We start from the raw sequence: 57,305 nt of genomic DNA on the forward strand, positions 1-57,305 counted from the left end.
TCAGTCACAATCCCTTCCGCGGGGTGGAGCAGCCCGGTAGCTCGTCAGGCTCATAACCTGAAGGCCGCAGGTTCAAATCCTGCCCCCGCAACCAAACGATTGCAAATGACACGGTCACAAACGCACAAAACCCCCCGGCGCTCTCGCGTGCGGGGGTTTTGTGCGTTTGGTGAGCTGGAAGTTTCTATCAAGCTGAGCCGGTAGGGCGAGAGATGATAACCTGGCGCATCCACGCCTCTCGTCTCCGATGACACCTCTCCGTCGTAGAGGCTTGCCGCTAAAAATCTGGCAGGGGAGGGGGATCATGCATGCTGAAAATCTTTCTTTCCGGGCGTAACCCGAAGCGGGAGCTACTTTCCATCCAACACCATTGAAGCGCGTCCCGTCAGGCACATCTTGGAAACACTGCAGGCTCATAATGGAGTTCCACCACGGACGGCCCAAGCCATTTGCCCGGCGGACGTGGCTTGTGTTCTCCGTCGGTTTCCGGAGACGCAGACGCGACGGATGAACTTGGCCCGATCCGCTCCGAGCGTCCGACCTCGAACATGATCGAGGTCGCGGTGAGCGTGGAAATCGGCCATGATGCTGTGTCTTCATCCGCAGCTCGAAATCCGCCTCTCCCCATGCCCTTCATCCCGCTTCCCTTTGTCGTTGCCCTCCTGTTGCTCATTCTTCTCACCGTCGTGCTTCGACGTGACGGGGGATCATCGCAAAACTTTCCTCTGCTGGCGTTGATCATTCTGAGCATCTGGCAATCGGTTTTGTCGGGTTTGCGTTGGGGATATGATATTCGCACGATGATGTTTCTGGCGCCTGTGGGGGCCGCGATCGTGCCGCCTTTGGCTTATGCCGGCGTCGTCCAACTCGTGCGGGGAAGCAGGCGTTTCAAGACGTGGCAGTTTGGACTTCATGCCATTCCTGCTTTGACTGTCGTTCTCTTCCTCCTCGCATCGCGGGATCTGATCGACGTCCTTCTCGTCGGCGAGTTCGTCGGGTACGCGCTTGCCATTCTGCTGCTCATGCGGCCGGGTGCGGATGCCTTGCGGTTGGCGCCGTTCGAGGGCGCGGCGCCGGCCTATAGGGCCATTTTGTTTACGGCTTTCTCTCTTCTCCTGTCCGCAGCTGTCGATACGTTCGTCTTCCTCGATCTTATCTGGACGCACGGCGAATATGCGCGGCCGGTGATTGCGATCAGCAATCTCTTCCTGCTTACGATTCTGTCGGTTGCTGCGGCCTCCACGGGCTCCCCGTCGGAGCCGGTCGTGGTCGTCAGTCCGCCTCCGCAGGTTGATGTTGCTGAGGATGCCGGGACGATGGCGGCGATCGATGCGTTGATGCGGGCGAGGCGTGTGTATCGCGACGTCGATCTCAATCTCGATCGGCTGGCGCGCAAAGCCGGTATTCCGGCGCGGCAGATCTCCGTCGCGATCAACCGGGCGACGGGCAAGAACGTCTCGCAATATGTCAACGAGCAGCGCATCGCCGAGGCGTGCCAGCTGCTTGCTGAAACCGAGCGGTCGGTGACCGAAATCATGTTCGATGTCGGCTTCCAGACGAAGTCGAATTTCAACCGTGAGTTCAAGCGCGTAACAGAGATGACGCCGCTGCAATGGCGGGAACGGGCGTCCTCGATCGCGATCTAGCACGGTCTCGATCCTGTTTCCGGTCTCGCAAAGGCCGGCAGAGGTCGAGACTGGCGGTATGAACCAACATATCGAACGTCCCACCAAACACACGCTCTCGCTTGCCGAGACACTCGGTTCGCTTTCTCTCGAGCTCGAACCTGCTCATCTTCCGCCGCGAAAGCGCTCGCGTCGGTTCATTCTCGCTCCTGGTCTCCTGATGATCGCGGCCGGTCTCGGTGGCGGGGTTATTTTGGCCTCCGGGTGGACACTGCCTTGGATGGAAGCCACAGCGGTTCAACCGCTAGGTGAAGATAGTCGACCAGCGGAACCCTCTCCGGGCGTGGCTGAGAATCACGTTTCCTCACCGATCGTCTCCTCTCCTGCACGGGAGATCACCGGGTCCGGCTTCGTCATTCCGGAGCAGGGCACACGCGTCTTTTCCAAATATGAGGGCCGGGTGGTCAGGGTTGCGGTCGAGGCCGGAGATCTCGTGGCGCGCGGGCAGGCGCTCGTCGTGCTGGAGGATCGCGATGCCCGATTCGGGCTTGAACAGGCGCAGGCTGCAAAGACCGCGGCGGACCTGCAGGAGGTCGCCCGGCGCATCGACCTTGTCCAATCCGAGACGGAACGTGACCGCATGGAGCGTCTGTTCGTCAGCGATGCGGTTTCGAGACAAGTGCTTGATCTGGCCCGTGTTCGGCAGCAACAGGCCGAGAACGCAGCAGCGCAAGCGCGGCAATCCGTCGAGAGTGCGGACATATTGCTCCGGATGGCACAGGATCGCCTCGATGAGCAAAGGGTCTCCGCGCCGTTTGCCGGAGCGGTGACGGGCCTCTCCGTGCATGTCGGGGATACGGTTCTAGCCCGTGCCGACAGCGTTCGCGAAGACCAGAGCCTGCTGACGCTGACCGACATGGACCGCCTGGCGATCGATGCGGATGTGGCGGAGGCGAATATCGCAACGCTGAAGCCGGGGCTTGTCGGCGAGGCGGTGCTGGACGCTTTCCCGGATCAGCCCTTTCGGGTCGCGATCCGGCGTCTTGCGCCGGTGGCCTCGGTCGAGAAGGGCACGGTGACGCTTCGCCTCGATCTCATCGACCCGCCGAAAGGCCTGCGGCCCAACATGGCGGCGCGCATTCGCATTCCCATCACCCCGGCAGGAGACATCGCGCAATGACCGAAGCACAGGACATCTACATCCAACTCGAGAGCGTCAGCAAAGCTTATCGCGTCGCCGGGCAGACGCTTCCGATCTTCTCCGGCCTCGATCTCGCCATTCCCAAGGGTGACTTCGTGGCCGTCATGGGGCCTTCGGGCTCGGGCAAATCGACACTTCTCAACATGCTGGCGGGGATCGACCGGCCCGATGCCGGGCGCGTGCGCATCGGCACGCATAGCCTCGATCAGATGGGCGAGGCGGCGCGCGGGTCCTGGCGGGCGCATCATATGGGCATCGTCTTCCAGTTCTATAACCTTCTGCCGATGCTGAATGCCGCCGAGAATGTCGAGCTTCCGCTTTTGCTGAAGCCCCTGTCGGCCCGCGAGCGGCGTGTTCGGGTGGAGCGCGTGCTCGATCTCGTCGGGCTTGCCGGACGCGAGCGGCAATATCCCGGCATGATGTCGGGCGGGCAGCAGCAGCGCGTCGGCATTGCCCGCGCCATCGTTGCCGATCCCGGCTTGCTGCTCTGCGATGAACCGACCGGTGATCTCGACCGCGCCTCTGCCGATGATATTCTGGAGATGTTGCAGACGCTCAATCAGGTGCTGGGCAAAACGATTCTCATGGTGACGCATGACCCGCAGGCGGCGCGTTGTGCGAAGCGCACGCTGCATCTGGACAAGGGCGTTTTCGTCGAAGAGGCGAGGGCTGCGGAATGACCTTCCTTAATCTTGCAAGACGAAACGCTTTGCGCAAACCGCTGCGCGCCGTGCTTCTCATGGTCTGCATCGCCACCGCGTTCCTGATCTATGGTCTGACGACGAGTTTTCTCGCCGGGGCGCAGGGTACCTCGGCGGCGAGCGAGGATATCCTCGGCGTAACGAGTGCCGGGGGGCGGACGCAGGCGCTGCCGATGGCCGCTCTTTCACCTCTTGCCGCCATCCCCGATATTGCCGGGGTTGCCTATGTGACGCGCTTGCGCGGTTTTGTCGACGTCGAGAAGAATGTCGTTGCGGTGAGTGCGGCCGACATGGCGCGGCTGATGGACGTCAATGGCAAAGGCCTGGGGCTGACGCCGGCACTTCTCTCGGCCATGGATATGGCGCGCGACCGGGTGCTCGTCGGGCGGGCACTGGCGGATGCTCAAGGGTGGACGGTCGGGCAGCGGGTCACGGTCACGGCGTTCGACGTCGCCAAACAGGATGGCGGCCGTGACTGGCGATTCGAGATCGCTGGCATTTTCGAGGGTGAGACGGCCTCCACCGACACCTATTTCATGATCGCGCGCTATGATTATGTGAACGCCGCGCGTGCTCGGGGACGGGACACTGTCGATGCCTTCGTCGTCCGGCCCTCGGCGCAGGTGTCTTCGGCCGTGCTTGCCGCCCGTATCGATGCGCGGTTTGCCAATTCCGCCAGCCCCACGCGTACGCAGTCGGAAAAGCAGTTCCTCGAAGCCTTCCTGCGGCAATACGCCGATGTCGGCCTCATCGTGAACCTCGTCGTGGGTGCGGCCTTCGTCACGCTCCTGATGATCGTGGTCAACACGATGATCTTCGCCATTCGGGAACGCACCTTCGAGATCGGCGTCCTGAAGACACTGGGTTTCTCAAGCGTCCATATCGTCACCCTCATCCTGGTGGAGACGTCGTTCGTCTTTCTGCTCGGCGGCGGGATCGGGCTGCTTCTGGCGTGGCTTGCGGCGCAGCTTGCCGGCCCGGAACTTGGGCTCGTGTTTTCGCCTGCGGTCCTCGTCAAGGGCGCGGCGATCATGATCGGCCTCAGCCTTGCGACCGGCGCGCTTCCCGCCATCGCGGCCCTGCGCATTCCCGTCATCAACGCATTCAGAACACGGTGATCTCCATGTCCACGCTTGTACGACAGACCGGCATCATGGTCCGGGTCAATCTTCTCAGCCTGCCACGCCGCCTCGCCATCTCCCTGTCGATGGCCTTGTCCATTGCCCTGGTCGTCTGTGTGCTTGCGGGCTTTCTCGCTTTGGCCAAGGGTTTCGAAAGCGCCCTTGCCGGGGCGGGCTCGCCGATGGTCGCGGTCATTCTCGGTGGTGGCGCGCAGCAGGAAAACGGCTCGGATATTCCCCCGGACGTTATCCGCTCGTTGGACGCAACGACGGACGATATCGGCGCGGTGCGCAATAGTGCGGGGCGGCTTGTCTCGTCGCGCGAGGTGATCGTCGCCGTTGATGTCGATATGGCCGGCGATGATGCGGTTCGCACGGTCGCGATCCGCGGCATGGAGGCTGCGGGGGCGTCGATGCGCGATCAGATCGCCGTGTCGGAGGGCCGCCTTTTCACACCGGGTGCGCGGGAGATCGTGGTGGGTGACCAGCTTGCCAGGACGCTCGGCCTCACGGTCGGCCAAAGCGTTCGCCTCGGCGCTGTCGACTGGATGGTCGTCGGGCGGTTTTCGGCCCATGGCAGCGCGTTCGAATCCGAGGTTTGGGCCGATCTCGATGCGGTGCGTGCCGGCTTCGACCGGCAGAATACGGTGCAGAGTCTGCGCCTCCGGCTGATGGATCCGGCTGGCCTGACACGCTTGCGGGCCCGGCTTTCGACGCTCGGCACCGTGCCTCTCGTGGCGATGACGGAGGCGGATCTTTATGCGGCGCAATCCGGTCGCACGGCGCGGCTCATCCGGCTGTTTGCCTGGCCGCTGGCGCTGCTGATGGCCATCGGCGCGACGGCCGGTGCGCTGAACACGATGATGAGTTCCGTTTCCGACAGGACGATCGAAATCGCCACGGTCCGGGCGCTGGGCTTCCAACGGTTTGCCGCCTTCGTCGGAACCTGGGTCGAGGCCATGTGCCTTGCCGCGGTCGGCGTCGCCTTGGGTCTCGTCGTCTCCTGGCTCGGGTTCAATGGCTGGCAGGCGAGCACGATCGGGGCCAACAATGCGCGGCTGTCCTTCCAGCTGTCCGTTACATCCGATGTTGCGGTCGTGGCCGGCCTGCTCGGCCTTTCGATCGGTGCACTCGGCGGCCTCATCCCGGCCTTCGTTGCCACGCGGTTGCCGCTGACCGCCGCGCTTCGGGCGCGAGGCTGAGGGAGATAGAGGATTTCAACGCCATTCCGGACGTAAAACCGCTGCGCACTTTTGCTGGAATTGCTCTAGAGACTGTCAGGTTCATGCTGAACCTGACAGTCTCTATAACCATTTGATTTCATCTGTCTTTTCGGGATAACCGGTTTTCATTTATCCTCGGCAAAGTCCAGGCGCTAGGACTTCCGCCGGAAGGTGATGACCGTGAGCTCGGAGGGGCGGCCGAGGCGCAGTGCGAAGCCGGGCCAGAGGCCGGTCCCGTTGTTGACGTAGAGTTGCAGCCCGCCGACCGTGTAGAGGCCGGAGACGAAGCCGTTGTTCGGTCGCGCGAAGAGACGGTCAAGACCCAGGATCAGGCCGCCATGGGTGTGGCCCGAGAGCTGCAAGGCGACGCCGGCTGCGGCGGCGCGTGCCGCCTCGCGGGGCTGGTGGTCGAGAAGAATGATGGGCGCGTCTGACGGCGCGCCCTCTAGGGCCTTTGCAAGATCGGGGCCGGGCAGGTTGTGGGCCCTCGCGGAAAGGTCGGTGACGCCGGCGATGGTGATCGAGGCATTGTCCCGCGTTACGGTGGTGTGCTGGTTTTCGAGCAGCCTCATGCCGAGCGAGGCGAAATGCGCCATCCATTCGGCATAATCGAAGAAATATTCATGGTTGCCGGGAATGGCGATCACGCCGTCGCGGGCCTTCAGCTTAGCAAGTGGTGCGACATCGGCCCGGCGATCCTTGAGGCTGCCGTCGATCAGATCGCCGGTGATGACGATCACGTCGGGCGCGAGTGCATTGGATTTCTCGACGACGGCCTCCGCCCAGGCTTGCGGGAACAACCGGCTGATATGCATGTCGGTCAGCTGCAGCATCCGGTACCCGTCGAAGGATGGCGGCAGGTTGGGGATGGCGATCTCGATCGATTTCAGCGGGGGAACGCGGATGGCCTGGGAGACGCCGATGGCTGCCGCAGCCAGTGCCGTTGCGCCCATGGCATAGCGAATGCCCGGGGGAACCGTTATGAGCCGGCCCTTGATGAGGGCGAGCAGCAGCGACACCAGATCGAGCGCGATCTGCAGGACCGCCAGCAGGGCGATGGCGCCGAAGAGCAGGTTGAAGCCGATCACCAGCCAGCGCGGGAACTCCGGCGAGAAAACGGAGCCCGAGGAGAGGCGGCTGAAGAAATGGTATTGGGAGGCAAGCAGCAGGACGATCGCCAGCAGTGCCTTGACCGACCAGAGCCAAGGGAGTGGCTGGATGAAACGAACGAGGACGACCAGCCAGGGTAGTCCGAAGATGAGATGAAACATGCGGCGCCGGATGTGAGGATGAGGATGGGTCCGGTGTAGCATACGGCGCCCGAGAGGCGTTGGACTTTCGCATGGGGATAAGGCCGGTGCCTCGATGTGCGGGGGCACCGGCCTTCGGGAGTGTCGATCAAGGGATTCCAGGCTCGCGGGATCGCGTTCTTTCGAACCCGCGACGCTAAGCATCTTTTAGTCAATCGCAGCTTCGCCGCCGTATTCCGCATCGGTCACCTTGTCGAGCCACGTCACGGCGCTGCCGTCGAGGGCTTCGGCGACGGCGAAGTGGACCATCGGCGTGTCGGCGGCTGCGCCGTGCCAGTGCTTGACCAGCGGCGGGATCCAGACGACGTCTCCAGGACCGAAGGCTTCGCGCGGGGCCCCTTCCTTCTGCACCCAGCCCTTGCCGGAAACGATGTAGAGCGTCTGTCCGAGCGGATGGGTGTGCCACGCGGTGCGGGCACCGGCGGGGAAGGAGACGGTGGCGCCGCTGATGCGCGCCGGGGCATCGCCCTTGTATGGGGTCGAGATCTCAACCTTGCCGGTGAAATAGGCTTCGGGACCGCCAGCGGCGGCCGTGCCGGCACGGGTCAGAGTGATATCGGTTTTTTCGATCTGGGTTTCTTCGGGCATGGCTTCGGCTTTCTTTTCGTGACGGGTGGCGAGCACGCGCTCCAGGACGGGAACGGCCGACATGGCCCGGGGCCAACCGGCGTAGAAACCGAGATGGGTGAGAACCTCCGCAGCTTCCGTCTCCGTAAACCCGTTGTCCATGGCCCGGTTGGCGTGAAATGGCAACTGTTCGGGCTGGCCGATGGCGACGAGCGCGGCCATGGTGACGAGGCTGCGGTCACGAGGGCTGAGGTCCGGTCGCGTCCACAGATCGCCGAAGAGGACCTTGTTCGTCAGTTCGGCAAGGGCAGGCGCCGTTGGCGCGACCGTGGTGTTCACCGTCCGGCTTCGTGCGGCCTCGGCCTTGGCATCGAGCACGATGCGCGCGGCGTCGCTGTCGCTTACGGGGGCGATGTTGCGCGCCTCGAATACGGTCTTTGCTTCGGTGACGGCGGACATCGCATTCGGCCAGCCTGTGTAGAAAGCGAGATGGGTGATGAGTTCGCCGATCTCGCGCGGCTCGACGCCGTTGTCGAGCGCGCGGCCGACATGGCTGCCGATCTGCGCCGATTTGCCGGTGGCAACCAGCGCGGCGACGGTGATGAGGCTGCGATCGCGGGCGGCAAGCTGCGGGCGAAGCCAGACGTCGCCGAACAGCACGTCATCGGTAAAATGGCCGAGCCCTGGCGCGACATCGTAGACGGCTGCGGGCGCGACACGGGTTCGCCGGGTTTCCTCGGCTTCGACCCCCGTGGTGGCAAGGGCCGAAAGGGCGATGGCGGCGGCTATGGTCTTCAAGAGAACCTCCTGTCGATAATGCCGCACCGGATGGATGGGAGGAAGGCGCGGCACGAAGCAGGTAGGGTCCCCAAGGGGGTAGGATTAGGCCATGAAAACCGCATGGACCTATCGGCTCTCGCCATGAATGCGCAGATGCGCGGAAACGACTTTGCTGCCTGTCGCCTTTGCGCCGCAAACACTTGGGATACCGGACGGCCGGATCTTGCGCCGGAGAGGCGATTGGTTCTATCGCGATCTCCCGCGGAACCGAACAGCGCAATACGGGTTCGGGATCTTGACCGAAGGCCAGGTGCCCGCCTGCGAGGCTGGGCCGATGATACCGACATATGGAGGACATGACAGGATGACGAGGAACGGGTGGTGAGCGAGGAAGCCGACATTTTCGACAAGGTCTTTCTCGTCGTGGAGGACGAATATCTGGTGGCGGCGGATATTCTGGACGTGCTGGGCCGGGCCGGGGCGGATGTCATCGGGCCGGTATCGAGCCTCGAAGGTGCCCTGAAGCTGGTGGACGAGGCGCAGCAGATCGATGCCGCCGTTCTCGACATTCATCTGCGCGGCGCGGAGGTCTATCCCGTGGCGGATGCACTGTCCCTGCGAAATGTGCCGTTCGCCTTCCTGACGGCCTATGACCGGGGCGACCTGCCAGAGCGTTTCCGCGAGGCGCCGTTTCTCCAGAAACCGGTCGATCCCGACGAACTGCTGCAACTCCTGAGCCGGTTGTAGATCGGCCCATAGACAGAGGACAAAGGCCATGACCTCTCATGACGCGCCTCGACCTCCGCTCCTTGCACCTGAGAGCGACGACCTGCTGCGGGTCGTCTTCGAAAGTGCCGTCGATTTCGCGATCTTTTCGCTCGACCCCGAAGGGCGCGTGACGAGTTGGAACACGGGTGCCGAGCGCGTGCTGGGGTTCACGGAAGCCGATATCCTCGGGCAATCGGGTGACGTCATCTTCACCGCCGAAGACCGGGCGGCCGGCGTGCCGGCGCTGGAGCGCACGGATGCCACAGCCCATGGCCGGGCGGAGGACGAGCGTTGGCAGATGCGCAAGGATGGCACCCGCTTCTGGGCATCCGGGCTCACCATGCCGCTCAGCGACCGGTCGGGTTTCGTCAGGATCCTGCGCGACCGGACGGAATCGCATCTTGCCGGCCAAAGACTGACGGAGAATGAAGAGCGTTTTCGGTTGCTCGCCACCACTATTCCGCAGCTCGTCTTCCGCTGCGTGGCGGATGGGTCGCGCACGTGGGGCAGTCCGCAATGGGTGGATTATTCCGGCCTCGACCAACCGCAGAGCCTCGGGCTCGGCTGGCTGAATGCGGTGCATCCGGAGGATCGCGCCCTGACGCTTTCGGCCTGGCAGGCGGCGGCCGATACCGGTGAGTGCTATGTCGAGCACCGCCTTCGCCGCGCCGCCGATGGCGCCTATCGCTGGCACCAGATGCGGGCGCTGCCGGTGCTGACGGCGTTCGGCGAGCAGACGGGCGACTGGATCGGGACCATGACCGACATTCACGAGCTGCGCGCGATGAAGGATCGGCAGGACGTGCTGGTGGCCGAACTCCAGCACCGCACGCGCAATCTTCTTGCCGTCGTCCAGTCGGTCGCCAGCCAGACGTTGCGCAGCAGTACCTCGATGGAATGTTTCGGTGCCGAGTTTTCGAGCCGGTTGCGGGCGCTCAGCCGGGTTCAGGGGATCGTGGCGCGGGCGGCGGAGACCATTTCGCTGCGGGACCTGATCGAGGGCGAGTTGCGGGCGCATGGTGCCGCGTCCCGTATAGAGGCGGTCCATGTGGAAGGGCCGCCGGTGACGGTGCCGATGCCGGGCGTGCAGGCGCTCGGCCTCGCGCTGCACGAGCTTGCGACCAATGCCATCAAATACGGCGCGCTCAGCCAGGAAAGCGGCGTGCTGCGCATTTCCTGGACGATCGAAGACCATGCGGGAGAGCGGGCCGTATGGCTGGTATGGCGGGAAGAGGGTGTGAGCATGCCGAGGGACGACGCGCCCCGCCGCAAGGGCTACGGCCGCGAGCTGATCGAGCGGGCGCTGCCGTATCAGCTGAATGCGGAAACCGAACTGCAGTTTCTCGACGACGGCATTCGCTGTCTGATCCGGGTTCCTCTTCTCTGATCCGGCAGCGTCCTGCTGACGCTCTCGACCGAAAAGCGGGTGGGCCTGACAAGCCGGGTGGCAGGCGGCGGATCGTGCGTCCCCTTATAGGGCACACGATCCGCCGCCTGCTTTTTCAAACGGAAGCGCCGATCAGACGATCAGAATATCGCCGTGGTGAAGATCCGCGATCTTCGTATCCGCCAGGACGACGCTGCCGCCGAGCCAGGAGAGGACCGCATCCGCGCCGGACTGCACGAAATGCGAGAGTGCCGCATCGGCCGTCTTGAAGAGCGAGGCGCTGAAGAGAAGCGTATCGTGCCCCTCCACTCCCTTGTTGAAGTCGGTGATGACGTCACGGCCGGAGGCGATCTTCGAGAAGTCGAAGACATCGCTGCCAACCCCGCCGGACAGGCGGTCATTGCCCGCACCGCCGGACAGCACATCATTGCCGATGCCGCCGAAGAGTTCGTCATCCCCGGCATCGCCGAAGAGTTGATCGTTGCCGGTGCCGCCGTGCAGAAGATCGTTGCCGGCGCCGCCGCGAATGACGTCGTTGCCGGCAAGGCCGAAGATGCGGTCGACACCCGCGGTGCCACCGAGGTTGTTTTCGCCGCCCGTGCCTTCGACATGGCCGACATAGGTCTTGTCGCTCAAGAGCAGGGTGTCGAGCTTGGTTTTCGTGACGGTGTAGCTCGTCGGAATGACTGAGCCGAACTCGATCCGCTCGACCGAGGTCATTTCCTTCAGCCCGTATTGCCCCGACAGGGCATGCATCACGAGTGTACCGTCCGACAGGCGGATGGCTTCGTAATTGCCGATGGCGCCGGCCAGCTGTACCGTGTCCGTGCCGTCGCCGCCGACAACCGTGTCGTTGCCTGTGGACAGGCTGAAGCGATCGTTTCCGGCAAAGCCTTCAAGAAAATCGCTGGCCTTGCCGTCGCGCAGCAGGTCGGCCTGATCGGAGCCGAGGATGAAGGCCGGTGCTCCGAAATGGCTGGAGGTGTCGCGTGCCACGTCCTCCACCCAGGTGACGGGGCGCAGGAGATCGCTCAGTTGCGAGACGACGATCGCGCTGTCCTTCTCCATGATGGGTGCGAAGCTCGACCGGGCCATCGTCGCGAACGCGTCCGAGAAGATGTTGGTGACGTGCGAATTCCAGCCGCCGACGATGTTGAAGACGCTTGTCGGTCCGAAAGGCGAGAGGGGGTTGGCGTAGAAGTCGTTGAAGAGAACGGTGTTGTCGTTCGAACTGCCGAACTCGCGGTCCTTGTGGACAAGGGCTTCCGTCACGCCGTCGATGATGCTGTCGGTCGATGTACCCAGCGCCCGGTAGACGAGATCGTTCTCGCCGCCGAAATTCATGATCTTCTCGCTGTTGTCATAGATATTCGGCGAGTCGAACCCGAAGTAATTCGCGTTTTCATAGAAGCCGCCGGCGACGGCGGGTGACCGCTCCGCCATGATGTTGGTCGCACCGCCGCCAAGGCTGTAGCCGGTGACGACGACATCCTCCCCGGTCAGTCCATGGGCCGAGGCGAAGCGCGCGGCGGCTTCGAGGACGTAGACGAACTGATCGAGATACTGACCCTTGGCCAGCGTGAGATAATCGGGCAGGTCGCCGATATCGCTGGTTCCGGCAAAGGAGATGCCGAGGCGTTCGATCGCTCCGCTGGCGCCGGTATAGGCGAGGATCTTTACCTGCGCGCTGAGCGAGGTCGATCCATGGAAGAAGCCGAAACTGTCGACGTCATCCGCCGGCAGGTTCACATCCGCAGCTGTCAGGTCATGCCAGCCCGCCGGTGGCGAGAAATTGCCGCTCGTTCCCGTTACCGTCGTCGCGAGCTCTCCCAAGGCTCCGAACGCTCGCAATTGTCCATAGCGCGCGAGGTTGAAGGCCTCCGATACCTCTGCGCTCGCGTCTCTTCCCTTATAGTCAAATAGTGCCATCGGTTCCTCCCGTTGACGTATACGTTAACGGAATCCAACTTACTCCTAATTCACGAACAGCGAAAGTGCCCTTGTCATCGACTTGGCGCACTGCGTCCCAAGGCCGCATGGCGGTTGGTCGGCCCGGCGAGCTGCAAGCTCCGGCTTGTCCGGTGCATCCTTGGCGTCAGGTTCATCCGGGTGGTGTCACGGCAATACCAAAAAAAACCAATTCCCAAATTGCAGAACAACTCTTCCAAAAGTTGCATTCATTTATATTTATCAATAATTCAATGGCTTAAGACAATCGTTAAAAATCTCCTGCTGGAGGGCTGGACGATTGGCCTGTTTTTGGTATTGTCCATTTCGAGGACGAAATCCGGCGCGATACGGACCTGTCGATACCGTCGAACGATCCCGGGAAAAGGTCGATCGATGTGGTGGCAGGATACAAGAATTGCCGGTTTGCAGTCCTGTATCGCAGTGCGGTTCGATCGTTCATGAAAATGAATTTCACGATTGTTCACGAAGACGGAATTTATGTTGACGAGATCGCTGATCTGACACAGGCTGCGAAAATAAATTACGAAAAAACGGGGAGCAGGCCGATATGAAGGTCGCCATTATCGGGCTTGGGTTTCGGCTGGGATATCTGGGCCGCATTTTCAGGGACATGGATCCGACGTTTGAGATCGTCGGTCATGTCGATCCGGCGCCGGCAGGTCTGCCGGGTCTTGACGAAGCGGGCATTTCCGCTGGCAAGGCCTATGCGACGCCGCAGGAGATGATCGCCTCGGAGACCTTCGATCTCCTGATGGTCGGTTCTCCCAATCATATGCATCTCGAGCATATCCGCATCGGGCTCGAGGCCGGGCTGACGGTTTTCACCGAAAAGCCGATCGTCGTCACCATCGAGGAAAGCCTCGAACTGGCGCGTCTTCTCCATCGTCACGGGCATGACCGTCTGCTGGTCGGCCTCGTGTTGCGCTATTCGCCGCTCTACCGCGACCTGCGGCAGGCGCAGGCCGAAGGACGGCTCGGCGAGATCGTGTCGATCGAGGCGTCCGAGCATATCGAGCCCTATCACGGCGCCTTCTTCATGCGCGACTGGCGCCGCTACGGCCGCTATGCCGGCGGCTTCATGCTGGAAAAGTGCTGCCACGACCTGGACCTCTATAATGGCGTGGTCGGTGCGCGTCCGCGCTACGTGTCCTCCTTCGGCGGTCGCAAGAGCTTCATTCCCGCCAACGACCCGCGCAATGAAGGCGCCAACGACATGGAAGTCTACCACCGCAAGCCGAGCGGCTGGGAAGGCTCCGACAAGGTTTTCGACAGCGATGGCGACCTGATCGACTATCAGACGGCGATCGTCGAATATGAAAACGGTGCGGCCATGACGTTCCACACCAATCTGAACGTGCCGGACCAGTTCCGCCGCTTCTGCGTCATCGGGTCGAAGGGCATGGCGGAAGGCGATTTCGTGCGCGGCTATCTCGATGTGCACAGTGCGCGCAACAACGAGAAGGTCGTCGCCAAGACCTATCAAGCGCCGTCCGAGATGTCGCATCATTATGGTGCCGACGAGCAGATGGCCGAAGACGTGTTCAAGTTCATTACGGAAGGCCAGGCGCTGCCCGTGTCGGCGCTGAACGCCATCGAGGCGGGCATTCTGGCGCTCGCGATGGATGAGGCCCGGTTTGCCCGCAAGGTCGTCGATCTCGCGCCCGTCTGGGCCGAGTACGATGCCTGCCTGCATGGCACGGCCGTTGCGTCATCCGCCGCACAGACCAAGTCTGCTTGAGGGGGTAGGTCATGGAAGCCAAACGAAGCACCGTCCTCTTCGCCTGGCTCCTTATGGCGCCGGCTATTCTCTATGTCACCGTCATCGTCGCCTATCCGCTCGTGGATACGTTCATCCTCTCCTTCACGGATGCATCCCTGAAGAAGACGACGAACTGGGTGGGCTGGGCGAATTACAGCAAGATCTTCAACGCCACCTTCGCCGAAGTCATCATCCGGACCTTCATCTGGACGTTCTTTTCGGTGTCGCTGAAGATGATCATCGGCACGTTCGGCGCTTCCATGCTGAATGCGGCCGTGCCCGGCCGGGCGCTTTTCCGCGTGCTGACGATGCCGCCCTGGATCGTGCCCATGGCCATCGGCATCTTCATGTGGGGCTGGATGTATAACGGCCAATTCGGCATGATTTCGGGTCTGCTTCAGCGCTTCGGCCTGTCCGACAGCCCGATCGCCTTCCTTGCGCAGGGTTCCACCGCCTTCTGGGCGACGGTCATTACGGATGTGTGGATCGGCGTTCCCATGGTCACGCTCTACATGCTGGCCGCCATGCAATCGATCCCGCAGGATCTCTACGAGGCCGCGTGGACGGACGGTGCCGGCCGGCTCTACCGCTTCCGCCGCATCACCCTGCCGCTGCTGGTGCCGTCGATGATCACGATGTCGATGATTTCCATGATCTCCACCTTCAATTCCTTCGACATCATCTGGATTCTCACGCGCGGCGGGCCGACCGGCGAGACGACGACGATGATCATCGACACCTACCGGACAGCGATCGGCTCCAACAAATACGGGGAGGGTGCTGCGCGGGCGGTTCTGATCTGCATCTTCCTGTCGATCTTCTGCGTCTTCTACTTCCGCATGACCAGCCGCCTTTCTTCCGGAGACAAGCGATGAAAGAGCCGTCCGTCCTGATCAACCGTTATGCCTGGTACGAGATCATCGGGATCTATGCAGGCATCTTCGTCTTCCTCACCTTCCTGCTGGCGCCCTTCGTCGAAGGCTTTCTGGTGTCGCTGAAGCCGCTGAGCCAGTTGTTCTCCTCGCCATACCGTTTCATTCCGGAAAACGGCTCGTTCGAGGCCTACCGGACCATGTGGGTCAGCGTTCCCGGCTTCGCGCGCTACATCTTCAATTCGCTGTTCATCTCCAGCGTCGTCACCATCGCCGTTCTGATCCTCGTGGTGCCCGCCGCCTATGCCTTTGCGCGCTTCGAGTTCAAGGGCTCGGGCCAGCTCCTCGGGGCCTTCCTCGCGGTCAACATGTTTTCCGGTGCCGTGCTGCTCATCCCGCTTTTCCGGCTGATGCGCTCGCTCGGCGTGCTCAACACCTACTTCGCGATGATCGTGCCCGGCGTCGCCTTCCTCATCCCCACGGCCATCTGGCTGCTGCGCACTTACATGATGCGTATCCCCAAGGAGCTGGACGAAGCCGCCTTCGTGGATGGCGCCAGTCATTTCTACACGCTGCGTCGTGTCATCCTGCCGATCGCCATGCCCGGCATCGTGGTGGTGGCCATCACCACCTTCATCGGCTCCTACGCGCAGCAGTTCATCTATGCGCTCACTTTCAATTCGAAGTCCGAATACGCGCCGCTCCCGGTGGGACTGTTTGCCTATTTCGGACGTCAGGAAGTCGTCTGGAACGAGCTCATGGCGGCGAGTTTCGTCGGTATCGCCCCGGCCATGATCATCATCTTCTTCCTGCAACGCTATCTCGTCAGCGGCCTGACCGCCGGCGCGGTGAAACAATAAGACCAACCACCAGAGAACAAACGGGAGCATAAAAACATGACATTTCACTTCAAAACCGGGCTGCTGGCCCTGTCGTTGCTCGGCTCGACCGCGCTCGGCCTGCTCGGCACCGCTGTGACGGCACAGGCTGCCGACCAGGAAATCAGCTGGATCTATTGCGGCGACAAGATCGACCCGATCCATCAGAAGTACATCAAGGAATGGGAAGGCAAGAACGCCGGCTGGACCGTGAAGCCCGAACTGGTCGGCTGGGAGCAGTGCCAGGACAAGGCAACGACGCTGGCGGCTGCCGGAAACCCGGTCGGCATGGCCTATGTCGGTTCGCGCACGCTGAAGGAATTCGCCGAGAACGACCTGATCGTTCCCGTGCCGATGACGGATGAGGAAAAGAAGAGCTACTACCCCAACATCGTCGACACCGTGACCTTCGACGACAACCAGTGGGGCGTGCCGGTCGCCTTCTCGACCAAGGCGCTCTACTGGAACAAGGACCTCTTCGCGAAGGCCGGCCTCGACCCGGAAACCCCGCCGAAGACCTGGGCCGAAGAAATCGCCTTCGCCAAGCAGATCAAGGAAAAGACCGGGATCGCCGGTTACGGCCTGCCGGCCAAGACCTTCGACAACACCATGCACCAGTTCATGCATTGGGTTTACACCAATAACGGCAAGGTCATCGATGGCGACAAGATCGTCATGGACAGCCCGGAAGTCCTGGCAGCCCTGCAGGCCGTCAAGGACATCACGCCCTATTCCGTCGAAGGCGCGACCGCCTACGAGCAGAACGAAATCCGTGCCATCTTCCTCGACGGCAAGGCCGGCATGATCCAGTCGGCCTCCGGTGCCGCGGCTCTTCTCAAGAAGACCGACATGAAGTGGGGCGTCGCGCCGCTGCCGCTCGGCCCCTCGGCCAAGGGTGAAGGCACGTTGCTGATCACCGACAGCCTAGCCGTCTTCAAGGGTACGGGCGTCGAGGAAAAGGCGATCGAGTTCGCCAAGTTCATCACCTCGCCGGGCCCGCAGGGCGAATACGAATTGCAGGGCGGTGCTGGTCTCACCCCGCTGCGTCCTTCGGCGCAGGTTGACGAATTCGTCAAGGCCGACCCGTCGTGGAAGCCGTTCATCGACGGTATCGCCTTCGGTGGTCCTGAGCCCCTGTTCAAGGATTACAAGGGCTTCCAGAATGCCATCATCGAAATGGTACAGTCGGTCGTGACCGGCAAGGCCGAACCGGCAGATGCTCTGAAGAAGGCTTCGGCCACGATCGAAGAGTACAAATAAGCCAGTCCCTGCCTGCTGTCGCGGCGGCCTTTGTCGCTGCGACAGCACCTTCCCGGGAGCGGGTCCGGCCTCTGTGTGCCGACCCGTACCCCTTTTTTCGTCCAGACCAACGCCGCCCGCTTCGGCGACCGGAGACCGATGTGATACAGCTCTTCCTCAACAAGGTGCAGAAGTTCTACGGCGACTTCGAAGTGCTCAAGGGCGTGCAGCTCGAGGTGATGAACGGCGAGTTCGTCGTCTTCGTCGGCCCGTCGGGCTGTGGCAAGTCCACGCTGCTGCGCATGATCGCCGGCCTCGATTCCACCACGAGCGGCGATATCATCATCGACGGCGTGCGCGTGAACGACCTTGCGCCGGTCAAGCGCGGCATCGCCATGGTCTTCCAGTCCTATGCGCTGTACCCGCACATGACCGTGTTCGAGAACATCGCCTTCCCCCTGCGCGTGGAAAAGATGGAGGAGAGCAAGCTCAAGGCCAAGGTCGAGAACGCTGCCCGCATCCTGCATCTCGAACAGCGCCTGCAGCAAAAGCCGGGCCTGCTTTCGGGCGGCCAGCGTCAGCGCGTCGCCATCGGCCGCGCAATCGTGCGCGAGCCCAAGATCTTCCTGTTCGACGAGCCCCTGTCGAACCTCGACGCGGCCTTGCGCGCCGATATGCGCATCGAGCTTGCCAAGCTTCACCGCGAACTCAAGGCGACGATGATCTACGTCACGCACGACCAGGTGGAAGCCATGACCATGGCCGACCGCATCGTCGTGCTGAATGCCGGCGATATCTCGCAGGTCGGTGCGCCGCTGGAGCTCTATCACAAGCCGAAGAACCTGTTCGTTGCCGGCTTCATCGGCAATCCGAAGATGAATTTCGTGCCGGTCACCTGCACGGCCGTCGGCCCCGCCGGCGTCACGGTCGAATATCAGGGCCAGACGGTCACGATCCCGGTCGCAAGCCGCGCCGATCTCGTCGGCCAGACCCTGACACTCGGCATTCGCCCCGAACACACGATGCTGACCCCCGGCGACCTCAACATCCCGATCATCCCCTCGGTCATCGAGCGGCTGGGCATCAATACGGTCGGCTATTCCAGCCTGTCGGACGGCACGCCCTATTGCGTGCTTCTGCCCGGCTCCGCACCGCTCGCCGTGGAACAACCCGTCTCCACCGGCATCATGGCGGCGGATTGCCATCTGTTCGAAGCCAATGGCGAGGCGCTGGAGCGGACGGTGGACTGGCGGAATCTGGAAATACCCGCGGCTATGACGGCGGCTTGAGGGTGTTTTGGGGAGTGTAAAGGAAGAAAAACCCTCTCTGCCCTGCCGGGCATCTCCCCCACAAGGGGGGAGAAGACTTGGGGCACTCGCTCGCTTCAACTACATGGACGCGCCTCAGGGCCGTGCAACTCGTTCAGCGTTTTCGGCAAGGACGAGCGGGGTACCCCGTATTTTCCCCCCCCTTGTGGGGGAGATGGCCGGTAGGCCAGAGAGGGTTTTTCTTTCTTAACCCCTCACCACACAAGCCCCCGCGCCGCAACATCCTCGACCCGCGTCACCACACCGTCCCGATGAAACGTCATGACATCGAACAGGTTCGACACCACGCAGGTGTGGTTCGGCACGATCAGCACCTTGTCGCCGATCTCGGGTCGGGCGCCCGTCACCCGTGACAGGTCCACCACGCCATGCTCTTCGGACAGGCCGGTGATGACCGCATCCGGGTAGTCCACAATCACGCCGTAATCCGAAAATCCGAGCAGATCCGACGTCAACGCCTTGGAGCCGGCATCGAGGACCGCGCGGTCTGGCGTCGGGCGGGCGACGACGGTGGTGAGTACCTGCATGGCGCAGTCGTCGAGGGCGCAGTGGCCGGAGCGGGCCATGGCGCGGTCGTTGTAGACGTAGGTTCCTGCCCGATGCTCGGTGGCCGAGGGCACGTGGTGGGCGGAAAACAGGCTCGGCGTTCCCCCGTGGCTGACGATCGGGCAGGGGATGCCGAGAGCCTTCAGGCTGGCGATGGCGCTGGAGAAGAAGGCTTCCACGGCCGCTTCGTCATGGGCCTTGGGGTAGGTCAGCAGACCGCCGAAGGTAAGGCCGTCGGCAGCTATGATCGCCTGTGCCAGGAACACCGCTGCCGCCGGGTCCTGCACGCCGCAGCGTCCGGCGCCGGTGTCGCATTCGACCAGCACGATCAGCGGCTTGGCGCCTGCAAAACGGGCGGAGAGGCCGGCGACCGTGACAGTGCTGTCGGCGACGACCTTGAGGCTTGCAATCCGCTCATTGAGGGCATGCAGCCGGTCGAGTTTTTCGGGCCCGAGAATGTTGAAGGTGATCAGGATATCGTCCAAGCCGGCATCCGCGAAAACCTCGGCCTCGGTGATCTTCTGGCAATTGATGCCGCGCGCGCCGGCGGCTTCCTGCGCCTTGGCGATGGCGGGGATCTTGTGGGTCTTGATGTGCGGCCGGAAGGCGAGGCCGTGGCTGTCGAGATAGGTCTGCACGCGGGCGATGTTCGCCGCCAGCCGGTCCTCGTCGATGAGGGGCAGTGGCGTCGACAGCGACAGGATGGGCTGGCCGACCTGCGGCCGGGGCGGGGTGGTCATCGGCGTCTCTCCCGGTGGTCTCGTTTTTGATGGTGCTGCATCTTCTGCCGGTTGCCCGAGGTTTGCGCAACGGGCTCTCCGATCCGCAAGCGCCGTCCTATCCCGCATCCGACGCTATCGTGGCACGTCCATACGGATCCTCGATGATCGGCCAGATCTCGCGCGAAGCTCGGCGATAGGGGGTCTTTGCCGGGTTGTTCGGGTAGGGCGAGCCGGCCGAGCAGTAGAGGATCTCGGAGGCGATCTTCGAGAAGGCGGCATAGAAGTGGTTGGTGGATTTGATCACCAGCACGTGCTTCTCGGTGGGTTCGATGCCGAGCGCGGTGAAGAGCGACGGGTCATAGCTCTGGACGCGGACAGAACTCAGGATGATGTCGATGCCATCGAGGTGGATGTGCGCGGCGTCGCCGAACGGCGCGACGCTTTCGCCGAAGCGCATCTCGGCATTGCGGACGACGCGCTTGACGGTGACGAGCCCGTCGATGGGGCTGCCGGTGCCGGGCGCGGATTTTGCGCCGAAGCGGAGCGGGATTTCGGCGCCAGCCCCAGCTGCGAGGCAGATCTGCACGGCGATCGGATCCCAGATCATGCCGACGGCGATATTGCGGGCTCCGCGCGCGAGAAGCGCCGCCAGGATGACGGTCGCATCCCCGGCCGTGCCGCCGCCGGGATTGTCCCACATATCGGCGATGACGACGGGCCCGCGCGGGTTGGCCAGCGCCCGGTCGATCGCTTCCGCCTCGTCGATCTGCGGCATCATGAAGGTTCCGCGCTTGGAGAACAGCTCGAGGCCGAGTTCGCGGGCCAGTCGTTCGCCCTTATTGGGATGTCCGTTCGTGATGGCGATGGTTTTCGTGCCCATCTCCGGCACGTCGCCGGCCATGAAGCCGTGGATGACGGAGAGGGACAGGATGTCGGGATCGTCTGCCTCCATCCGCATCAGCCGGTCCACGAAAGAGCGCATCGGCTCCCGCGAGGTCGGGAAGACGTCGATCATCCGGCAGTCGAACACGGACATGACCGGCGTCACGCGCCCTTCCAGCGTGTCCACGGCGATCCGCCAGAGGTCCTCGGCGCGATCGACGAAGTCGGTGTGGGGGAATTCCTTGAAGACGACAAAGAAATCGACGGCCGCCACGCGCTTTGCAGTGAGGTGGCTGTGGGGATCGATTTCGGCGCAGACGAGAATATCCGGGCCGACGATCTCGCGGATGCGTGTCAGGAGATCGCCTTCCGGATCGAGATAACCGTCGGCCACCATCGCGCCGTGAAGCCCCATGACCACGCCATCGACGGGCATTGCGGCCCGCAATTGGTCGAGGATCTCGTCGCGCAGGCTCTCATAGGCCTGCCGGTTGATGAGGCCGGCGGGGTCCGCCCAGGCGGCCGTGCCCTCGATCAGCGTCCAGCCTTTTTCCGCGCAGACCTTCCGTCCCACGGTGATGGGAGCGGTGCAAAGCGTCGGGGTTTCCGGATGCTGGCCCGGAGGGGCGTACAGGGACTCCTCGAAGGCGCGGCGGTCGATGCAGATCGGCGCGAAGGTGTTGGTTTCCGTGGCGAGGGCGGCGGTAAAGAGACGCAACGGGCTAGGCCCTCCGCAGGTTGGCAGGGCAAAGCGCGGATCTGCGCACCGCCCGATCGGGTGTCGCTCAGGCAGCCGGGTTCGGCAGGTAACCGGTGAAACCGCAGATCTTCCAGCGGCCCTCATGCAGGCGGCAGGTATAGAGCGTCTGCCACTGCATGACGTCGAGGCTGCCATCGGTCTTGCGGATGCCGCCCTGGAATTTCTTGCGGGCAAGAGCCGTTTCGCCCTTCACCTCGATCTCTTCGAGCGTCGTCGTTGCAAAGATCGCCTGGCGTGGGTCTTCACCATAGGTCTGGCCCTGAAAGTCGCGAGCCTGCTTCAGCCATTCGTCGCGGTAGGCGGCGAGCGACGGGAAGGCCAGGTTCCAGTCGTCGGGGTTCGGCTTGTGATTGCCGCTGATGGCGAGAAAGCCGTCCTCGACGAAATCGCCCGAGACCATCGACCAGTCCGCAGCGAGAAAGGCGTCGATGTCGCGGGGGACCAGCATCTCCCAGATGGAATGGCGCGCCTCGTCGCTCGCCGGAAAGGGATTGGCATGGGGATCACGCATGGAATAGCCTTCAATCTAAATTATTTTCATGGAAGCTCAAAAACTCTGGCCAAGTTCGGTTTTCTATGGTCCATTGTCAATCATTGACGAAAATAATTTGCACGAGGGCCGCGATGACCATCAAGCGATATGGCACTGAGAAAGCCGGTGCCGGTGGCCAGAGGTTGCCTTTCGCCCGCGCCGTGGAGGCAGCCGGCTGGCTGCATGTGTCCGGCCAGGTGGCCATGGAAGACGGCGAGATCATTGCCGGCGGCATCGTCGAGCAGACGCACAAGACCATCGCCAATGTGCTCGCCATTCTGGAAGAGGCCGGTTACGGCGTCGAGCATGTCGTGCGTTGCGGCGTCTGGCTGGACGATCCGCGTGACTTCTGGACCTTTAACAAGATCTACCAGGCAACTTTCGGCGAGCATCCGCCAGCCCGCGCCTGCGTTCAGGCGTCCATGATGGTGGATTGCAAGGTCGAGATCGACTGCATCGCCTACAAGGCGCCGGTGTAAGGAACGCGGCAGAGGTCCGCGTTAAAGGGCTTCAGGGGGAGGCGGGATGGATATCTTCACGACGATCCAGGAAGGTCGGGCACAGTTTTCGCCGTCCGAGCAGCGGATTGCCGATATTCTCCTCGGCGACTTCGAGTTCGCGGTCAACGCCTCCATCATCGAGCTTGCCGAACGTGCGGAGGTATCTCCGCCGACCGTCACCCGCTTCTGCCGCAATGTCGGCTGCCAGAGCTTTTCCGACTTCAAGGTGAACCTTGCAAAGACCGCTTTCATCGGCGTGCGCTATCTCAACCCGGAGGCGAAAAGCACCGAGCCGGCGGATGTGGCCGAGGATGTGATCACCAAGGCGCAGAACGCGCTGTTCATCATGCACCGGGCGCTCGATCCCGGGCTGCTGGACAAGGTGGCCGACCGCATTTCCCGCGCCGAGATGGTCTATACGTTCGGCTCCGGCGGCAATTCCTCGATGATCGCGACCGAGATGCAGAACCGGCTGTTTCGCCTGGGCTCCCGGGTGACGGCCAGCAACGATCACAACATGCAGCTGATGCTGACGGCCGCCGCCCGCACCAATGACGTGATCGTCGGCTCGTCCTTCTCGGGCCGCAATCAGGACCTCGCGCGCTGCTTCACGCTCGCCCGCGAAAATGGCATCACCACCATCGCGCTCACCCAATCGGATAGCCCGGTGGCGCGAGCGGCTGAACTGGTTGTCGGCATCGACCTGCCGGAGGGGGCCAACATCTTCCGCCCCACATCCACGCGCTTCGCCTTCCTCGCCGTCGTCGATGTGATCGCCAGCCTCGTCGCTTACCGCAACCGCAAGCTTTCCACAGTGACGCTGCGCCATATCAAGCAACAGTTGGTCGAACACCGCGATGGTGACGACCGCCAGATCCTCGGAGACTGACCATGCCGTGCACCTCTGCCCGTTCGAGAAGGGGTTGCCGATGAGCCGCTCGGTTGCCGTCGTGACGGGCGCTGCCGGCGATATCGGCCGTGCGATCGCCGCTCGCCTGTCCGAAAGCCATGATGTGGTCGCGCTGGTCGATATCGACGCGACAGCGCTCGACGCGGCTGCCGGCGCGCTTGGGCCCTCCGATCGCTTCGCGACCATCGTCTGCGACGTGACCGACGAGGCGAGCATTCGATCGATGGCGGAGGCCACCGCCGGCCTCGGCCTCGTGCGCACGCTGGTCAACAATGCCGGTGCCGCGCGCGCCGTCAGCCTGCACGATACGGACGGTGCCATCTGGCGGGCCGATGCGGCGCTCAATCTGGAAGCACCGTTCCTGGTGTTCCGCGCGCTGGAAGCCGCGCTGAAGGAAGCGCAGGGCTCCGTCGTCAACATTACCTCCGTCAACGGCCTCGCCGTGTTCGGCCACCCCGCCTACAGCGCTGCCAAGGCGGGGTTGATCCATCTGACGCAGTCGATTGCTGTCGAATACGGAAAGTTCGGCATCCGCGCCAATGCTGTTGCGCCGGGCACGGTTCGCACGCAGGCTTGGGAGGTGCGCGCGAGTGCCAACCCCCAGGTGTTCGAGGATGTGAAGCGCTGGTACGCGCTCCGCCGCATCGCGACGGCGGAGGATGTGGCCAATGCCGTCTTCTTCCTCGCCGGCGAGCAGGCGCGCGCCATCACCGGCGTCTGCCTCGCGGTGGATTGCGGGCTGACGGCCGGGCAGGCCGAGCTGGCGCGGACCTTTTCGCAATCCGACAATTATTGACATCACGACCGTCCAGAAGGGAAACCACCATGGCAAAGGCACATGATTTCCGGCTTGAGAATAGCTGGCACCCGATCGAGGGCGAAGACTGCGGCGGCTTCGTCTTCACGCTGTTCAATCTGTCGGACGCGCCCCTCTCAGGCTTCAAGCTCGCCTACACGTCGCTGACCCGGGTGATGGACGATCCCGCCTGCGGCAATGCCACTTTCTTGATGCGCAATGCCAATTTCCACCAGTTCGCCCCGCCGGAAGGCTTCGTGCTGGCGCCGGGTAGCAGCTGGCGCTTCACCGTGTCCGGTCTCTGGCGTCCGGCAAAGCATCGGACGGATGGTGCGAAATCCGCCTATCTGACGCTCGGTGACGGTGCCCATGTGCCTGTCGATGTGGACGATCTGCTTCTCGGCGGGCGTCCGGCGGAACCTGCACCGGACCTGTTGCCGAAGGGCGAAGTGACGGAGCCGTTCTACCTGCTTCCCTGGCCGAAGGCCGCAAGCCTCACGGCAGGGCATGCCGTGCCTGTCGCGCTCTACCCCGCGGAGGGAACGGGGGTCGAGGATCTGAAGGCGGTCAGCGCGGTGATTGCGCTTTACCGGCGTCTTTTCAGCGTGGGGCATGTGCCGCTGTCGCTCGCGCCGGTTCATGAAGGTCGCGCCTTGCACTTCCAACAGGCCGAAGATCTCGGGGCCGAAGGCTACACACTGGACTTCGCCGATGTGGTCACGCTCACGCATGGCGGCACGGCCGGCCGGCAGTACGGGCTGACGGCACTCGCCCAGATGCTGCATGGTGCCCGGACCGAAAAGGCGGTGTTCCGCTTTCCCTCAACAGGCCAAATCGCGGACGCGCCGCGCTATGTCTGGCGCGGCTGCCATCTCGATGTGTCGCGGCAGTTCTATCCGGTTGCCGATATGATCCGCCTGATCGACATTCTCGCCTGGTACCGGATGAACGTGTTCCACTGGCATCTCTCGGATGACGAGGCCTGGCGGCTGGAGATCAAGGCCTATCCGACGCTGACGACGCTCGGCGTGCTGCGTGGGCCGGACGAGCCGATGCTGCCGCAGCTCGGCAACGGTGCCGAGCCGGTCGGCGGATTTTATTCGCAGGACGACGTGAAGGCGATCGTCGCGCATGCGCTGGCGCTGCATGTCGAGGTCGTGCCGGAGATCGACATTCCCGGCCACAGCACCGCGACGCTGGTCGCCCTGCCGGAGCTTGCCGACGGGCAGGAAGCGCCCGACAGCTATCGTTCCGTCCAGGGTTTTCCCAACAATGCGCTGAACCCCGCGGTCGAGGAAACCTACGTTTTCCTTGGCAAGGTCTTCGACGAGATGGTGGCTCTCTTCCCTTCGAAGCTCCTCCATATCGGCGGCGACGAGGTGGCCTCGAACACCTGGATGGCGTCTCCACTCGCGCGCAAACTGATGGCGGATGAGGGGATCGAAGGCACGTTCGGGCTGCAGAGCTATTTCATGAAGCGCATCCAGCAGATGCTGGGGACACGCGGCCGCAGGCTTGCCGGCTGGGACGAGGTTTCCCATGGCGGTGGGGTCGATCCCGAGGGCACCCTGCTGATGGCGTGGCAGAAGCCGGAGGTCGGGGTGGAGCTGGCACGCCAAGGCTATGATGTGGTGATGACGCCGGGGCAGGCCTATTACCTCGACATGGTGCAGGACGAGGCCTTCCAGGAGCCGGGCGCCAGCTGGGCCGGCACCGTGCCGCCGCAGCACACCTACACGTACGAGGCGGTCGGAGACTTTCCGGAAGCACTGCAAGCTCGCATGCGCGGCGTGCAGGCCTGCATCTGGTCGGAGCATTTCCTCAATCGCGACTATTTCAACCACCTCGTTTTCCCCCGCCTCGCAGCGGTTGCCGAGGCCGCGTGGACGCCACGGGAGCGCAAGGATTGGCAGCGGTTTGCGGCCCTGGCGCCGTTGAGCCCGAAGCTTTAGGGGCGAGAAAGAAAGGCCCTCTCTGGCCAGAGAGGGTTTTCCTTCCTTTCTTCTTCCTTCTTTCTCCCGCCCAACCCGAAACCCATCCAAGGGCCAGACATCATGACCTTCCGTATCGCCGTCGGCGGCATCCATACCGAGTGCAGCACCTCTTCCCCGGTCCTGATGCGGCCCGAGGATTTTCGCGTTCTGCGCGGTCCCGATCTGCTGTCGGCCGAGAATTTTTCGTTTCTGCCGAATCCCGACGTTCAGCTGTTGCCACTGCTCCATGCCCGCGCCGTGCCCGGCGGGCCTCTGGCGCGCGCGACCTATGAGGGGTTCAAGGCGGAATTCCTCGATCTGCTGAAGGCGTCCCTGCCGCTCGATGGCCTCTACCTTGCCATGCATGGCGCCATGAACGTCGAGGGCATGGATGATGCGGAAGGCGACTGGATTTCGGCGGCACGCAGCGTGGTCGGGCCCGACATCCCCGTGGCGGCGAGCTACGACCTGCATGGCAACGTCACCCAGCGCATCATCGACCAGCTGGATATCTTCGCGGCCTACCGCACCGCGCCGCATATCGACACGCGCGAAACCATGGTGCGGGCCTGGTCCATGCTGGTGAAGACGCTGCAGACGGGAGAAAAGCCCGGTGTCGCCTGGGCGCCGGTGCCGGTGCTGCTGCCGGGCGAGCGCACCTCCACCGAAGACGAGCCGGCAAAGAGCCTCTACGACGCGCTGTCGCGGCACGATGCGGTGCCGGGTGTGTGGGACGCGAACCTGATGGTAGGCTATGTCTGGGCGGACGAGCCGCGCGGAACGGCCTGCGCCGTCGTGACGGGAACGGACAAGGCGGCAGCTGAAGCTGTCGCTGCCGAGATCGCGCGATCCTACTGGGAGGCCCGCGAGGCCTTCCGCTTCGGTCCCGTCACCGGGCCGCTCAAGGAGATGCTCGATATTGCTCAGGGGACGCAGACACGGCCGGTCATCCTTGCGGATTCCGGCGACAACCCCACGGGCGGCGGCGTGGGCGACCGGGCGGATGTGCTCAACGCCCTGATCGCGCGCGATTTTCAAGGCGCCGTCATCGGCGGCATCACCGACCGGCCTGCGGTGGAGGCCTGCTTTGCGGCGGGTGAGGGCGCGACCCTGCCGCTGCGGATCGGCGGCGCGCTCGATCCCGCGAGCCCTTCGGCCGAGGTTTCCGCCACCGTCGTCCGTCTCGACGACCCGGCAGGCGCTGAGGCGCGGCAGGCGGTCGTCACGGTCGGTGGCATCACGGTCATTCTCGCGGCGCGCCGACGGCCCTACCACGATATCGCCGACTTCACCCGCCACGGCATCGACCCGAAGGGCGTGCGGCTGCTCGTGGTCAAGTCCGGCTATCTCTCGCCCGAGCTTGCGCCCATCGCCCAGCCGAACCTCATGGCCCTGACGGACGGCGTCATCAATCAGGATATCGAGCGTCTGCCCAACGAGCGGCGCCGGCGCCCGTCCTATCCTTTCGACCGGGCCTTCGATTACGTGCCGGAGCCGCAGTCGTCCGCCCGCTGGAAGTAGGCGTACCTTTGCAAGGCCTCATCGCTGAAAAATAGGCAACGGCGCCTCTCGCACCGTTGCACTTGGGGTGCGGGCGTATAAGATCGTTCGCATTCTCACATTCCCGGCGATTTGCCGTCTCCTCCAGCTGGGCCGTTCTGCGCCCTGGTGTCCCCATGAGCCTATCGATCGCGACCGCCCTCCGGGACCCGTCGCTGCGCGTCAGCGCGCTTGCCATCTTCTTCTTCGGGTTCTCCGGGGCGGCGACCCAGCCTTATCAGTCGATCATCGGCATCCGCGAACTCGGGTTGACCGATAGCGGCTATGCCAGCCTGATGTTTGCGGCCGCTGCCGTCAGCGTTACGGCAAGCGTGCTCATGGGCATCTTCGCCGACCGGCTCGGCGATTACCGTACCTCCATCCTCTATGTCGCGCTGTTCGGCATCTCCGGCTTTGCGCTCGTCTACGTCTCGGCGACGATCACCGCCTTCGTCATCGCCAAGCTCGTTCTGCTGCCGGTGTTCGGCGCGCTGAACTCGCTGATCTTCGCCAATGTGCGCGCGGCCTCTGGCGGGCTGGCGCAATCGCAGCTCGTCGCGGTCAACGCCACGATGCGCGCCACGATCTCGCTTTCCTGGGTGCTGGTGCCCGGCATCGTCGGCATTGCGCTGGCGGGCTCGCAATCCATGCTGCCGGCCTATCTGATCGCGGCGCTGGCCGCCGGTGTCTGCTTCATCCTCGCCGCCTTTTACCTGCCGCGGCCTTTGCCGCTCGGGACCCGGGACGACGTTGCGCGCTACCGGGTGCTGGCCTCGCTGCGTGAGGTCGTTTCTCCGCGCGTCGCGCTACGGCTTCTCGCCATCGCGCTCATCTGCTCCATGTTGTTCGTCAACGATGCGGTGCGGTCTCTGATCATCACGGGCAAGGCCGGCGGCACGGTGCGCGACATCGGTATCGTCGTCGGCGTCGTGGCGCTTCTGGAAATCGTCTTTATCCTGTTCTGGAGCGCGGCCGAGCGGCGGATCACGTCGCTGCGCTCGCTGGTCATCGGCGCCACGCTCTATGCAGTCTACATGGCGCTGCAGGGCATGGCGACGCAGACCTGGCATATCTATGCCCAGACGATCATCAGCGGCATCGCCGCCGCCGCCATCATCAGCCTGCCGATCACCTATCTGCAGGACCTCATCGCCGACCGTCCCGGCCTCGGCAGCTCGCTGATCGCCGTCAACATGTTCCTCAGCGCCGGCATCAGCGCCGTCGTCTTTGCCGCAGGCACGCGGCTTGGGGATTACAGTTTTACGTCCATCCTCGGCGGCGTCATCGGCCTCGTGGGCGTCGTCCTGCTGGTGGTGCTGGACGGGCGCAAGGGGCGGGCGAGGGCCTGAACGGCGGTTTGCACTGAGCCGCAACGAAAAACACCGGAGCGTCGATCGCTCCGGTGTGATGTCTTGACGAAGTCTTGAGCGCGTTGGCTCAGGACGCCTTGGCGTCGGCCAGCACTTCCTCGCACCAGCTCGGGCCGCCCGGCTGGCGGCGGTCGCCGACGAGGCGAACCGAACGGATGATGTAGTCCGAGGACACCGTAAGCTGTACCGAGCAGCTGAGATATTCGGTGCGAGCCGGTGACGTCTGCTTGCCGCGCGAGCCGTCCGCCTTCTTGGCGTAGGTCGCGGGAACCTTGCGGTTGCGGTAGCCGCCCTTCCACGAATAGAGCGTATCGCCGCCGCTCTGCACGTCGGCGATCGGCGGGCCGAACTGGGCGAAGAAGATGCCGGCCGGCTGTCCGGCCCAGCGGGCTTCGACCGCGTTCTGCTGCATTGGTGCAATGGTCGTGCATCCGGCAAGTACCAGCGCAAGGCCGGCAGCCGCGAAAACCCGCAAGGTCATATATCGTCCCCTTCGAAAGATCCTGAAACCGGACGCCCTGCCGCCTGCCGCCAGCCCCGTGCCGACATCGAGGCGCACCGCCCGTTCGCTCACGCCTCTAGCGCCAATCGTGTTCAAAGAAAATCGGTCGGACCCTGCCGATGCGCAATAATTTCCAAGCGTTGCCGAAAATCTCTATCACCCGCCACGCCACTTGGGCTCTGCGACATCATCCTGTCAAAAACTGACCTGAACCGATGATTTGCCGCTTGTGGAATGAAAAACGCTGTTCTATAGAAACGCCGCTGGTCACGGAGTGTAGCGCAGCCTGGTAGCGCACCACGTTCGGGACGTGGGGGTCGCAGGTTCAAATCCTGCCACTCCGACCAGCCAAAAAATGGCTTTCCCGAAGCCGAACTTTTCTTTCCAATTATCGGATTGTTTTTTACCGGGCGCTTGCCGCCGTTTCGGCTGACCCCTTGCTCATTTAATTGTTCAGATCAGTGTTTCAAAGCCTCAGAGTCCACAGGACTATCCGGACGCGTCAGACCGGTAAACGATCCATCAGACCAAAAGCAGCACCGGGGCGGACACGGTGATGAGCGCAGCGCCGGCGGCGACGATGATCTTGAGAAGGCTGGCGTCGAAGGACATTTTCTGCTGCTCGGTCATGCTTCACTCCCACCGCTTGTCTTATGATTTTTATGACGAGGTAACGCGCAAGGTCGGGAGAATGTTTCGAGGAGTTGGTGCGTTCCGGAGCGATTGCTTGGCGTGCCGCAACGCGCTTTTCATGACCGAGCGCCCCACCTGTGTGTATTGCCGTCGGACAAGACGGCAATGCCCCGTTTAGAGCCTTTACGGTGAACTCCGGTTCACCGTAAAGGCGTCAGACCGCCTCCAGAATCCGCCGTTGCAGATCCACCGCACGCGGATCGGCCAACTCCCGGCGGGGACGGTCGAGGTCGATATCGATGTCCAGCGCGACGGCGCCTTCGCGCAGCACGACGACGCGGTCGGCTAGTGCCACGGCTTCCGCGACGTCATGGGTGATCAGCACGGTGGTGAAACCGCGCGCAGTCCACAGGGTTTCGAGAAGGCGGTGCATCTCGATGCGCGTCAGGGCGTCGAGAGCGCCGAAGGGCTCGTCGAGCAGGAGGATGCGCGGCTGGCTGACGAGGGCGCGGGCGAGCGCCACGCGCTGTTTCTGCCCACCGGAGAGCACGCTCGGCCAGTCGTTTTCCCGGCCTTCGAGGCCGACATCCCGCAGTGTGGCGCGGGCCGTTTCCTGCCAGTCGGGCCCGCGAGCGATGCCGACATTTTCCCCCACGCGCTGCCACGGCACCAGTCGGGCTTCCTGGAAGAGGAGGCGCACATCGGGATTGAGTCCTTCGACCGTCTCACCGCCGATGGCGACGGTGCCGGAGGTCGGTTTGTCCAGCCCGGCGATGAGGCGCATCAGCGTGGACTTGCCGCCGCCCGAGCGGCCGACGACGGCGAGGAACCGGCCGGCGGGCACATCCAGCGAGAACTTCTCGAGGACGCTCAGCGCGCCGAAGCGCTTTTCCACGTTCGACAGCGACAAAGGCAGGCCGTTGACCGGGGTTGCCGGCTGTCTCGTTTCCAGTCGTTGTGCCGTATGGGAAGATTTCAGTGCGAGGGTCATGGCGTTCCCTTTTCCTGGCCCTGATAGGCCGGATGCCAGGAGAGGACGCGCCGTTCGATGGCGCGCGTGGCGAGATCGGCGACCTTGCCGAGCAGGGCGTAGACGATGATGCCGAGCAGCACGACGTCCGTCTGCAGGAACTCGCGGGCGTTCATGGTCATGTAGCCGATGCCGTTGGTGGCCGAGATGGTTTCGGCAACGATCAGCGTCAGCCACATGAAGCCGAGCGCGTAGCGCAGGCCGACGAGGATGGAGGGCAGGGCGCCGGGCAGGATGATGCGCAGGATCATGGCGCGGCGATTGAGCCCGTAGACCTCGGCCATCTCCACGACCTGCGGGTCGATGGTGCGCACGCCGTAGAAGGTGTTCATGTAGATCGGAAAGAACACGCCGACGGAGACGAGGAAGATCTTCGCCGTCTCGCCGATGCCGAACCAGAGGATGACGAGCGGGATGAGCGCCAGATGCGGCACGTTGCGCACCATCTGGATGGTGCTGTCGAGGAAGGTTTCCGCCGGCCGCCACAGGCCGTTGACCACGCCCAGCACAAAGCCGATGCCGCCGCCGATGAGGAGGCCGATCACCGCGCGCTGGGTGGAGGCAAGCGTGTGGTAGAGAAGCGAGCCATCGAGCAGCAGCCGCCAGAAGGCGGCGGCGACCGACGTCGGCGCGGGAATGAGGCGGGCGGTGACGAGGCCGCTGCGCGAGGCGATCTCCCAGAGGATGAGGATCGCGATCGGCAGCGCCCAAGGCGCAAGGCGTTGCCAAAGGACGCTGCCCGTTCCGGAAGCCCTGTCCGAGACCGGGTTTTTCCGCGTCGCATTCGAGGTGTCGTTTTTAGATCCGGCGAGCGAGGCTTCCGCCATCAGGCGCCACCCTTGCGGACGTTGTCGGCAATGACGATCGGTGCGGGGATGAGGCCGAGCGTGTGGAACGTATCGGCAATCGCCTGTTGCTGAGCGACGACGGCTTCGCTGAGCGGGGTGACGCCGAAGGACTGGCGTTCGAGCGCGATGGCGAGGACATCGCCGGGAATGCCGACGATGGGGGCGAGTTCCTGTGCGGCCGTTGCGGTGTTCGCCTTTGCCCACTGGTCGATCTCGCCGATGGCGGCGATCGTGACGTCGAGCGCTTCGGCATGGGCGTCCACGAAGGTCTTGGTGCTCAGATAGAACTGGTGGTTCGGCACGAGGTTTTCGCCGTTGCGCAGGGTGCGTGCGCCGATCGCGGCTTCGGCGGCGGCCTGGAAGGGATCCCAGATCACCCAGGCATCGACGGCGCCCTGTTCGAAGGCGGCGCGGGCATCGGCCGGCGGCAGGAACGAGGTCTTGATATCGGTATAGGCAAGGCCTGCGTCTTCCAGCGCCTTGACCAGCAGGAAGTGGACGTTGGAGCCCTTGTTCAGCGCGACGTTCTTGCCCTTCAGGTCGGCGACCGTCTTGATGGGGCTGTCGGCGGGCACGAGGATGGCTTCGCCGCGGGGTGCCGGCGGCTCGTGGGCGACGTAGACGAGAGGCGCGCCGGCGGCCTGCGCGAAGATCGGCGGCGTCTCGCCGGTCGAGCCGAAATCGACGGCGCCAACGTTCAGCGCTTCCAGCAATTGCGGCCCGGCCGGGAATTCGGACCATTCCACGGTGTAGCCGATCGCCTCCAGCTTCTCCTCCAGAATGCCCTTGCCCTTCAGCAGCACCAACGTGCCGTATTTCTGATAGCCGACGCGAATGACCTTGTCGGCGGCGCGGGCAGGCAGGGTGCCGAGAAGGGGAAGAAGCGTCGTGCCGGCCAAAGCGGCGGTGAGGGAACGTCTGGTGATCAGCATGAGATGTGCTCCGTCGCAGGTCCGAAAGTCCCGAGGGTCGGGCCCCGGAAAATGAGTAGGTCTGTAGACTAAGCGTGGAGCCCGCCGATGACAGATATCGCATGCTCTTTTTCACGGCCTCGCGAGCATGTGTTTGTGCCGATGCGAGCGCTTACGCAAAGCATCGACCATGATCGGCCGTAGAGCGTTCAAGGACGCGCGGCGGGTGGCCGTCCGGCCGGCACCGTTTCGCCGGAAGGCCGCGCTTGAGAAAGCAATTTCACATATGCGCGAAAAAATAGTCTATTAAAACTGTGTATTTTTAGGCCTGCGTCTACGCTGTCTCCATCGGCATCCCGATCCCATCCGACTTCCCCATCCCATCGACTTCCCATGGAGACAGCGTCATGACGATCCACCAGCCACCAGACGTCGCAGAACAGCAGGGCGTGTGCCAAGCACCGAGCGTGCCGACGGGCGCACCGACCTTCAAAAGCCGGCACCCGGAGACGCTGGCGCTGCATGGCGGCAGCTTCCGGTTCGATCCGACGACCGGTGCCGTGGCGGTGCCGATCTACCAGACGTCGTCGTTCCAGATCTCCAACACGGAAACGGCCGACAAGCTTTTTGCGCTCGAAGCCCCCGGCCATCTTTATTCCCGCATCTCCAATCCCACGCAGGATGCCTTCGAGCAGCGGCTGGCCGAAATCGAAGGCGGTGCTGCGGCGCTGGCCGTTGCCTCGGGCCAGGCGGCGTCCGCCTATTCCATCCTCAATCTCGCCCGTCACGGCGACAACATCGTCAGTGCCGCAGGCCTCTACGGCGGCACCTGGGCGCTGTTTGCCGCGACGCTGAAGAGCTTCGGCATCGAGACCCGCTTCGTGGATGCGACGGATCCGGAGGCTTTTGCGCGTGCGACCGACGACCGGACGCGGGCCTATTACGGGGAATCCCTGCCCAATCCGAAGCTGGAGGTGTTCCCGATCGCGGAGGTCGCGGCCGTTGGGCGCCGCTTCGGCATTCCGCTAATCGTGGACAATACAGCGGCCCCGCTGATCATCCGCCCGCTGGAGCACGGTGCGGCCATCGTGGTCTACTCCACTACCAAATATATCGGCGGCCATGGCACCTCGATCGGCGGGGCGATCATCGATGGCGGCACTTTTCCCTGGCGGGACCTCGCGGAGCGGCATCCCAACCTCAACGAGCCCGACCAGAGCTATCAGGGCAAGACCTGGATCGAGAAGGCGGATGCGATCGGCTTCCACCCCTACATCCTGCGCGCGCGTGCCGTGCTGCTGCGCGACCTCGGGGCCGCCATCAGCCCACAAAACGCGTTCAACCTGATCCAGGGTCTGGAGACGCTGCCGCTGCGCCTGCGTCAGCACAATGACAATGCGATCAAGGTGGCCGATTTCCTCCTCTCCCACCCCAAGGTGGAGACGGTGATCTTCCCGAAGTTCCAGACGGGTCAGGCACGCGAAAGGGCCGAGGCCTACTTTGTTCCGGGAAGCTATGGCGCGCTTGTGGGCTTTGAGCTGAAGGGCGGCCGCGAGGCGGGGCGCCGGTTCATCGATGCGCTGACGCTCTTCTATCATCTTGCGAATATCGGCGATGCCCGGTCGCTGGCCATCCATCCCTCGACCACCACGCACTCGCAACTGAGCGTCGAGGACCAGCGGGCGGCAGGTGTGACCCCTGGCTATGTCAGGTTGTCGATCGGCATCGAGCATCCCGACGACATCATTGCCGATCTGCGCCAGGCGATCGACGCGGCCTGAAAATCAAGCAACCAGCAGGGGATACCGATGACCGAGACTGCCACGCACAGCTTCACGCCACCACCCGCCTCCCAATCGGCAAGGGTGGAATGGCCGACGGTTCTTCTCGCCGTCGGCATCCACGGAGGCTTTCTGGCGGTGACGTGGTGGTGGGCGGTGCTGCCGCTGCCGCTGGTGGTCGTCATCGGCGGTTTGTTGATCGCGTGGCACGCCTCGCTGCAGCATGAGGTCATCCATCATCACCCGACACGGAGCCGGCGTATCAACGATGCGATCGGCTCCGTGCCTTTGTCTCTCTGGCTGCCCTATCCGATCTACAAGGACAGCCATCTCGACCATCACCGCGACGAGTTCCTGACCGACCCGGTGGAGGATCCGGAATCCTCCTATTTCACGCAGGCCATGTGGCTGAGCCTTGGGCGTACGGGCAAGCGGCTGGCGCAGTGGAACCTGACGCTGCTCGGGCGGCTGACGATCGGGCCCGCGGTGATGCTGGCGAGCTTCCTGGCCGGCGAGGCGCGCCGCGTCTGGCGCAACGAGGCCGGCCGCCGGCGCATCTGGGCGCTACACGCGCTGGGGGTGGCGGTCGTCCTCACCTGGGTCGTCGCCGTCTGCGGCATGCCGTTCTGGCTCTACTTCTTCGGCTTCGTCTATCCCGGTGCGGCCATCACCCGGCTGCGCTCCTATGCCGAGCACCGCTTTGCCGAGGCGGAGGCGGAGCGCACGGCGATCGTCGAGAACAGCCGCATCTTCGGGCCGGTCTTCCTGTTCAACAACCTGCATGTGCTGCATCACCGCAAGCCGGGTCTTCCCTGGTATCGCCTGCCGGCCATCTACCGGCGCGACCGGGAAGCCCTGGTGGCGGCGAATGGCGGTCTGGTCTACAACGGCTATCTCGATGTCGCCCGCCGCTTCCTGCTGCGCCCGCACGATCGCATCACGCATCCGCATCATTCCGTGTGAGGCGGGGATGACGTGAGGTCATCCATTCGAAGGGAGCCTATGCCGCAGATCTCGAATGTCGCGCCGCGTCTCGCCAGCCTTGCCATGTATGCGAACCCGGAACCCGTGGCGGCGGCCACGGCAAAGCTCTGGCAGTATCTCCGCGACAGGCTTCGTGCCGAGGGGCTCGCTGGCGTGCCCGAGGCGCTTTCGACTCTGCCTTATGACGAGGCCTGGCTGCGGCCGGATCTGCTGCTGGCGCAGACCTGCGGCTTTCCCTTCGTCAGCCGGCTACAGGGCAAGGTGCGGCTGGTCGCGACGCCGGTCTATCGCCATCCCGGCTGCGACGGGCCGGATATGTGCAGCTTTCTTATCGTTCGCAGCGATAGCGAAGCGACCGCGCTGATCGAGCTGAAAGGTGCCCGCGCTGCCATCAACCAGCCGGACAGCAATTCGGGTGCCAATCTCTTCCGCGCGATGGTCGCGCCGTTGGCAAGGGACGGCCGCTTTTTCGGTGCTTCCCTCCAGACCGGCAGCCATGCCGCCAGTATCGACGCGGTGCGCGAGGGTGCCGCGGATATCGCAGCGATCGATTGTATCACCTACGCCAACATCCTCCGCTTCGACCCCCGACGCCTTTCCGGCATTCGGGTGCTTGGCGAGACGATGAAGGGGCCGGGCCTGCCGCTGATCACCCGCCTGTCCGCGCCCGATGCGGAGGTCGCGCTTATCCGGCGTGTGCTTGATGCCGCCGCGACCGATCCGGCTTTAGAGGCAGTGCGCGATCACCTCGGGCTTATCGGTTTTGCTCGGCTTGAGGATGCGGATTACGAGCCGCTGGCGGTTCTTGCCGATGGCGCGCGGGTCCTCGGCTATCCCGTGGCGGGCGCATGAGGTGACGTGAAAACGTTGCACCTTCGGCTTGACGGCCTATGTCAGAGCCTGACAATCGGTGGACGTTCCGCCGATCCGCCGCGTTGGCGGAGACAGCGAGGAAGACGATATGACAGACCTTACCAACACACGGATCACGCTGGCCCGCCGGCCACAGGGCGCGCCGGTGGCGGAGGATTTCCACATCGAGCAGGTGTCCGTCCCCCAGCCATCCCAGGGCGAAATCCTTCTGAAAGTTCTGTATCTCTCGCTCGACCCCTATATGCGCGGGCGGATGAGCACGGCAAAATCCTATGCCAAGCCGGTCGAGATCGGCGGTGTGATGGAGGGCGGCACGGTGGCCGAGGTGGTCACCTCGAACCATGCCGATTTCAAGCCCGGCGACATCGTGCTTTCCCATTCCGGCTGGCAGTCCTACGCGCTGTCCGATGGCAAGGGCCTGCGCAAGCTCGACCCGGATGCGGCGCCCGTCTCCACGGCCCTCGGCGTTCTTGGCATGCCGGGCTTTACCGCCTATGCCGGACTGCTCACCATCGGTCAGCCTAGGCCGGGCGAGACGGTGGTCGTGGCCGCCGCCAGCGGTGCCGTCGGCTCCGTCGTCGGCCAGATCGCCCGGATCAAGGGCGCGCGCGCCGTGGGCATTGCCGGCGGCCCGGACAAATGCGCCTTCCTGCGGGACGAGCTGGGCTTCGATGTCGCGGTGGATCACCGGGCACCGGATTTCGCCGAGCAGCTGAAGGCCGCATGCCCCGATGGCATCGACGTCTATTTCGAGAATGTCGGCGGTCACGTCTTCGAGGCGGTGTTCCCGCTGCTCAACACCTATGCGCGGGTGCCGGTCTGCGGCCTCATCGCGCATTACAACCAGGACGGACAGGCACCTGCCGGCCCGGATCGTCTGCCGGGCTTCATGCGCCAGGTGCTCAGCCGCAGCCTGCAGATCCGCGGTTTCATCCAGACCGAGTTCAGCGACCAGCGCGACAGCTTTCTGAAGGAGGCTGCCGGCTGGATCGCCGATGGGCGGCTGCGCTACCGCGAGGACGTCGTCGAGGGGCTGGAGAACGCGCCGCAGGCCTTCATCGGGCTTCTGGAGGGCCGCAACTTCGGCAAGCTGGTCGTCAAGGTCGTCTGAGCGCCAACGAACCTGTCCTGTCCGCCCGTTTTCGGACAGGACCGATGTGCGTCCGCGGCGTTTTCCCGGGCGACCGAAAAAGAGTGATCGTTTCTCCCGAAAGCCTTCCAAACAAAACGCCCTTCCTCGAAAGCCATCCAGTCTACTGAAACGATAGACATTATCGAAGTCATGGATGTGGAGACGGGGAAAATGAGTGAAAACGGGGCACGCGGCTGGTTCGGTCGGCGCGAAATCCTGAAGTGGTCGGCGGTCGCGGGGGTTGCTGCCGCTGGCACGACGCTTCTCAGCGGCACGTCGGCTTTCGCCTCGGCGGCTGAAGGCTCGCTCAAGGGCAAGCGCATCGGCATCAGCACGGCGGGAACGGACCATTTCTTCGACCTGCAGGCCTACAACGCCCAGATCGAGGAAGTGAAGCGGCTCGGCGGCGAGCCGATCGCGGTGGATGCCGGCCGCAACGACGGCAAGCTCGTGTCGCAGTTGCAGACGCTGATCGCGCAGAAGCCGGATGCGATCGTGCAGCTGCTCGGCACGCTGACTGTCATCGATCCCTGGCTGAAGAAGGCGCGCGATGCCGGCATTCCCGTGTTGACCATCGATGTCGGTTCGACCAACTCGCTCAACAATTCGACCTCCGACAACTGGGGCATCGGCAAGGACCTAGCGCTGCAGCTCGTGTCGGACATCGGCGGCGAGGGCAATATCGTCGTGTTCAACGGCTTCTACGGCGTCACACCCTGCGCCATCCGCTACGACCAGCTGGTCAACGTGGTGAAATACTTCCCCAAGGTGAAGATCCTCGAACCCGAGCTGCGCGACGTCATTCCGAATACGGTGCAGGACGCCTTCACGCAGATCACCGCCATTCTCAACAAATATCCCGAGAAGGGTTCCATCAAGGCGATCTGGTCGGCCTGGGACATTCCCCAGCTGGGCGCGACGCAGGCGCTGACCGCGGCCGGCCGCACCGAGATCCGCACCTATGGCGTGGATGGCAGCCCCGAAGTGCTGCAGCTCGTGGCCGATCCGGCATCGCCTGCCGCAGCAGACGTCGCCCAGCAGCCGGCCGAACTCGGCCGCACGGCCATCCGCAACGTCGCCCGGCTGCTCGCCGGTGAGACGCTGCCGCGCGAGACCTATGTTCCCGCGCTTCTCGCCAACAAGGCGAACGTCAACGACGTCACCAAGAAACTCGGTATCGGCTGATCCTCCCCAGCCGTGTGAGGGGACCGTGGCCATCCGGGTCGCGGTCCCCAATCGTGTGTCGTTGAGAATGTCTGGCAGGAGTTTGCGAAATGACGTCGCCGCAAGAGGATGAGATTATTCGTCCGGTTATCCGGTTGACCGGGATCGAAAAGAGTTTCGGCGGGACGAAGGCTCTCTCCGGCGTGTCGCTGACGGTTGCGCGCGGCTCGGTCCACGGCCTCGTCGGGCAGAACGGCGCGGGAAAGTCGACGCTGATCAAGCTGCTCGCCGGGCTGCACCGGGCGGATGCCGGCGAGATCGAGATCGACGGAGTCGTCCACGATCACCTGACGCCGCATGACGTCGAGGCGCTCGGCATTCATTTCATTCACCAGGATCGACTGCTGGTGCCGACCTTCACGGTCGGTGAATCGCTCTTTCTCGGCCGCGAGCCGCGCATCGCGGGAACGCCGTTTCTCGACCGTCGCCTGATGCAGCGGCGTGCCGCCGAGGTTCTCGACCGCTATTTCGGCCTCCGTCTGCCGACATCCGCGCTGATCGCCGAACTCTCCACGGCCGAAAAGCAGATCGTCCAGATCACCCGCGCCCTGCTGCATGCGCCGAAGGTTCTCGTGTTCGATGAGCCGACGGCAGCCCTCGTCCGACGCGAGGCCGACATGCTCTTCAAGCTTATCCGTCGCTTGCGCGACGACGGCATCACCGTCATCTACATCTCCCATTACCTCGGCGAGATCGAGGATCTCTGCGACACCGTCACCGTGTTGCGCAACGGCCGAGACGTGGCGACGAAGCCGGTGGCGGAGACCTCGGCCACCGAGATCGCCGGCCTGATGGTCAATCGCGAGATCGGCGAACTCTACCCGAAGCGGACCGCCGCGCTCGGCGCGACGCTGCTGCGCGTGGAGGGTTTGAGCGCGCCCGGTCGTTACGAGGATGTGAGCTTTGCCCTGCGCCGCGGCGAGGTTCTCGGCCTGACGGGACTTCTCGGCTCTGGCGCCAAGGATCTCGTGCGCACCCTGTTCGGGCTGGAGCAGCCGTTGTCGGGACGTGTCGAGGTGGAGGGTGAGACGGTCTGGACGAAGAGCCCGGCGCAGGCCGCGCGTCGCCGCCTCGCTCTGGTGCCTGAGGATCGCCGCCGCCATGGTGTCGCGCTCGACCTTAGCGTGGCGGAGAATATCACGCTCGCGAGCCTCGATCGTTTCACCCGCTTCGGGCTTCTCGATGCCGATACGGAGAAAGCGGAAGCGGGCCAGCTGATCGAACGCCTGCAGATCAAGACCGATGGCAGCCATGCGCTGGTGCGCACCCTGTCGGGCGGCAACCAGCAGAAGGTGGCGATTGCCAAATGGCTGAGCCGTCATTCCGAAATCTACCTGCTCGACGAGCCGACCGTCGGCGTGGATGTCGGGGCGAAGGTCGAAATCTACCAGCTGATCGCCGATCTTGCCGCGCGCGGCGCGGGTGTCATCGTGCTGTCGTCCGATTTGCCGGAGCTGCTGGGCATCACCGACCGTATTCTCGTGCTCTTCCGCGGGCGCATCGCGGCCGAGCTCGAGACGAGCGAGACCAGCGTCGATGCCGTCCTTGCCGACGTCACGGGGTCTTCGGAGGCGCTGCGTCATGTCGGTTGAGGCGGTGCCATTCGGCGGTTCGCAACAGGGCGACAACACGCCTGTCCCGGCACGCGGTTTCGGTGCGGCCTCCGGCACGGCGGGGCGGCGAATTGCGACGCTGCTCCTGCGCGGCGGGTCGCTTGCCGTCTTCGTTGCGGTGCTGATCGTCTTCTCCGTCACGGCACCGTATTTCCTGTCGGTCGGCAATATCGGCAATGTGCTCGGCCAGTCGGCGATTGCAGGCGTTCTGGCCATCGGCCTCACGGTCGTGATGATTGCCGGCGGCGGCAATGTGGTGACGGGCGGTATCGACTTGTCGCTCGCCGCCAATATGGGTCTCAGCGCCGCCGTCTATGCGGCTCTATCACAGGCGGGCCTTGGGGATGCCGTGGCTGTAGCCGGCGCGCTGGCGACGGGGCTCGCCATCGGCGTCGTCAATGCGCTCGCCATCACGCTTGCGGGCATCGTGCCGCTGCTGGCGACACTGGCCGTCATGAATGTCGTTGCCGGGCTCGAACTCGTGCTGACGCAGAACACCGTCATTCCAGCAACCGGTGATCTGCTCACGCTGCTGTCGGGCGGCGGTCCGTTCGATATCCCCGTTCTCGCTTATGTGCTCATCGGCTTCACGCTGGTCGCAGCGCTCGTCGTGCAGGCGACGCCGCTGGGTCTGCGGCTTTATGCCGTCGGCGAGTTTCCCGAGGCTGCCCGGGCGTCCGGTCTTTCCGTCAAGCCGTTTATCGCCGGTTCGTTTGTCTTCAGCGGGTTTTGCGGCGGCATCGCCGGCATTCTCTCGGTGTCCTACCTTAGCGGCAGCACGACGGGGGCGGGTGATCTCCTGCTGCCGGTGGTGGTGACCGCGCTGCTCGGCACCGTCTTCTCGCGCCGGCTGGTGCCGATCGTCACCGGCACGCTGCTCTCGGCGCTGTTCGTCGGCTTCCTCGTCAACGGGTTCCAGCTTCTCAACCTTTCCAGCACGCTGGTGAGCGGCATCCAGGGTCTCCTGATCCTCTTCGTCGTGTCCGCCACCACGCTGCTGCGCAAACAGGAGACGTCGGCATGACGCTCGTGTCCGGTTCCCAGGCCCGGCTTCCCTATGGCCTGCTGCGCCGCTCTGCCCGCTATGCTCTGGTCGTGGCCTTGGTCGCGGTGTTTGCCGCTTTCTCCGCGGCAGCGCCGAGCTTCCTCACCGTCGCCAATCTGCAGAGCATCCTCGTCAACAATTTCACGCTGCTCGCCATCGTCTCCATCGCCATGACCTTTGCGGTGGCGGCTGGCGGCATCGACCTGTCCGTTGGCACGGCGATCGATTTCTCCAGCTTCACCTTCGTCTCGCTGGTGCTGGCCGGGCAACCGGTGCCGCTTGCAGCCCTTGCTGGTATCGGTGGCGGTGCACTGGTGGGGCTCTTCAATGCGGTGCTCATCTCCGGCATCGGTATCTCGCCGTTTCTGGCGACGCTCGGCACGCTGTTCATCGGCCGCAGCGCCCAGCAGATCCTGACCAACGGCGGCAATCCGGTCTACCTGCCGCCGGCCGGCATTCCCGAAAGCTTCCGGTTCCTTGGCCGTGGTGTCCTTGCCGGCGTGCCCGTGCCGCTGATCGTTGCGGGGCTCGTCATCGCCGTCGCGGCGATCGTTCTGACGAAGAGCCGCTTCGGCCGCGTGGTGCTGGCGACCGGCATCGAGGCGAACGTGGTGCGCTATTCCGGCATTGCGCTGAAGGCGCATGTGGCGGTCACCTATCTTCTCGTCTCGGTGATCGCGGCCATCGCCGGGCTGGTGCTCACCTCGACCGTCACCGTCTACATTCCCTCGTCAGGCAATGCCTTCCTGCTCAACGCCATCGGCGCGACCTTCATCGGTACGACGCTCAGCCCGCATGGGCGGCCGAATATCGCCGGCACGGTGCTCGGCGTTCTGCTGCTCAGCATCGTCTCCAATGGACTGCTTCTGACCGGTCTCAATTTCTATTGGCAGCAGGTGGGCACCGGCCTCCTGATCTTTGCCGTCCTCGCCATCAGCTTTGCCAACCGCAAGGCCGTGGCCCGCGCCTGACGCGCAGTGCTTCTCGGGAGAAGAGCCATGACCAAACTGATACGCCTCAGCACCAACGACACCGACCGCACGGCAGACAGGATCGCGAGCGAGGAGGAAGCGCTTATCGTCGCCCGGACGCTGGCCGCCGAATTCGCCCTGACCGCGAGCGAGCGGGACCGCGACCGGATCCTGCCGCATGCGGAGATGGACCGGCTCGCCGCCTCCGGCCTTCTCGCCATCACCGTGCCGGCCGAATATGGCGGCATCGACGTTTCCAACGCGGTGCTGGCCGAGGTCACCGCCATCCTGTCGGAGGCCGATGGCTCGATCGGGCAGATCCCGCAGAACCATTTCTACATTCTCGAAGCCCTGCGCCATGACGGCACCGACGACCAGAAGCGGTTCTACTACGGCCGCGCGCTTGCCGGCGACCGGTTCGGCAATGCCCTGTCGGAGATCGGGACCAAGACCGTGGGGCACTACAACACGCGGCTGACGCGGGACGGCGCCGGCTTTCGCATCGACGGGCGCAAGTTCTACTCCACCGGCGTGCTCTTTGCCGACTGGATCGCCATCTTCGCGCTCGATGAGGACGAGAAGATCACCATGTCCTTCGTGCCGCGCGGGACGGAAGGCGTCGAGATCGTCGACGACTGGGACGGCATCGGCCAGCGCACGACCGGCAGCGGCACCACCATCCTCGATGGCGTCCGCGTTCCCCCCAGCGCCGTGGTGCGCCACCACCAGGGCTTCGAGCGGCCCGGCACGATCGGCTCCGTCGGGCAGATCATCCACGCCGGCATCGACCTCGGCATCGCCCGGGCGGCCTTTGCCGACATGGTCCGCTTCATCCGCACGGTCTCGCGGCCTTGGACGAACAGCGGCGTCGAACGTGCGTCAGAAGATCCGCTGACGATCGCCCGGGTCGGGCAGGTCGCCATCCGCATCGAGGCGGCAACCGCCATCGTGGAGTATGCCGGCCGCAAGGTCGATCATGCCCAGGTGGATCTGACAGAGGAAACCGCCGTCGCCGCCTCTCTGGCTGTGGCGAGCGCCAAGGTGCTGACCACCGAAATCGCCATCGAGGCCACCAATACGCTGTTCGAGCTTGCCGGCACGGCATCCGCCCGCGAAGGGCTGAACCTTGACCGCCACTGGCGCAATGCCCGCACCCACACGCTGCACGACCCCGTCCGCTGGAAGTACCATGTGGCCGGAAATTACCACCTCAACGATGTAGCGCCGCCGAGAAACGGTGCACTCTGAGAGGCTGTTTGAAAACCCGGACGGGTCGAGCCGTCGGTGCTTTTCGCGCCCCGGTGCGTCGAAAATCTTGCCGATATCTCAGGATATCGCCTGCGATCCTCTTCTGCCGGAGCACAAAAATCCCTCGCCGGCTCTCCGCCGCCGGGTTCCCAAACAGCCTCTGAGGCTGAGGAGACAAGCATGACACGCGAAATACGGCTGAACGCCTTCGATATGAACTGCGTCGGCCACCAGTCGCCCGGCCTCTGGCGGCATCCGCGCGACCAGTCGGCGTCTTATAAGGACCTCGACTACTGGGTGAACCTCGCCAAAACGCTGGAGCGCGGCAAGTTCGACGGGCTGTTCATCGCCGACGTGCTTGGCGTCTACGACGTGCTGAACGGCAATGTGAACGCCGCGCTGAAGCATTCGGCCCAGGTGCCGGTGAACGACCCGTTGCAGCTCATTCCGACCATGGCTTACCTCACCGAACATCTCGGCTTCGGCCTGACGGCGTCGCTGTCGTTCGAGCACCCCTACACCTTCGCCCGCCGCATTTCGACGCTCGACCACCTGACCAAGGGGCGTGTCGGCTGGAACATCGTCACCTCCTATCTCAACAGCGGTGCGCTGAATGTCGGCCAGGCCGGGCAGATGCAGCACGACAACCGCTACGATGTGGCGGAAGAGTATCTGGAGGTCTGTTACAAGCTGTGGGAGGGCAGCTGGGAGGATGACGCGGTCGTGCGCGACCGGGAGACCGGTATCTTCACCCACCCCTCCAAGGTGCACGCGATCGGGCATCATGGTCCGCATTTCAACGTGCCGGGTATTCACCTGTCCGAGCCATCGCCCCAGCGCACGCCGGTGCTCTACCAGGCCGGCGCCTCCAGCCGGGGCAAGGATTTTGCCGGCCAGCATGCCGAGTGCATCTTCGTCGCCGCGCCGTCCAAGGCCGTCCTGAAGCGCTACGTCGCCAATGTTCGCGAAGCAGCAGTGCAGGCAGGGCGCGACCCGCGCGGTATTCTCGCCTTCAACCTGCAGACCGTCATCGTCGGCGAAACCGATGCCGACGCCAAGCGGAAGTTCGACGAGTACCGCAAATACGTCTCCTACGAGGGCGCGCTGACGCTGATCTCCGGCTGGACCAGTATCGATTTCGGCCAGTTCTCGCCGGATGAGGTTCTGCGCCACCGCCATACCAATGCGGTTCAATCGGCCGTGGAAACCTTCACCACCATCGATCCCGGCAAAGAGTGGACGGTGCGGGAGATGGCCGACTGGGTCGGTATCGGCGGCTTCGGCCCCGTTTTCGTCGGTTCGCCGCAGACGGTGGCCGACCTCATGCAGGAATGGGTCGAGGAGACCGACGTCGATGGCTTCAACCTTGCTTACGCCGTGACGCCGGAAACCTTTGAGGATGCGGTCGATTTGCTGGTGCCGGAACTCCAGAAGCGCGGCGTCTACAAGACGGCGTATCGGCAGGGGACGCTCCGCGAAAAACTTTTCGGAGAAGGCCCGCGCCTCGTCGCGCCGCATCCGGGTGCCGCCTATCGCGACCTCGGCCGGGTGGAGCAGAAGCTCGCCTCCGGGCAGAACTGACCGGTTCGCATAGACGAGGGCTGCTGCGCAAGGCACGCTGTTCTTCCCGCTTCTCATCTCGAAAAAGCGCCGTCATCCTGTATGTGCAGGATGGCGGCGTTTCGTTTTGCGCGTTTGTTTCAGCTGTAGAGGCTTGGCGTCGGCACCCGGTCGTTCAGCGCGAAGTCGCCGACTTCGCGGGCCTTGTAGAACACCGGGTCGTGCAGCGTGTGGGTGCGGACGTTGCGCCAGTAGCGGTCGAAACGGTAATGGCCCGCGGTGGCGCGGGCGCCCATGAGTTCGAAGACGCGGGCGGTCACATCCAGCGAAACATGGGTCGCGTTGACCTTGGATTCGTAAGCCTCGATGGCGGCCTCTCCGCGTTCGCGCTCGGTGACGCCAGGCCCGCGGGCAAGCGCTGTCTGCACCGCAAGGCCGGCGCTGTCGGCCAAGGCGGCGGCCGCCTTCAACGCTGCGCGGAATTCGCCGACACGCTCCAGAATATGCGGGTCGTCGGCGGCGCGTTCGACGCCGGAGGTGATCCAGGGGCGGGTGGTGTCGCGGACATAGTCGAGCGCCTCGGCCAGCGCACCTTCGGCAGTGCCGATGTAGAAGTTGGCGAAGACCAGCTGGATCAACGGCGTGTTGAACGTCGCCTGCACCTTCGGTGCCGCATCCGGGGCCGCAAGCGACAGCAGGAAATCGCTGTCATGGACCGGGAAATCCTTGAACTCGACGCTGCCGCTGTCCGACAGGCGCTGCCCGATATTGTCCCAATCGTCATGGGCGATATAGCCCGGCCGGTCGGTGTGGAGGACAAGGCTGGCGATCTGGTTGCCGAAGGCGGCACTGGCGTTGATGCGGTCGGAAATCCGCGCGCCGGTGGAGAACGTCTTGCGGCCGTTCAGCACGTAGTGATCGTCTTGCCGTGTCAGCACGAGGCCGGGGTCGCGCGGATTGACGGCGGCGCCCCAGTAGAGGCTCTTTGCCACCGTTTCCGACGACAGCCGCCAGGCAAGGTCGCTGTCATCGGCTGCCCAGGAAATGTACTGGCTGTTGACGAAGTGATAGCCGAGCAGCTGGCCGATCGAGCTTTCGCCGCGCGCAAGGATGCGCACCAGACGCAACCCATCGACCCAGTCGAGACCGCCGCCGCCGATCTCGGGCGGGTGCAGGGCGTTGAGCAGGCCGGCGGCCTTCAGTTCGGTGATCTCGCTGAAGGGCGGGCGGCCATCGCGGTCGAGCGCCGCGCCCCGGGCTCGGAGATCGGCGGCGATGGCTGTGGCACGGGCAAAAAAGGCGCTCGCGGTCGTCCGCCAGAGCGGTCGCATCTTTCGCGATAGATGTGGGAGCAGGGGAGCGCAGGGCGTGAAGCGGGCTCATGGCGTCTTCCTCGATGGGAAGGCGGGCCGCGATGTGGCGACACCGGCTGCCCGTCCTTGGCATGACAGATGGGCCCGGCGAACGGGCAGCTCAGGGTCCGAGCCTCTGCCACGTTATTGCCCAGTCATTTGATAGACAAAGAAGAAGTTCGCGAAGATGCCGGCCGAAGGGAAATGCTATTCCATGCGGCCGGCTGTTTTCCAGACTGAAGATGTCACCTCTCGCAGATCAGGCGCTGGCCGGGACTGCGGCTGTGGGCCGGCGGAGCATGACCACGGCCAGCGCTGCGAGGATGCACATGAGGCCGGCCATCTGCAGCGCCGGCATGTAGCTCTCATAATCCGAGCGCAGCCAGCCCGCACCGAAGGCGGCGGTCGCGGCACCCAGCTGGTGGCCGGTGAAGACCCAGCCGAAGACGAGCGGCGCCTTCTCGCGGCCGAAACTGTCGGCCGTCAGCTTGACGGTCGGGGGGACGGTCGCCACCCAGTCGAGGCCGTAGAAGATGGCGAAGACGGAGAGTTCGGTGAAGCCGAAACCGGAGACCGAGAGGTAGAGGAGCGACAGGCCGCGCAGGCCGTAGAACCAGAAGAGCAGCCAGCGATTGTCGTAGCGGTCGGATAGCCAGCCGGCGCCGATGGTGCCGAGGAAATCGAATATGCCGATGACGGCCAGCGTGCCGGCCGCCGTGACCGCCGTCATGCCGAAATCGCCGCAGATGGAGATCCAGTGTGTCTGGATGAGCCCGTTGGTTGAGAGGCCGCAGACGAAGAAGGTGCCGAAGAGCAGCCAGAACACCGGCCGGCCGGAGACCTCGCGCAGCGTCTTCAGGGGTGAGACGAGCGTGGTGAGGAAGGCCTGGTCCCGGCGCGGCGCGGGGCCGGGCTGGGTGTCGCCATAGGCGGGCAGGCCGAGATCGGCCGGGTGGTCGCGCATGAGCAGCATGACGAGCACCATGGCGACCACGAGAACGCCGGTGATGAAGGTCAGCGCCGTACGCCAGCCATAGGCTTCCGACAGGGCTGCCAGCAGCGGCAGGAAGACGAGCTGCCCGGTGGCGTTGCTTGCCGTCATCAGGCCGATGACGAGGCCGCGGCGCTTGGAAAACCACCGCGTCGCAACGGTCGCGCCCAGCACCAGCGCGGTCATGCCCGTCCCCGTGCCGATGACGACGCCCCAGAGGAGCACGAGCTGCCAGACCTCTTGCATGAAGAAGGAGAGCACGATGCCGCTCATGATGAGCAGAAGTGCCGAACAGACGACCTGCCGCACCCCGAAATGCGTCATGAAGGCCGCGGCGAACGGCCCGAGCAGGCCGAACAGCACGAGGCGGACCGCCATGGCGAAGGAGATATCGGCGATATCCCAGCCGAATTCCTGGTGCAGCGGCTGGATGAGGACGCCCGCCGAGCCCATCGCGCCCGCTGTCGCCAGCATGGTCAGAAAGGTGGTTACGACCACCACCCAACCATAGTGGATGTTCCTGGCGGAAAGCCATGCGGAGACGGTGTTGGAGAGCATGGGAGAACCTTTGTGGGTGGCGTCGAGTCTATTGCGGGCAGGCGAACCCGACAAAGCCGGACGAACCGCCCGACGCTGCCCATCCTTCGTAGTGGAGGATTGACGATGTGTAAATACACATCTATCCTCAACCCATGTCGATGTCCGAAGAATCCCGTCAGTGCCATTGTCTTGCCCTTCGCCGGGGCTCGAGGCATGTCACGCGGCTCTACGATGCCCATCTTGCGCCGCTCGGCCTGTCGATCTCGCAATATTCTCTTCTCAACATCATCAATCGCCGGCCGGATATCCGGATTGCCGAACTCGGCGAGATCATGGTGATGGAGCGCACGACGCTGCTACGCGCGCTGAAGCCGCTGCTGGCCGCCGGCTGGATCGTGAGCACGCGACCGAAGGGCGAGCAGGCCTATACCTATAGGCTGACGGACGAGGGCAGGCGGGTGCGGGACAGTGCGGTTCCCCTGTGGAGGGCGGCACAGGAGGCGTTGGAGCGATCCTTCGTGCCGGAACGCGCCGTCGATCTGCGCCGGGAGGCGCTTGCCTTGACGAAGGTCGATTTCGGCTGAGGCCGATCGCTTTCCTGATCGCCGCAGCCAAGATGCTATTTTTCGACGTCCCGTTTTGCATTCGTCTCCGGGGCATAACGAGGATCGCCGCCATGTATACACCGCCCGCCTTCCGCCTTGACGATCGCAGCGCCATGTTTGCGACGATACGGGCGGCGCGATTGGCGAATTTTGTCACGGCCACCGCCGACGGGCCCTTCGCGACGCCGCTGCCTCTCTTTCTGGACGAAAGCGAAGGAGAGCACGGTGTTCTCTACGGGCATCTCGCCAAGGCAAACCCGCAATGGCGGACGCCGACCATTGGCGATGGGCTGGCGATTTTCATGGGGGCGGACGCCTATGTGACGCCGGCTTGGTACGCGACCAAGCAGCAGACGGGAAAGGTCGTGCCGACCTGGAATTACGTGACGGTTCAGGCGCGCGGGCCGGTGGAGTTCTTCAACGATGCCGAGCGCCTGCTGGATATCGTCACACGGCTGACGACGCTGCATGAGGAGCCGAGGGCTGTTGCCTGGGCGGTGGACGACGCGCCGGCGGATTTCATCGCATCCCAGCTGCGCGGCATCGTCGGCCTGCGCATGCCGATCACGCACCTGGAGGGAAAGCGGAAAATGAGCCAGAACCGGAACGAGGCCGATCGCCTCGGTGTCGCCAACGGCCTTTCCGAGAGCGAGCGGCCGTCGGATCGGGACGTCGCCGCTCAGATTCCGGTCTGATCGGTTCGCCGCCGTGAGATCGCGGATTACAGGTCCGGCTTGTGGAAGAAGGCTTCCAGCCGGTAGCCGTCGGGGTCGATGACGAAGGCGGCGTAGTAGAAGGTGGCGTATTCCGGGCGCAGGCCCGGGGCGCCGTTGTCCTCTCCGCCATAGGCAATGGCGGCGGCGTGGAAGGCTTCGACGGCCTCTTCGCTGAAGGCCTTGAAGCAGAAGTGAAGGCCGGAGCGGAGATCCGGACGGACCGGATGTTCGGCCTGCGTCACCCAGAGGCTCACCTGCTCATCCCCGTAACCGAGCATCGTCGCGCCGCTGGTCAGCCGGCCATAGCCGAGCGGGGTCAGAGCGGCATCGTAGAAGATGCGCGACCGGTCGATGTCCCGGACGCCGATGGAAACGTGGTCGAACATGCGCACTTCCTCCTTGACCTGCCGCGGCAGACGGTGTCGTTCCCCTGTTGTCGCGTGCGCGCCCGGTTTTCGCAAGCGGCGGCGCACGTTCTGGAACGGGATGACGGGTCTTGGACCGTAAGGCCGCATGCAACGGGCGATTTGCCACCCTATATGCTGCCAAGCAACAGCGGCTGTTCCCGCGCCGCACGGATGTCTTCAGGAGATCGACATGGCTTCACCCAAACTCTTCTCGCCCATCGACGTCGGTGGCCTGACGTTGCGCAATCGCATCGTCATTGCGCCGATGTGCCAGTATTCCGCCGAAAACGGCGAAATGAGCGATTGGCACCTGACGCATCTCGGCATGCTCGCACAGTCGGGCGCAGGACTTCTGACGATCGAGGCGACGGCGGTAACGCCGGAGGGGCGCATCAGCTTCGGCGATGTCGGGCTTTGGAACGATGCCTGCGAAGCGGCGATGGCGCGTGTGCTGGAGGGTGTCCGCCGCTGGTCGGATATGCCGGTTGCGATCCAGCTCGGCCATGCCGGCCGCAAGGCTTCCACCGATCTGCCCTGGAAGGGCGGGGTGCAGCTCGCGCCCGATCATGCGCTTGGCTGGAAGACGGTTGCGCCCTCGGCGTCGGCGTTCAAGCCGTCCTATGATGCGCCGGAAGCGCTGGATGCCGAAGGCCTCGAGCGGATCCGAAGCGGCTTTGCCGATGCCGCCCGCAGGGCCGCGCGTCTCGGCATCGATGCCGTGCAGATCCATGGCGCCCATGGCTATCTCCTGCACCAGTTCCTTTCGCCACTGTCCAACACGCGCACGGATGACTATGGCGGCTCGCTCGAAAACCGCATGCGGTTTCCGCTCGAAGTCTTCGAGGCCGTCCGGCAGGCTTTTCCCGCGGAACGACCTGTCACCATGCGGGTCTCGGGAACGGACTGGGTCGAAGGCGGCTGGGACAGTGCGCAGACCGTTGCCTTCGCGCAGGCGCTGGAAGCACGCGGTTGCGCGGCGATCCATGTTTCGAGCGGTGGGCTGAGCGACGCGCAGGACATTCCCGTTGGCCCCAGCTATCAGGTGCCGCTTGCCCGCGATGTGAAACAGGCTGTCTCGATTCCCGTCGTCGCCGTGGGGCTGATCACCGAGTTCGAGCAGGCCGAAGCCATCATCGGCACGGGCGATGCCGACATGATCGCGCTTGCCCGGACGATTCTCTACGATCCCCGCTGGCCCTGGCATGCGGCCGCGCATTTCGGTGTGACAGTGCAGGCCGCTCCACAATATCTCCGCTGCCAACCCCGGCAGTACGAGACGTTGTTCAACGAGGCTTCATGAGGCGCTGAGCCGCTTGGCGCAGATCGGTCACGGTGACCGGTTTGCGCCTTGGGGTCGATGCGCGGGTGAAAGGCATCCGCATTCATAAAGGTACGGCTGTCTCCTCGCCACGTCACGGCTTTAGTGGGCTCGGTCGCAAACCGTAACACACGAGAGCGCATCCTGCGGATCGCCTTGCTCCACGACAGAAAGCTAAAACGCAGAAAGCCCCGGCGCGACGCTGAGCGTCGTTCCGAGGTGATTTCGAAGACCAGCCGCGCGCCATCGGATACCGTCCGACGGGCGCCTTTCAGATCTTAGCGGGTAACAACTTTTTTCTTCGGGCCGGGCAGGAGGCCTTCGCGCTGCAGCTGCTTGCGGGCGTTCTTGCGCTGGCGGGAAACAGCTTCAGCCTTCTGGCGAGCACGCTTCACGGAAGGCTTTTCATAGGCTTCGCGCATACGCATTTCGCGGAAGACGCCTTCGCGCTGAAGCTTCTTCTTGAGCACGCGCAGTGCCTGCTCAACATTGTTGTCTCGAACCAGAACCTGCATCTCGAACCTTGATCTCTGTCGCCCGCTGGGGCGGTGGTATGGTGACTTCGGCGCTCCTTATCTCACCACACGTCCGTCATGAAAAGGGGTTGGCTCGAAAAAATAGCGAAGAAAAGTGCCAAATCTCATTCTCTCCGGCGACTGACGGTCCCCGAAAGGGCGCCGGCCGGCAATAAGATGTGCACATCAGGAGCGTTACGCTCGGCCCCACCATCGCATCCGTCTTGCCGCTTGACAAGATCTTCCCGCAACACCGATTGTCGCAGCGGTCATCGCGGTGGCCATCACCCCGTTTCGGCTCTCCCCTTGCTCTGTCGTGTCGATCTTTCCGCCCGGCCTTGTGTCCCGGCTCAGGTCGCCCCCCATGATGAAGGCTCCGAGGAAGACATATGGCGCGCGTCCTCATTCTGTTTGCCCATCCCGGTCAGCGGCATTCGCGCCTCAACGTGCGCATGGCGCAGGAGGCGCGGCGGCTCGACGGTGTGACCTTCGTCGATCTCTATGCGGACTATCCCCGCTTCAACATCGATATCGATGCTGAACAGGCGCGGCTGGTGGCACATGACGTTATTATCTTCCAGTTTCCGATCTACTGGTATTCCGTGCCGGCTCTCCTGAAGGAGTGGCAGGACCTCGTTCTGGAATACGGCTTTGCCTATGGGCAGAGCGGCTCGAAGCTGGCGGGCAAGCTGTTCCTGCCGGTCGTGACCACCGGCGGTGCGCAGGATGCCTATCGCGAGGAGGGCTCCAACCATTTCCGGCTGCGCACGCTGCTTTCGCCGCTGGAGCAGACCGCCTCGCTCTGCGGCATGCGCTTCCTGCCGCCGTTTGCCCTTTTCTCGGCGCACGATTCGGCAGCCGATGGCCGGGGGGACTTGCATATCGCAGCCTATCTCCGGCTGCTCTCGGCCCTGCGCGACGAGACGCTGGATCTCGATGCTGTCTTGAGGCTCGAGCTTCTCGACGACGATCTTCCGTTGATCGGCACTTCGCACGCTTCGACGTTTTCCGACACGCCGCCGTCTCCCATTGGCATCACCGCGAGGATCTCCGAATGAGCGGCTTCATGTTCCAGGCCTTCGTCTATCTCGCGGCCGCCGTCACATCCGTTATCATCGCGTCCCGGCTCGGGCTCGGCTCGGTGCTCGGCTATCTCATCGCCGGCATCGTCATCGGCCCCGTCTTCCACTTTGTTGGCAATGAGACGCAGGATCTGCAGCATTTCGCGGAGTTCGGCGTCGTCATGATGCTGTTTCTGGTCGGGCTGGAGCTTCAGCCGCAGGCGTTGTGGGACATGCGCGCCCGGCTGCTCGGGCTTGGTGGCCTGCAGGTGGCGGGCTCGGCGGCGGTGGTCACCGGCATCGCGCTCGCGTTTGGGCTGCCCTGGCAGACGGCGGTGGCCGTCGGGCTCATTTTGTCGCTGTCCTCCACGGCCATCGTGCTGCAGACGCTGAGCGAGAAGGGGCTTTTGAAGTCGCAGGGCGGGCGCTCCAGCTTCTCCGTGCTCCTGTTTCAGGATATCGCTGTTATTCCCATGCTGGCGGTCCTCCCGCTTCTGGCACTTCCCGCCCTGCAGGGCGGCGAGCATGCAGCGCATGGCGCGGGCAATGCCGCGACGCTCGTCTCCGATCTTCCCGGCTGGCAGGTGGCGCTGGTCACGCTTCTCGCCATCGCCTTCGTCGTGGTCGCCGGGCACTTCCTCTCGCGCCCGATCTTCCGGCTGATCGCGGCCTCGCGGTTGCGTGAAATGTTCACCGCGGCCGCCCTGCTGCTCGTCGTTTCCACGGCCCTGCTGATGAGCATGGTCGGCCTTTCCCCGGCACTCGGTACCTTTCTCGCGGGTGTGGTGCTCGCCAACAGCGAATTCCGCCACGAGCTGGAAAGCGATATCGAGCCGTTCAAGGGCCTGCTTCTCGGCCTGTTCTTCATCACCGTCGGGGCCGGCATCGATTTCTCGCTGCTCACGGCCAATCTCGGCCTCGTCCTGTTGCTGACGCTTGGCGTCATCGTCATCAAGGCGGGGGTGCTGTGGCTGGTCGGCCATCTCTACAGCTTGCGCGGTTCGGATCGCTGGCTGCTCGCGCTGGGGCTGGCGCAGGCGGGCGAGTTCGGCTTCGTGCTCGTCTCCTTCACCGTTCAGAATGCCGTGCTGCCCTCCGAACTCGCTGCTATCCTCATGTTGGTCATCGCCTTCTCCATGCTGCTGACGCCGGCGCTCTTCATCCTGTTCGACAAGGTCATCATGCCGCGGCTCGAGCGGGGGCAGATCCGGGAGGCCGACGAGATCGGGGAGGAAGCCTCGGTCATCATCGCCGGGCTCGGCCGCTTCGGGCAGATCATCAACCGCATGCTGCTGGCCAACGGCCACAAGACCATCGTGCTCGACAGCCGCTCCGATGTCATCGACGGGCTGCGCAAGTTCGGCGTCCGCTCCTTCTTCGGCGATGCCGGCCGGCCGGATCTCCTGCATTCCGCCGGTCTGCGGCAGGCGCGGCTGCTGGTGGTGGCCATTGACGATATCGAGCGCGCCCTCAGCATCGTCCGGCACGCCAGGCACGAAAACCCCGATATCCACATCATCGCGCGTGCCTATGACCGCAACCATGTCTACCAGCTCTACGAGGCCGGCGCCGACGACATCGTGCGCGAGGTGTTCGACAGTTCGGTCCGGGCGGCCGGCTATGCGCTCCAGAGCCTCGGCATGCATCCCTTCGACGTGGAAAAGAGCAAGGCCGTTTTCGTCAAGCAGGACAATTGGGGCTTGCGGCAGCTCGCGCCTCTCTGGAAGGACGACGTGTCGGTGTTCGAGAACAAGGAATATATCGCGCGCGCCCGCGAGATCTCGGAGGTTCTCGAACAGGCCATGATGGGCGACCGCAGCGCGCTGCACGACCGAACCGAGCGCGGCTGGACCCCGCCGGATATCGCGGCGCGCAAGCATGACATGGACGGGCAGGGCGAGGGGTAGTCCCGGGGAAACGGCGGACGATCCACCCTGCACTGCGCACGTAGCGAGGCTCTGCCCTCGCGATCAACACGGCCGCCGCTCTGCGGGCCGGCACTGCGGAGAAGACGGCATGACATCGACCAGACTTTCCCGCGCTGCCCGCTTCATGCCCTGGCCGGCTTCGCCCGTCAGTCCGAAGGAGCGGCTTCGCTCGGCGGTCGGCGCCCTGTTCGGCCTGCTCATCACGGGCCTCCTCGGCGCCTTGCTGACCGCGACATTTCCCCTTTCGCCGGCATTGGTCGCGCCGATGGGTGCGTCTGCCGTTCTGCTTTTCGCCGTACCGTCCAGTCCGCTCGCCCAGCCCTGGTCGCTGATCGGCGGCAATCTGGTCGCGGCCTTCGTCGGGGTGACGGTGGCCAAGCTCGTGCCTGACCCCGTGTTCGCCGCAGCGCTGGCCGGCGCCGTTGCCATCGGCCTCATGATGAGCCTGCGCTGCCTGCATCCCCCGAGCGGCGCGATTGCGCTGACCGCGGTTCTCGGCGGCCCGGCCATCCACGATCTCGGCTATGGTTTTCTGCTGTGGCCGGTGCTGGGAAACTCGCTGCTGCTGCTTGCCGCCGCACTGCTCTTCAACAACCTCACCGGCCGCCGCTATCCGCATGTTGCCGTGCCGGCGCTTGGGGCCCACCAGACGAAGGACCCGCCGCCGGTCGCCCGAATCGGCTTTGCCGCCGAGGATCTCGATGCCGTGCTGAAGGATTACGACCGGGTTCTCGACATCCAGCGCGACGAACTCGTCACCATCCTCAAGCGCACTGAGTTGCGCTCGTTCCAGCGCCGGTCCGGCCAGACGCCGTGCGGGCAGATCATGTCGCGCGACGTGATCGCGATCGCGCCGGATGCCTCGCTGTCGGAGGCGCACGCGCTCCTGCGCGCCCACCACATCAAGGCCCTGCCGGTGACCGACGACCATGCCCACGTCATCGGCATTCTCACCCAGACCGATATTCTCGACCGGGCGGACTGGACCCGTGGCCGCCCGACCATCGGCCTTCGTCGCCGCTACCAGCTGGCCGTTTCCGGCTCCACGGCGCCGAACGGCACCGTGAAGGACATCATGACCAGCCCTGTGCGGAGTGTTTCACCCGAAAGCTCCCTCTCCGAAGCCATCCTTCTCTTCGCTGAAGGCGGCCTCCACCATCTGCCCGTCACCGACGCGGAAAACCGCCTCGTCGGCATCCTTTCGCAATCCGACGTGCTCGTTGCGATGCTGGCGGAGGGGTGACGTCGAGGGAACGCCGCTTTACCGCCAGCCGAGCGCAGGCGCCACCTGCGTCAGGATGGCTTCGATGACGTGGGCGTTGTACTCGACGCCGAGCTGGTTGGGCACGGTGAGGAGGAGCGTGTCGGCCTCTGTGATGGCTTCGTCGGTGCGCAGCTGCTCGATGAGGACGTCGGGTTCGGCAGCGTAGCCGCGGCCGAAGATGGCGCGGGTGTCGGCGTCGATGAAGCCGATCTTGTCGCCGGCTTCGCCCGAGCGGCCGAAATAGGCGCGGTCGAGGTCGCTGGTGATGGCGAAGATGCTGCGGCTGACGGAGACGCGCGGCGTGCGGGCGTGGCCCGCGGCCTTGAACGCGGCGCGGTAGGCGCGGATCTGGTCGGCCTGCTGTACGTGGAAGGGCTCGCCGGTCTCGTCGTCCTTGAGGGTCGAGCTCTGCAGGTTCATGCCAAGCTTTGCCGCCCAGATGGCGGTCGCGTTCGAGCTTGCGCCCCACCAGATCCGGTCGCGCAGACCCGGCGCATGCGGTTCCAGCCGCAGGAGGCCGGGCGGGTTCGGAAACATCGGGTTGGGGTTCGGTTCGGCAAAGCCTTCGCCGCGCAGCACGTCGTAGAACACCTCGGCATGACGGCGGGCCATGTCGCCGCTGGTTTCGCCGTCCGCCGGGGCATAGCCGAAATGGCGCCAGCCATCGATGACCTGTTCGGGTGAGCCGCGGCTGATGCCGAGCTGCAGGCGGCCACTGGCGATGATGTCGGCAGCGCCGGCATCCTCGGCCATGTAGAGCGGATTTTCGTAGCGCATGTCGATGACGGCGGTGCCGATCTCGATCCGGCTGGTGCGCGCGCCGACGGCGGCCAGCAGCGGGAAGGGCGAAGCCAGCTGGCGGGCGAAATGGTGCACCCGGAAATAGGCGCCATCCGCGCCCAGCGCTTCGGCCGCTACGGCAAGGTCGATCGACTGCAGCAGCGTGTCCGCCGCGCTACGCGTCTGCGACTGCGTCGAGGGCGTCCAGTGGCC

Annotated in this window: 49 protein-coding genes and 2 tRNA genes (1 of these 51 running past the window's edge); 36 read left to right on the plus strand and 15 right to left on the minus strand. The window is 64.1% G+C overall.

What is annotated here, in order from left to right; translation table 11 throughout:
* Positions 1–17: 17 nt before the first annotated feature.
* From C8J33_RS22305 to C8J33_RS22330, 6 genes are all read left to right on the plus strand, one after another.
* Positions 18–94, plus strand: a tRNA-Met gene (locus C8J33_RS22305).
* Between the two features lie 532 nt (positions 95–626).
* Positions 627–1,646 carry a helix-turn-helix domain-containing protein gene (locus C8J33_RS22310; protein ID WP_245507252.1) on the plus strand — a complete coding sequence of 340 codons (1,020 nt, stop codon included), beginning with the start codon at positions 627–629 and terminating at the stop codon, positions 1,644–1,646.
* 322 nt (positions 1,647–1,968) lie between these two features.
* Positions 1,969–2,805: an efflux RND transporter periplasmic adaptor subunit gene (locus C8J33_RS22315; RefSeq protein WP_245507250.1), complete on the plus strand. Its 837-nt coding sequence runs from the start codon at positions 1,969–1,971 to the stop codon at positions 2,803–2,805.
* Positions 2,802–3,506 carry an ABC transporter ATP-binding protein gene (locus C8J33_RS22320; protein ID WP_132665387.1) on the plus strand — a complete coding sequence of 235 codons (705 nt, stop codon included), beginning with the start codon at positions 2,802–2,804 and terminating at the stop codon, positions 3,504–3,506. Before C8J33_RS22315 ends, C8J33_RS22320 begins: the two co-directional genes overlap by 4 nt.
* Positions 3,503–4,645: an ABC transporter permease gene (locus tag C8J33_RS22325; RefSeq protein ID WP_132665388.1), complete on the plus strand. Its 1,143-nt coding sequence runs from the start codon at positions 3,503–3,505 to the stop codon at positions 4,643–4,645. Before C8J33_RS22320 ends, C8J33_RS22325 begins: the two co-directional genes overlap by 4 nt.
* A gap of 5 nt (positions 4,646–4,650) precedes the next feature.
* Positions 4,651–5,850, plus strand: a complete 1,200-nt coding sequence (locus C8J33_RS22330; RefSeq protein WP_132665389.1) for an ABC transporter permease — start codon at positions 4,651–4,653, stop codon at positions 5,848–5,850.
* Between the two features lie 173 nt (positions 5,851–6,023).
* Here C8J33_RS22330 and C8J33_RS22335 read toward each other — a convergent pair whose 3' ends face one another.
* Positions 6,024–7,142, minus strand: a complete 1,119-nt coding sequence (locus tag C8J33_RS22335) for a metallophosphoesterase (protein WP_132665390.1) — start codon at positions 7,140–7,142, stop codon at positions 6,024–6,026.
* A gap of 186 nt (positions 7,143–7,328) precedes the next feature.
* Positions 7,329–8,546, minus strand: coding sequence for a (R)-mandelonitrile lyase (locus C8J33_RS22340; protein ID WP_132665391.1), 1,218 nt, complete (start codon positions 8,544–8,546; stop codon positions 7,329–7,331).
* Positions 8,547–8,909: 363 nt separating this feature from the next.
* Between C8J33_RS22340 and C8J33_RS22345 the strand changes: the two genes are divergently transcribed.
* On the plus strand, positions 8,910–9,275 hold the full coding sequence (locus C8J33_RS22345; RefSeq protein WP_245419472.1) for a response regulator: 366 nt from the start codon (positions 8,910–8,912) through the stop codon (positions 9,273–9,275).
* Positions 9,276–9,303: 28 nt separating this feature from the next.
* Positions 9,304–10,683, plus strand: coding sequence for a sensor histidine kinase (locus tag C8J33_RS22350; RefSeq protein WP_132665392.1), 1,380 nt, complete (start codon positions 9,304–9,306; stop codon positions 10,681–10,683).
* A 132-nt stretch (positions 10,684–10,815) separates the two neighbouring features.
* On the opposite strand, the gene C8J33_RS22355 is transcribed toward C8J33_RS22350, so the two are convergent.
* Entirely contained in the window at positions 10,816–12,612 is a 1,797-nt protein-coding gene (locus tag C8J33_RS22355) for a calcium-binding protein (protein WP_132665393.1), read from the minus strand.
* A gap of 589 nt (positions 12,613–13,201) precedes the next feature.
* Here C8J33_RS22355 and C8J33_RS22360 point away from each other — a divergent pair.
* The 5 genes from C8J33_RS22360 (at position 13,202) to C8J33_RS22380 (ending at position 18,691) form a co-directional block, all read left to right on the plus strand.
* Complete coding sequence (locus C8J33_RS22360; protein WP_132665394.1) at positions 13,202–14,392, plus strand: Gfo/Idh/MocA family protein; 1,191 nt, start codon at positions 13,202–13,204, stop codon at positions 14,390–14,392.
* Positions 14,393–14,403: 11 nt separating this feature from the next.
* Positions 14,404–15,288 carry a carbohydrate ABC transporter permease gene (locus C8J33_RS22365; RefSeq protein ID WP_110801951.1) on the plus strand — a complete coding sequence of 295 codons (885 nt, stop codon included), beginning with the start codon at positions 14,404–14,406 and terminating at the stop codon, positions 15,286–15,288.
* Positions 15,285–16,145 (plus strand): carbohydrate ABC transporter permease, encoded by an 861-nt coding sequence (locus C8J33_RS22370; RefSeq protein ID WP_110730547.1) that lies wholly within the window; start codon positions 15,285–15,287, stop codon positions 16,143–16,145. Before C8J33_RS22365 ends, C8J33_RS22370 begins: the two co-directional genes overlap by 4 nt.
* A 36-nt stretch (positions 16,146–16,181) precedes the next feature.
* Positions 16,182–17,423: an extracellular solute-binding protein gene (locus C8J33_RS22375; RefSeq protein ID WP_110801950.1), complete on the plus strand. Its 1,242-nt coding sequence runs from the start codon at positions 16,182–16,184 to the stop codon at positions 17,421–17,423.
* 140 nt (positions 17,424–17,563) lie between these two features.
* The gene (locus C8J33_RS22380; RefSeq protein ID WP_132447903.1) at positions 17,564–18,691 is read left to right on the plus strand and encodes an ABC transporter ATP-binding protein; all 1,128 of its coding nucleotides are present in this window, start codon (positions 17,564–17,566) and stop codon (positions 18,689–18,691) included.
* Between the two features lie 233 nt (positions 18,692–18,924).
* On the opposite strand, the gene C8J33_RS22385 is transcribed toward C8J33_RS22380, so the two are convergent.
* The 3 genes from C8J33_RS22385 to C8J33_RS22395 form a co-directional block, all read right to left on the minus strand.
* Complete coding sequence (locus C8J33_RS22385) at positions 18,925–20,016, minus strand: D-TA family PLP-dependent enzyme (RefSeq protein WP_132665395.1); 1,092 nt, start codon at positions 20,014–20,016, stop codon at positions 18,925–18,927.
* Between the two features lie 97 nt (positions 20,017–20,113).
* The gene (locus C8J33_RS22390) at positions 20,114–21,598 is read right to left on the minus strand and encodes a M81 family metallopeptidase (protein ID WP_132665396.1); all 1,485 of its coding nucleotides are present in this window, start codon (positions 21,596–21,598) and stop codon (positions 20,114–20,116) included.
* A gap of 67 nt (positions 21,599–21,665) precedes the next feature.
* Positions 21,666–22,151 (minus strand): hypothetical protein, encoded by a 486-nt coding sequence (locus tag C8J33_RS22395; RefSeq protein ID WP_132665397.1) that lies wholly within the window; start codon positions 22,149–22,151, stop codon positions 21,666–21,668.
* Positions 22,152–22,264: 113 nt separating this feature from the next.
* Here C8J33_RS22395 and C8J33_RS22400 point away from each other — a divergent pair, with 113 nt between their 5' ends.
* From C8J33_RS22400 to C8J33_RS22425, 6 genes are all read left to right on the plus strand, one after another.
* The gene (locus C8J33_RS22400; RefSeq protein ID WP_132665398.1) at positions 22,265–22,651 is read left to right on the plus strand and encodes a RidA family protein; all 387 of its coding nucleotides are present in this window, start codon (positions 22,265–22,267) and stop codon (positions 22,649–22,651) included.
* Between the two features lie 46 nt (positions 22,652–22,697).
* Entirely contained in the window at positions 22,698–23,561 is an 864-nt protein-coding gene (locus C8J33_RS22405; protein ID WP_132665399.1) for a MurR/RpiR family transcriptional regulator, read from the plus strand.
* 40 nt (positions 23,562–23,601) lie between these two features.
* A complete protein-coding gene (locus tag C8J33_RS22410; protein ID WP_132447898.1) occupies positions 23,602–24,378 on the plus strand; it encodes an SDR family oxidoreductase in 777 nt (258 codons plus the stop codon).
* Between the two features lie 29 nt (positions 24,379–24,407).
* On the plus strand, positions 24,408–26,330 hold the full coding sequence (locus C8J33_RS22415) for a beta-N-acetylhexosaminidase (RefSeq protein WP_132665400.1): 1,923 nt from the start codon (positions 24,408–24,410) through the stop codon (positions 26,328–26,330).
* A 102-nt stretch (positions 26,331–26,432) separates the two neighbouring features.
* Positions 26,433–27,872 (plus strand): M81 family metallopeptidase, encoded by a 1,440-nt coding sequence (locus C8J33_RS22420; protein ID WP_132665401.1) that lies wholly within the window; start codon positions 26,433–26,435, stop codon positions 27,870–27,872.
* Positions 27,873–28,027: 155 nt separating this feature from the next.
* Positions 28,028–29,239 (plus strand): MFS transporter, encoded by a 1,212-nt coding sequence (locus tag C8J33_RS22425; RefSeq protein WP_132665402.1) that lies wholly within the window; start codon positions 28,028–28,030, stop codon positions 29,237–29,239.
* An 88-nt stretch (positions 29,240–29,327) separates the two neighbouring features.
* On the opposite strand, the gene C8J33_RS22430 is transcribed toward C8J33_RS22425, so the two are convergent.
* Positions 29,328–29,741, minus strand: coding sequence for a hypothetical protein (locus C8J33_RS22430; RefSeq protein WP_132665403.1), 414 nt, complete (start codon positions 29,739–29,741; stop codon positions 29,328–29,330).
* A 291-nt stretch (positions 29,742–30,032) separates the two neighbouring features.
* On the opposite strand from C8J33_RS22430, the gene C8J33_RS22435 reads away from it, so the two are divergent.
* Positions 30,033–30,109 (plus strand) — tRNA-Pro (locus C8J33_RS22435).
* A 500-nt stretch (positions 30,110–30,609) separates the two neighbouring features.
* Here the strand turns inward: C8J33_RS22435 and C8J33_RS22440 are convergent.
* Genes C8J33_RS22440 through C8J33_RS22450 form a run of 3 tightly spaced genes read right to left on the minus strand, consistent with a single transcriptional unit; the run spans position 30,610 to position 33,205 of the window.
* The gene (locus C8J33_RS22440; protein ID WP_132665404.1) at positions 30,610–31,386 is read right to left on the minus strand and encodes an ABC transporter ATP-binding protein; all 777 of its coding nucleotides are present in this window, start codon (positions 31,384–31,386) and stop codon (positions 30,610–30,612) included.
* The gene (locus C8J33_RS22445) at positions 31,383–32,252 is read right to left on the minus strand and encodes an ABC transporter permease subunit (RefSeq protein WP_132665405.1); all 870 of its coding nucleotides are present in this window, start codon (positions 32,250–32,252) and stop codon (positions 31,383–31,385) included. Before C8J33_RS22445 ends, C8J33_RS22440 begins: the two co-directional genes overlap by 4 nt.
* Entirely contained in the window at positions 32,252–33,205 is a 954-nt protein-coding gene (locus tag C8J33_RS22450) for a sulfonate ABC transporter substrate-binding protein (RefSeq protein WP_132665406.1), read from the minus strand. The genes C8J33_RS22445 and C8J33_RS22450 overlap by 1 nt, the downstream gene beginning before the upstream one ends.
* A gap of 386 nt (positions 33,206–33,591) precedes the next feature.
* Between C8J33_RS22450 and C8J33_RS22455 the strand changes: the two genes are divergently transcribed.
* The 10 genes from C8J33_RS22455 (at position 33,592) to C8J33_RS22500 (ending at position 45,636) form a co-directional block, all read left to right on the plus strand.
* Positions 33,592–34,965: an O-acetylhomoserine aminocarboxypropyltransferase/cysteine synthase family protein gene (locus C8J33_RS22455; RefSeq protein ID WP_132665407.1), complete on the plus strand. Its 1,374-nt coding sequence runs from the start codon at positions 33,592–33,594 to the stop codon at positions 34,963–34,965.
* A 27-nt stretch (positions 34,966–34,992) separates the two neighbouring features.
* Positions 34,993–35,928: a fatty acid desaturase gene (locus tag C8J33_RS22460; RefSeq protein ID WP_132665408.1), complete on the plus strand. Its 936-nt coding sequence runs from the start codon at positions 34,993–34,995 to the stop codon at positions 35,926–35,928.
* 39 nt (positions 35,929–35,967) lie between these two features.
* Positions 35,968–36,801 (plus strand): phosphate/phosphite/phosphonate ABC transporter substrate-binding protein, encoded by an 834-nt coding sequence (locus C8J33_RS22465; RefSeq protein WP_132665409.1) that lies wholly within the window; start codon positions 35,968–35,970, stop codon positions 36,799–36,801.
* 109 nt (positions 36,802–36,910) lie between these two features.
* Positions 36,911–37,933, plus strand: a complete 1,023-nt coding sequence (locus tag C8J33_RS22470) for an NADP-dependent oxidoreductase (protein WP_132665410.1) — start codon at positions 36,911–36,913, stop codon at positions 37,931–37,933.
* A 192-nt stretch (positions 37,934–38,125) separates the two neighbouring features.
* Positions 38,126–39,139, plus strand: coding sequence for a sugar ABC transporter substrate-binding protein (locus tag C8J33_RS22475; protein WP_422038893.1), 1,014 nt, complete (start codon positions 38,126–38,128; stop codon positions 39,137–39,139).
* Positions 39,140–39,228: 89 nt separating this feature from the next.
* The gene (locus tag C8J33_RS22480; RefSeq protein ID WP_132665412.1) at positions 39,229–40,770 is read left to right on the plus strand and encodes a sugar ABC transporter ATP-binding protein; all 1,542 of its coding nucleotides are present in this window, start codon (positions 39,229–39,231) and stop codon (positions 40,768–40,770) included.
* Positions 40,760–41,815, plus strand: a complete 1,056-nt coding sequence (locus tag C8J33_RS22485) for an ABC transporter permease (RefSeq protein ID WP_132665413.1) — start codon at positions 40,760–40,762, stop codon at positions 41,813–41,815. Before C8J33_RS22480 ends, C8J33_RS22485 begins: the two co-directional genes overlap by 11 nt.
* The gene (locus C8J33_RS22490; RefSeq protein ID WP_132447884.1) at positions 41,812–42,807 is read left to right on the plus strand and encodes an ABC transporter permease; all 996 of its coding nucleotides are present in this window, start codon (positions 41,812–41,814) and stop codon (positions 42,805–42,807) included. The genes C8J33_RS22485 and C8J33_RS22490 overlap by 4 nt, the downstream gene beginning before the upstream one ends.
* A 27-nt stretch (positions 42,808–42,834) precedes the next feature.
* A complete protein-coding gene (locus tag C8J33_RS22495; protein WP_132665414.1) occupies positions 42,835–44,055 on the plus strand; it encodes an SfnB family sulfur acquisition oxidoreductase in 1,221 nt (406 codons plus the stop codon).
* A 180-nt stretch (positions 44,056–44,235) separates the two neighbouring features.
* Complete coding sequence (locus tag C8J33_RS22500) at positions 44,236–45,636, plus strand: LLM class flavin-dependent oxidoreductase (protein WP_132665415.1); 1,401 nt, start codon at positions 44,236–44,238, stop codon at positions 45,634–45,636.
* 119 nt (positions 45,637–45,755) lie between these two features.
* On the opposite strand, the gene C8J33_RS22505 is transcribed toward C8J33_RS22500, so the two are convergent.
* Together C8J33_RS22505 and C8J33_RS22510 are read right to left on the minus strand one after the other, a co-directional pair.
* A complete protein-coding gene (locus C8J33_RS22505) occupies positions 45,756–46,946 on the minus strand; it encodes an acyl-CoA dehydrogenase family protein (protein WP_132665416.1) in 1,191 nt (396 codons plus the stop codon).
* A 280-nt stretch (positions 46,947–47,226) separates the two neighbouring features.
* Positions 47,227–48,516, minus strand: a complete 1,290-nt coding sequence (locus C8J33_RS22510) for an MFS transporter (RefSeq protein ID WP_110801925.1) — start codon at positions 48,514–48,516, stop codon at positions 47,227–47,229.
* A 140-nt stretch (positions 48,517–48,656) separates the two neighbouring features.
* Here C8J33_RS22510 and C8J33_RS22515 point away from each other — a divergent pair, with 140 nt between their 5' ends.
* Positions 48,657–49,082: a MarR family winged helix-turn-helix transcriptional regulator gene (locus C8J33_RS22515; RefSeq protein ID WP_165929861.1), complete on the plus strand. Its 426-nt coding sequence runs from the start codon at positions 48,657–48,659 to the stop codon at positions 49,080–49,082.
* 92 nt (positions 49,083–49,174) lie between these two features.
* A complete protein-coding gene (locus C8J33_RS22520) occupies positions 49,175–49,798 on the plus strand; it encodes an FMN-binding negative transcriptional regulator (protein WP_132665417.1) in 624 nt (207 codons plus the stop codon).
* Between the two features lie 26 nt (positions 49,799–49,824).
* Here the strand turns inward: C8J33_RS22520 and C8J33_RS22525 are convergent, their stop codons facing one another.
* Positions 49,825–50,205, minus strand: a complete 381-nt coding sequence (locus C8J33_RS22525) for a VOC family protein (RefSeq protein WP_132447877.1) — start codon at positions 50,203–50,205, stop codon at positions 49,825–49,827.
* Between the two features lie 211 nt (positions 50,206–50,416).
* Between C8J33_RS22525 and C8J33_RS22530 the strand changes: the two genes are divergently transcribed.
* Positions 50,417–51,526: an NADH:flavin oxidoreductase/NADH oxidase gene (locus tag C8J33_RS22530; RefSeq protein WP_132665418.1), complete on the plus strand. Its 1,110-nt coding sequence runs from the start codon at positions 50,417–50,419 to the stop codon at positions 51,524–51,526.
* Between the two features lie 296 nt (positions 51,527–51,822).
* Here the strand turns inward: C8J33_RS22530 and rpsU are convergent, their stop codons facing one another.
* Positions 51,823–52,059, minus strand: coding sequence for a 30S ribosomal protein S21 (gene rpsU, locus C8J33_RS22535; protein ID WP_092935191.1), 237 nt, complete (start codon positions 52,057–52,059; stop codon positions 51,823–51,825).
* Positions 52,060–52,448: 389 nt separating this feature from the next.
* Between rpsU and C8J33_RS22540 the strand changes: the two genes are divergently transcribed.
* From C8J33_RS22540 to C8J33_RS22550, 3 genes are all read left to right on the plus strand, one after another.
* Positions 52,449–53,117, plus strand: a complete 669-nt coding sequence (locus C8J33_RS22540) for an NAD(P)H-dependent oxidoreductase (protein WP_132665419.1) — start codon at positions 52,449–52,451, stop codon at positions 53,115–53,117.
* A complete protein-coding gene (locus C8J33_RS22545; RefSeq protein WP_132665420.1) occupies positions 53,114–55,027 on the plus strand; it encodes a monovalent cation:proton antiporter-2 (CPA2) family protein in 1,914 nt (637 codons plus the stop codon). Before C8J33_RS22540 ends, C8J33_RS22545 begins: the two co-directional genes overlap by 4 nt.
* A gap of 109 nt (positions 55,028–55,136) precedes the next feature.
* The gene (locus tag C8J33_RS22550; protein WP_132665421.1) at positions 55,137–56,291 is read left to right on the plus strand and encodes an HPP family protein; all 1,155 of its coding nucleotides are present in this window, start codon (positions 55,137–55,139) and stop codon (positions 56,289–56,291) included.
* 18 nt (positions 56,292–56,309) lie between these two features.
* On the opposite strand, the gene C8J33_RS22555 is transcribed toward C8J33_RS22550, so the two are convergent.
* Positions 56,310–57,305 carry the 3' portion of an LLM class flavin-dependent oxidoreductase gene (locus tag C8J33_RS22555; protein WP_132665422.1) on the minus strand. The gene runs 27 nt beyond the window's last position, so only the last 996 of its 1,023 coding nucleotides appear in the window; the start codon falls outside the window, past its right edge; it ends in the stop codon at positions 56,310–56,312.

It is taken from the genome of Rhizobium sp. PP-CC-3G-465, assembly GCF_004343445.1.
Taxonomy (GTDB): domain Bacteria; phylum Pseudomonadota; class Alphaproteobacteria; order Rhizobiales; family Rhizobiaceae; genus Ferranicluibacter; species Ferranicluibacter rubi.

Excerpts from the sequence above, each read along its gene's own strand:
- C8J33_RS22350 (WP_132665392.1), top strand. The coding sequence starts at position 9,304 with ATGACCTCTCATGACGCGCCTCGACCTCCGCTCCTTGCACCTGAGAGC.
- C8J33_RS22540 (WP_132665419.1), top strand. The coding sequence starts at position 52,449 with ATGGCGCGCGTCCTCATTCTGTTTGCCCATCCCGGTCAGCGGCATTCG.
- C8J33_RS22430 (WP_132665403.1), bottom strand. The coding sequence starts at position 29,741 with ATGACCTTGCGGGTTTTCGCGGCTGCCGGCCTTGCGCTGGTACTTGCC.
- C8J33_RS22415 (WP_132665400.1), top strand. The coding sequence starts at position 24,408 with ATGGCAAAGGCACATGATTTCCGGCTTGAGAATAGCTGGCACCCGATC.
- C8J33_RS22450 (WP_132665406.1), bottom strand. The coding sequence starts at position 33,205 with ATGCTGATCACCAGACGTTCCCTCACCGCCGCTTTGGCCGGCACGACG.
- C8J33_RS22365 (WP_110801951.1), top strand. The coding sequence starts at position 14,404 with ATGGAAGCCAAACGAAGCACCGTCCTCTTCGCCTGGCTCCTTATGGCG.
- C8J33_RS22495 (WP_132665414.1), top strand. The coding sequence starts at position 42,835 with ATGACCAAACTGATACGCCTCAGCACCAACGACACCGACCGCACGGCA.
- C8J33_RS22525 (WP_132447877.1), bottom strand. The coding sequence starts at position 50,205 with ATGTTCGACCACGTTTCCATCGGCGTCCGGGACATCGACCGGTCGCGC.
- C8J33_RS22405 (WP_132665399.1), top strand. The coding sequence starts at position 22,698 with ATGGATATCTTCACGACGATCCAGGAAGGTCGGGCACAGTTTTCGCCG.
- C8J33_RS22530 (WP_132665418.1), top strand. The coding sequence starts at position 50,417 with ATGGCTTCACCCAAACTCTTCTCGCCCATCGACGTCGGTGGCCTGACG.
- C8J33_RS22520 (WP_132665417.1), top strand. The coding sequence starts at position 49,175 with ATGTATACACCGCCCGCCTTCCGCCTTGACGATCGCAGCGCCATGTTT.
- rpsU (WP_092935191.1), bottom strand. The coding sequence starts at position 52,059 with ATGCAGGTTCTGGTTCGAGACAACAATGTTGAGCAGGCACTGCGCGTG.
- C8J33_RS22330 (WP_132665389.1), top strand. The coding sequence starts at position 4,651 with ATGTCCACGCTTGTACGACAGACCGGCATCATGGTCCGGGTCAATCTT.
- C8J33_RS22395 (WP_132665397.1), bottom strand. The coding sequence starts at position 22,151 with ATGCGTGATCCCCATGCCAATCCCTTTCCGGCGAGCGACGAGGCGCGC.
- C8J33_RS22515 (WP_165929861.1), top strand. The coding sequence starts at position 48,657 with ATGTCCGAAGAATCCCGTCAGTGCCATTGTCTTGCCCTTCGCCGGGGC.
- C8J33_RS22325 (WP_132665388.1), top strand. The coding sequence starts at position 3,503 with ATGACCTTCCTTAATCTTGCAAGACGAAACGCTTTGCGCAAACCGCTG.
- C8J33_RS22420 (WP_132665401.1), top strand. The coding sequence starts at position 26,433 with ATGACCTTCCGTATCGCCGTCGGCGGCATCCATACCGAGTGCAGCACC.
- C8J33_RS22490 (WP_132447884.1), top strand. The coding sequence starts at position 41,812 with ATGACGCTCGTGTCCGGTTCCCAGGCCCGGCTTCCCTATGGCCTGCTG.
- C8J33_RS22550 (WP_132665421.1), top strand. The coding sequence starts at position 55,137 with ATGACATCGACCAGACTTTCCCGCGCTGCCCGCTTCATGCCCTGGCCG.
- C8J33_RS22360 (WP_132665394.1), top strand. The coding sequence starts at position 13,202 with ATGAAGGTCGCCATTATCGGGCTTGGGTTTCGGCTGGGATATCTGGGC.
- C8J33_RS22475 (WP_422038893.1), top strand. The coding sequence starts at position 38,126 with ATGAGTGAAAACGGGGCACGCGGCTGGTTCGGTCGGCGCGAAATCCTG.
- C8J33_RS22355 (WP_132665393.1), bottom strand. The coding sequence starts at position 12,612 with ATGGCACTATTTGACTATAAGGGAAGAGACGCGAGCGCAGAGGTATCG.
- C8J33_RS22370 (WP_110730547.1), top strand. The coding sequence starts at position 15,285 with ATGAAAGAGCCGTCCGTCCTGATCAACCGTTATGCCTGGTACGAGATC.
- C8J33_RS22480 (WP_132665412.1), top strand. The coding sequence starts at position 39,229 with ATGACGTCGCCGCAAGAGGATGAGATTATTCGTCCGGTTATCCGGTTG.
- C8J33_RS22545 (WP_132665420.1), top strand. The coding sequence starts at position 53,114 with ATGAGCGGCTTCATGTTCCAGGCCTTCGTCTATCTCGCGGCCGCCGTC.
- C8J33_RS22375 (WP_110801950.1), top strand. The coding sequence starts at position 16,182 with ATGACATTTCACTTCAAAACCGGGCTGCTGGCCCTGTCGTTGCTCGGC.
- C8J33_RS22500 (WP_132665415.1), top strand. The coding sequence starts at position 44,236 with ATGACACGCGAAATACGGCTGAACGCCTTCGATATGAACTGCGTCGGC.
- C8J33_RS22320 (WP_132665387.1), top strand. The coding sequence starts at position 2,802 with ATGACCGAAGCACAGGACATCTACATCCAACTCGAGAGCGTCAGCAAA.
- C8J33_RS22470 (WP_132665410.1), top strand. The coding sequence starts at position 36,911 with ATGACAGACCTTACCAACACACGGATCACGCTGGCCCGCCGGCCACAG.
- C8J33_RS22510 (WP_110801925.1), bottom strand. The coding sequence starts at position 48,516 with ATGCTCTCCAACACCGTCTCCGCATGGCTTTCCGCCAGGAACATCCAC.
- C8J33_RS22485 (WP_132665413.1), top strand. The coding sequence starts at position 40,760 with ATGTCGGTTGAGGCGGTGCCATTCGGCGGTTCGCAACAGGGCGACAAC.
- C8J33_RS22445 (WP_132665405.1), bottom strand. The coding sequence starts at position 32,252 with ATGGCGGAAGCCTCGCTCGCCGGATCTAAAAACGACACCTCGAATGCG.
- C8J33_RS22410 (WP_132447898.1), top strand. The coding sequence starts at position 23,602 with ATGAGCCGCTCGGTTGCCGTCGTGACGGGCGCTGCCGGCGATATCGGC.
- C8J33_RS22455 (WP_132665407.1), top strand. The coding sequence starts at position 33,592 with ATGACGATCCACCAGCCACCAGACGTCGCAGAACAGCAGGGCGTGTGC.
- C8J33_RS22335 (WP_132665390.1), bottom strand. The coding sequence starts at position 7,142 with ATGTTTCATCTCATCTTCGGACTACCCTGGCTGGTCGTCCTCGTTCGT.
- C8J33_RS22425 (WP_132665402.1), top strand. The coding sequence starts at position 28,028 with ATGAGCCTATCGATCGCGACCGCCCTCCGGGACCCGTCGCTGCGCGTC.
- C8J33_RS22460 (WP_132665408.1), top strand. The coding sequence starts at position 34,993 with ATGACCGAGACTGCCACGCACAGCTTCACGCCACCACCCGCCTCCCAA.
- C8J33_RS22440 (WP_132665404.1), bottom strand. The coding sequence starts at position 31,386 with ATGACCCTCGCACTGAAATCTTCCCATACGGCACAACGACTGGAAACG.
- C8J33_RS22505 (WP_132665416.1), bottom strand. The coding sequence starts at position 46,946 with ATGCGACCGCTCTGGCGGACGACCGCGAGCGCCTTTTTTGCCCGTGCC.
- C8J33_RS22310 (WP_245507252.1), top strand. The coding sequence starts at position 627 with ATGCCCTTCATCCCGCTTCCCTTTGTCGTTGCCCTCCTGTTGCTCATT.
- C8J33_RS22400 (WP_132665398.1), top strand. The coding sequence starts at position 22,265 with ATGACCATCAAGCGATATGGCACTGAGAAAGCCGGTGCCGGTGGCCAG.
- C8J33_RS22385 (WP_132665395.1), bottom strand. The coding sequence starts at position 20,016 with ATGACCACCCCGCCCCGGCCGCAGGTCGGCCAGCCCATCCTGTCGCTG.
- C8J33_RS22465 (WP_132665409.1), top strand. The coding sequence starts at position 35,968 with ATGCCGCAGATCTCGAATGTCGCGCCGCGTCTCGCCAGCCTTGCCATG.